General features: G+C 38.5%; 53 protein-coding genes and 1 tRNA gene (2 of these 54 only partly in view). 37 read left to right on the top strand and 17 right to left on the bottom strand.

All coding sequences use genetic code 11. The features are described 5' to 3' along the window. The 4 genes from ABDW32_RS03995 to ABDW32_RS03980 form a co-directional block, all read left to right on the top strand. Positions 1-141, top strand: partial view of a LytTR family DNA-binding domain-containing protein gene (locus ABDW32_RS03995; RefSeq protein WP_343559614.1) — the end only. Its footprint begins 729 nt before the window's first position; the window shows 141 of its 870 coding nt (coding positions 730-870); its start codon lies off the left edge, out of view; its stop codon occupies positions 139-141. Between the two features lie 739 nt (positions 142-880). Continuing rightward, positions 881-1741, top strand: coding sequence for a hypothetical protein (locus tag ABDW32_RS03990; RefSeq protein ID WP_343559612.1), 861 nt, complete (start codon positions 881-883; stop codon positions 1739-1741). Positions 1742-1783: 42 nt separating this feature from the next. Beyond that, positions 1784-2902, top strand: coding sequence for a lipid A-modifier LpxR family protein (locus ABDW32_RS03985; RefSeq protein WP_343559611.1), 1119 nt, complete (start codon positions 1784-1786; stop codon positions 2900-2902). A 157-nt stretch (positions 2903-3059) separates the two neighbouring features. After that, on the top strand, positions 3060-3686 hold the full coding sequence (locus ABDW32_RS03980) for a hypothetical protein (protein ID WP_343559609.1): 627 nt from the start codon (positions 3060-3062) through the stop codon (positions 3684-3686). Between the two features lie 31 nt (positions 3687-3717). On the opposite strand, the gene ABDW32_RS03975 is transcribed toward ABDW32_RS03980, so the two are convergent. Next, entirely contained in the window at positions 3718-4521 is an 804-nt protein-coding gene (locus ABDW32_RS03975) for a helix-turn-helix domain-containing protein (RefSeq protein ID WP_343559607.1), read from the bottom strand. Between the two features lie 75 nt (positions 4522-4596). Here ABDW32_RS03975 and dinB point away from each other — a divergent pair, with 75 nt between their 5' ends. The 4 genes from dinB to ABDW32_RS03955 all read left to right on the top strand — a co-directional run bounded on the left by dinB (position 4597) and on the right by ABDW32_RS03955 (position 13708). Next, a complete protein-coding gene (dinB, locus tag ABDW32_RS03970) occupies positions 4597-5775 on the top strand; it encodes a DNA polymerase IV (protein ID WP_343559605.1) in 1179 nt (392 codons plus the stop codon). Beyond that, positions 5753-8692, top strand: a complete 2940-nt coding sequence (gene dnaE / locus ABDW32_RS03965) for a DNA polymerase III subunit alpha (protein WP_343559603.1) — start codon at positions 5753-5755, stop codon at positions 8690-8692. The genes dinB and dnaE overlap by 23 nt, the downstream gene beginning before the upstream one ends. Positions 8693-8762: 70 nt before the next feature. Further along, entirely contained in the window at positions 8763-9821 is a 1059-nt protein-coding gene (locus tag ABDW32_RS03960; protein ID WP_343559601.1) for a PIN domain-containing protein, read from the top strand. A gap of 5 nt (positions 9822-9826) precedes the next feature. After that, positions 9827-13708, top strand: coding sequence for a hypothetical protein (locus tag ABDW32_RS03955; RefSeq protein ID WP_343559599.1), 3882 nt, complete (start codon positions 9827-9829; stop codon positions 13706-13708). A 15-nt stretch (positions 13709-13723) separates the two neighbouring features. Here the strand turns inward: ABDW32_RS03955 and ABDW32_RS03950 are convergent, their stop codons facing one another. The 3 genes from ABDW32_RS03950 to ABDW32_RS03940 all read right to left on the bottom strand — a co-directional run bounded on the left by ABDW32_RS03950 (position 13724) and on the right by ABDW32_RS03940 (position 15137). Then, complete coding sequence (locus ABDW32_RS03950; protein ID WP_343559597.1) at positions 13724-14551, bottom strand: SOS response-associated peptidase family protein; 828 nt, start codon at positions 14549-14551, stop codon at positions 13724-13726. Between the two features lie 3 nt (positions 14552-14554). Then, positions 14555-14797 carry a hypothetical protein gene (locus ABDW32_RS03945; RefSeq protein WP_343559595.1) on the bottom strand — a complete coding sequence of 81 codons (243 nt, stop codon included), beginning with the start codon at positions 14795-14797 and terminating at the stop codon, positions 14555-14557. Positions 14798-14894: 97 nt separating this feature from the next. Continuing rightward, positions 14895-15137: a hypothetical protein gene (locus tag ABDW32_RS03940; RefSeq protein ID WP_343559592.1), complete on the bottom strand. Its 243-nt coding sequence runs from the start codon at positions 15135-15137 to the stop codon at positions 14895-14897. A gap of 389 nt (positions 15138-15526) precedes the next feature. On the opposite strand from ABDW32_RS03940, the gene ABDW32_RS03935 reads away from it, so the two are divergent. The 10 genes from ABDW32_RS03935 (at position 15527) to ABDW32_RS03890 (ending at position 23132) form a co-directional block, all read left to right on the top strand. After that, the gene (locus ABDW32_RS03935; protein WP_343559589.1) at positions 15527-16075 is read left to right on the top strand and encodes an antirestriction protein ArdA; all 549 of its coding nucleotides are present in this window, start codon (positions 15527-15529) and stop codon (positions 16073-16075) included. Between the two features lie 25 nt (positions 16076-16100). Continuing rightward, complete coding sequence (locus tag ABDW32_RS03930; RefSeq protein WP_343559587.1) at positions 16101-16472, top strand: hypothetical protein; 372 nt, start codon at positions 16101-16103, stop codon at positions 16470-16472. Between the two features lie 27 nt (positions 16473-16499). Continuing rightward, positions 16500-16970 carry a hypothetical protein gene (locus ABDW32_RS03925; protein WP_343559584.1) on the top strand — a complete coding sequence of 157 codons (471 nt, stop codon included), beginning with the start codon at positions 16500-16502 and terminating at the stop codon, positions 16968-16970. 550 nt (positions 16971-17520) lie between these two features. Further along, entirely contained in the window at positions 17521-18180 is a 660-nt protein-coding gene (locus tag ABDW32_RS03920; RefSeq protein ID WP_343559581.1) for a hypothetical protein, read from the top strand. A gap of 11 nt (positions 18181-18191) precedes the next feature. Continuing rightward, a complete protein-coding gene (locus tag ABDW32_RS03915) occupies positions 18192-18410 on the top strand; it encodes a PRTRC system protein C (protein WP_343559578.1) in 219 nt (72 codons plus the stop codon). 10 nt (positions 18411-18420) lie between these two features. Continuing rightward, complete coding sequence (locus tag ABDW32_RS03910; protein WP_343559576.1) at positions 18421-19578, top strand: hypothetical protein; 1158 nt, start codon at positions 18421-18423, stop codon at positions 19576-19578. A gap of 11 nt (positions 19579-19589) precedes the next feature. Then, the gene (locus tag ABDW32_RS03905; RefSeq protein WP_343559573.1) at positions 19590-20312 is read left to right on the top strand and encodes a PRTRC system protein B; all 723 of its coding nucleotides are present in this window, start codon (positions 19590-19592) and stop codon (positions 20310-20312) included. Positions 20313-20314: 2 nt separating this feature from the next. Further along, entirely contained in the window at positions 20315-21121 is an 807-nt protein-coding gene (locus ABDW32_RS03900) for a PRTRC system ThiF family protein (protein WP_343559571.1), read from the top strand. 53 nt (positions 21122-21174) lie between these two features. Next, complete coding sequence (locus ABDW32_RS03895) at positions 21175-22413, top strand: hypothetical protein (protein ID WP_343559568.1); 1239 nt, start codon at positions 21175-21177, stop codon at positions 22411-22413. Then, positions 22404-23132, top strand: coding sequence for a class II glutamine amidotransferase (locus ABDW32_RS03890; protein WP_343559565.1), 729 nt, complete (start codon positions 22404-22406; stop codon positions 23130-23132). Before ABDW32_RS03895 ends, ABDW32_RS03890 begins: the two co-directional genes overlap by 10 nt. Before the next feature lie 81 nt (positions 23133-23213). Here ABDW32_RS03890 and ABDW32_RS03885 read toward each other — a convergent pair whose 3' ends face one another. After that, positions 23214-23480 (bottom strand): hypothetical protein, encoded by a 267-nt coding sequence (locus ABDW32_RS03885; RefSeq protein ID WP_343559563.1) that lies wholly within the window; start codon positions 23478-23480, stop codon positions 23214-23216. Positions 23481-23619: 139 nt separating this feature from the next. On the opposite strand from ABDW32_RS03885, the gene ABDW32_RS03880 reads away from it, so the two are divergent. The 7 genes from ABDW32_RS03880 (at position 23620) to ABDW32_RS03850 (ending at position 33920) form a co-directional block, all read left to right on the top strand. Further along, on the top strand, positions 23620-24501 hold the full coding sequence (locus ABDW32_RS03880) for a toprim domain-containing protein (protein ID WP_343559560.1): 882 nt from the start codon (positions 23620-23622) through the stop codon (positions 24499-24501). 161 nt (positions 24502-24662) lie between these two features. Next, a complete protein-coding gene (locus tag ABDW32_RS03875; protein ID WP_343559558.1) occupies positions 24663-25055 on the top strand; it encodes a plasmid mobilization relaxosome protein MobC in 393 nt (130 codons plus the stop codon). Then, the gene (locus ABDW32_RS03870; protein WP_343559555.1) at positions 25040-26296 is read left to right on the top strand and encodes a relaxase/mobilization nuclease domain-containing protein; all 1257 of its coding nucleotides are present in this window, start codon (positions 25040-25042) and stop codon (positions 26294-26296) included. Before ABDW32_RS03875 ends, ABDW32_RS03870 begins: the two co-directional genes overlap by 16 nt. 21 nt (positions 26297-26317) lie before the next feature. Beyond that, entirely contained in the window at positions 26318-28261 is a 1944-nt protein-coding gene (gene mobC / locus ABDW32_RS03865; protein WP_343559553.1) for a conjugal transfer protein MobC, read from the top strand. Between the two features lie 88 nt (positions 28262-28349). Next, positions 28350-30191, top strand: a complete 1842-nt coding sequence (locus ABDW32_RS03860; protein WP_343559550.1) for an AAA family ATPase — start codon at positions 28350-28352, stop codon at positions 30189-30191. After that, positions 30175-32121, top strand: coding sequence for a UvrD-helicase domain-containing protein (locus ABDW32_RS03855; protein WP_343559547.1), 1947 nt, complete (start codon positions 30175-30177; stop codon positions 32119-32121). Before ABDW32_RS03860 ends, ABDW32_RS03855 begins: the two co-directional genes overlap by 17 nt. 212 nt (positions 32122-32333) lie before the next feature. Then, the gene (locus tag ABDW32_RS03850) at positions 32334-33920 is read left to right on the top strand and encodes a hypothetical protein (RefSeq protein WP_343559545.1); all 1587 of its coding nucleotides are present in this window, start codon (positions 32334-32336) and stop codon (positions 33918-33920) included. Positions 33921-34108: 188 nt separating this feature from the next. Here ABDW32_RS03850 and ABDW32_RS03845 read toward each other — a convergent pair whose 3' ends face one another. Further along, complete coding sequence (locus ABDW32_RS03845; protein ID WP_343559542.1) at positions 34109-35341, bottom strand: site-specific integrase; 1233 nt, start codon at positions 35339-35341, stop codon at positions 34109-34111. 405 nt (positions 35342-35746) lie between these two features. After that, positions 35747-35837: transfer RNA gene (locus tag ABDW32_RS03840), tRNA-Ser, on the bottom strand. Between the two features lie 144 nt (positions 35838-35981). On the opposite strand from ABDW32_RS03840, the gene ABDW32_RS03835 reads away from it, so the two are divergent. Both ABDW32_RS03835 and ABDW32_RS03830 read left to right on the top strand, forming a co-directional pair. Further along, complete coding sequence (locus tag ABDW32_RS03835; RefSeq protein ID WP_343559540.1) at positions 35982-36452, top strand: 3-oxoacyl-ACP synthase; 471 nt, start codon at positions 35982-35984, stop codon at positions 36450-36452. A 77-nt stretch (positions 36453-36529) separates the two neighbouring features. Then, a complete protein-coding gene (locus tag ABDW32_RS03830; protein ID WP_343559537.1) occupies positions 36530-37042 on the top strand; it encodes a BON domain-containing protein in 513 nt (170 codons plus the stop codon). Between the two features lie 87 nt (positions 37043-37129). On the opposite strand, the gene ABDW32_RS03825 is transcribed toward ABDW32_RS03830, so the two are convergent. The 6 genes from ABDW32_RS03825 to ABDW32_RS03800 all read right to left on the bottom strand — a co-directional run bounded on the left by ABDW32_RS03825 (position 37130) and on the right by ABDW32_RS03800 (position 44067). Next, a complete protein-coding gene (locus tag ABDW32_RS03825) occupies positions 37130-37855 on the bottom strand; it encodes a tRNA threonylcarbamoyladenosine dehydratase (protein WP_343559535.1) in 726 nt (241 codons plus the stop codon). Further along, the gene (locus ABDW32_RS03820; protein ID WP_343559534.1) at positions 37852-38511 is read right to left on the bottom strand and encodes a TatD family hydrolase; all 660 of its coding nucleotides are present in this window, start codon (positions 38509-38511) and stop codon (positions 37852-37854) included. The genes ABDW32_RS03825 and ABDW32_RS03820 overlap by 4 nt, the downstream gene beginning before the upstream one ends. 66 nt (positions 38512-38577) lie before the next feature. After that, positions 38578-39867 (bottom strand): anthranilate synthase component I family protein, encoded by a 1290-nt coding sequence (locus tag ABDW32_RS03815; RefSeq protein WP_343559531.1) that lies wholly within the window; start codon positions 39865-39867, stop codon positions 38578-38580. 3 nt (positions 39868-39870) lie between these two features. Continuing rightward, a complete protein-coding gene (locus ABDW32_RS03810; RefSeq protein ID WP_343559529.1) occupies positions 39871-41148 on the bottom strand; it encodes an adenylosuccinate synthase in 1278 nt (425 codons plus the stop codon). A gap of 130 nt (positions 41149-41278) precedes the next feature. After that, positions 41279-41770, bottom strand: coding sequence for a transcriptional repressor (locus ABDW32_RS03805; RefSeq protein ID WP_077433329.1), 492 nt, complete (start codon positions 41768-41770; stop codon positions 41279-41281). 77 nt (positions 41771-41847) lie between these two features. After that, positions 41848-44067 (bottom strand): bifunctional (p)ppGpp synthetase/guanosine-3',5'-bis(diphosphate) 3'-pyrophosphohydrolase, encoded by a 2220-nt coding sequence (locus tag ABDW32_RS03800; protein ID WP_343559525.1) that lies wholly within the window; start codon positions 44065-44067, stop codon positions 41848-41850. Positions 44068-44217: 150 nt separating this feature from the next. Between ABDW32_RS03800 and ABDW32_RS03795 the strand changes: the two genes are divergently transcribed. The 3 genes from ABDW32_RS03795 (at position 44218) to bshB1 (ending at position 46337) form a co-directional block, all read left to right on the top strand. Beyond that, positions 44218-44853 (top strand): DUF4294 domain-containing protein, encoded by a 636-nt coding sequence (locus ABDW32_RS03795; RefSeq protein ID WP_343559522.1) that lies wholly within the window; start codon positions 44218-44220, stop codon positions 44851-44853. 92 nt (positions 44854-44945) lie between these two features. Beyond that, positions 44946-45437: a glutathione peroxidase gene (locus ABDW32_RS03790; protein WP_343559520.1), complete on the top strand. Its 492-nt coding sequence runs from the start codon at positions 44946-44948 to the stop codon at positions 45435-45437. Between the two features lie 168 nt (positions 45438-45605). Next, positions 45606-46337 (top strand): bacillithiol biosynthesis deacetylase BshB1, encoded by a 732-nt coding sequence (gene bshB1 / locus ABDW32_RS03785; RefSeq protein ID WP_343559518.1) that lies wholly within the window; start codon positions 45606-45608, stop codon positions 46335-46337. Between the two features lie 90 nt (positions 46338-46427). On the opposite strand, the gene ABDW32_RS03780 is transcribed toward bshB1, so the two are convergent. Genes ABDW32_RS03780 through ABDW32_RS03765 form a run of 4 tightly spaced genes read right to left on the bottom strand, consistent with a single transcriptional unit; the run spans position 46428 to position 49917 of the window. Continuing rightward, entirely contained in the window at positions 46428-47237 is an 810-nt protein-coding gene (locus ABDW32_RS03780) for a phosphate ABC transporter ATP-binding protein (protein WP_343559515.1), read from the bottom strand. Beyond that, positions 47195-48046, bottom strand: coding sequence for an ABC transporter permease subunit (locus ABDW32_RS03775; protein WP_077433317.1), 852 nt, complete (start codon positions 48044-48046; stop codon positions 47195-47197). The genes ABDW32_RS03780 and ABDW32_RS03775 overlap by 43 nt, the downstream gene beginning before the upstream one ends. Beyond that, positions 48039-48935 carry a phosphate ABC transporter permease subunit PstC gene (pstC, locus tag ABDW32_RS03770; RefSeq protein ID WP_077433315.1) on the bottom strand — a complete coding sequence of 299 codons (897 nt, stop codon included), beginning with the start codon at positions 48933-48935 and terminating at the stop codon, positions 48039-48041. Before pstC ends, ABDW32_RS03775 begins: the two co-directional genes overlap by 8 nt. Position 48936: 1 nt before the next feature. Continuing rightward, positions 48937-49917 carry a substrate-binding domain-containing protein gene (locus ABDW32_RS03765; RefSeq protein ID WP_343559512.1) on the bottom strand — a complete coding sequence of 327 codons (981 nt, stop codon included), beginning with the start codon at positions 49915-49917 and terminating at the stop codon, positions 48937-48939. A gap of 136 nt (positions 49918-50053) precedes the next feature. Between ABDW32_RS03765 and ABDW32_RS03760 the strand changes: the two genes are divergently transcribed. The 7 genes from ABDW32_RS03760 to gdhA all read left to right on the top strand — a co-directional run. Further along, the gene (locus tag ABDW32_RS03760) at positions 50054-52159 is read left to right on the top strand and encodes a HEPN domain-containing protein (protein ID WP_343559509.1); all 2106 of its coding nucleotides are present in this window, start codon (positions 50054-50056) and stop codon (positions 52157-52159) included. 11 nt (positions 52160-52170) lie between these two features. Then, on the top strand, positions 52171-52929 hold the full coding sequence (gene cobA, locus ABDW32_RS03755) for a uroporphyrinogen-III C-methyltransferase (protein WP_343559506.1): 759 nt from the start codon (positions 52171-52173) through the stop codon (positions 52927-52929). A 2-nt stretch (positions 52930-52931) separates the two neighbouring features. Then, a complete protein-coding gene (locus ABDW32_RS03750; RefSeq protein ID WP_343559504.1) occupies positions 52932-53510 on the top strand; it encodes a bifunctional precorrin-2 dehydrogenase/sirohydrochlorin ferrochelatase in 579 nt (192 codons plus the stop codon). Beyond that, positions 53500-54201: a phosphoadenylyl-sulfate reductase gene (locus tag ABDW32_RS03745; protein ID WP_343559501.1), complete on the top strand. Its 702-nt coding sequence runs from the start codon at positions 53500-53502 to the stop codon at positions 54199-54201. Before ABDW32_RS03750 ends, ABDW32_RS03745 begins: the two co-directional genes overlap by 11 nt. 54 nt (positions 54202-54255) lie before the next feature. Beyond that, the gene (gene cysD, locus ABDW32_RS03740) at positions 54256-55146 is read left to right on the top strand and encodes a sulfate adenylyltransferase subunit CysD (RefSeq protein ID WP_343559499.1); all 891 of its coding nucleotides are present in this window, start codon (positions 54256-54258) and stop codon (positions 55144-55146) included. A gap of 37 nt (positions 55147-55183) precedes the next feature. Further along, complete coding sequence (locus ABDW32_RS03735; protein ID WP_343559497.1) at positions 55184-56428, top strand: GTP-binding protein; 1245 nt, start codon at positions 55184-55186, stop codon at positions 56426-56428. Positions 56429-57120: 692 nt separating this feature from the next. Next, on the top strand, positions 57121-57671 hold the start of the coding sequence (gene gdhA / locus ABDW32_RS03730) for an NADP-specific glutamate dehydrogenase (protein WP_343559495.1). It continues 781 nt past the right edge of the window; only the first 551 of its 1332 coding nucleotides appear in the window; its start codon is at positions 57121-57123; its stop codon lies beyond the right edge, outside the window.

Genomic DNA, 57671 nt, shown 5'->3' with positions numbered 1-57671 from the left:
AAGGCCCTGGAATATGGAAAGCTTGAAGTAGAAATGGATTTTTCTGTTCCCGTAAAGCCGATTGTCAGCCAGTTGAAGTCAAAACGGTTTAAAGAGTGGATGGAGGTAGTCAGTGAGCGGCAAGTTCCTTACAAAGGGTAAAAAGGAAGACTGGTATGAATACCATGCCCGCCTGTTTTGTTTTTAGTTTGACCACTCTTGGCCGATTTTATAAGTCTAGGCTATTTACTTTTAGGTATTAAGCTGTACCATAATGAACTAAACATTCATGGTAGCAAAAAACCTCCTTGGACAAGGAGGAGGTGAGTTGTATAAAAGAGTGTTTACCTGATGCAAAGGTATATGATTTTTATAGATCACAAATGGGGGAATAAAAATGAAGTCTGTTTAAACTAGGTGATCAGATTTATATATTTAAATATTTCTCAATTACTCCATTGCTCATTTTCAATTATTTATCCGAACTGTTTTATTTTGTGATTTTTCCTGATCCAAACTAACTCCAAATCTCTTTGGTTACTGAATTCCTAAAAACGGCTTTGGCTGTAAATAGGATTATAAATTATTCTATTTTTATCTCAGATTTGAGACGTGAGTCTGTATAAGAGTTGAGTAGGGCCTGCAAAAAGCAGGTCCTTTTTAAGTTCTATAAAAATGGAAAGCTTTAAGTTGAAATGGATAGCCCGTTTCGGTAAAGTAACTTGCCAGCAAGCATGGGGGCGGAGCACTTAAAGAATTGAGGTACTCAATAACATTCTATTATCGAGAAAACAATCAATAAAAAGCTTGTACAAGCGTGTGAATTAATTTTCATTAAAATCCTTGTAATTGAATTTTTCTAATATTAGATTAGTGTTGTCAAACCATATTAATCTAAATTATGAAAAGAGTTCTACTACTATGCACTTTGTGTGCCTTATCAATCCCTGTATTCAGTCAGGTTGATACCCTACATGTAACTTCAAATGTTGCAATTTTAAAAGTACAAAACCAAAATTTATCTTTTTATTCTGATGACGATGATGGAGATGAGGAGGATCAATCTTCATTTCATGCATTAAATGCACTCCTTTCTTTCAATTTTTCAGGGAATAATAAGGGACTGTCCAATTTAACCCCTATTGTAAATTATGGCTGGATAGAACAATGGAAGTTAAAGGAAAAGTCAAAAATTGCGTTGGAGATCCAGCCTTATGCTGGTGGACAAATTAATATGAGGGGTTCCTCATCATATATTCCAGGATTAATGCTTCCAGGAGTTGCAGGAATTAAAGTGGATTTATCCTATAGATATGAGAATAAAGAAGGCTTTTCTTTCATGCTTGCACCGATAAATTTTGGATACAAACTGATTTCTAATTTTGCTGATACTACCGTAACTGTTGCTCAACATAATCTCCGTACTATCGGAGCAATCCAATTCAAGGATAAGTTTACCTTTAGTGTTCAGTATACCTATGGATGGCATAATTCTATTTCAGAATCCAGTAGTGCTTTTCGATCCATATTTGGTAAGGATGCCACGGATATCCAATATTTGAATCTAAATCTACAAACCAAGTTGACTAATATTCCATCAAAAATGCCGACATACCTATATATAGAATGGCGCGGCCTATTAAACTCAGATAAGTATAATTCATTTCAGAATACTAGAATCATATCCATAGGGTTGCGATCTGAAATGGGATTTAAATTTAGCGGTAGTGCAAAGAAACTTACTAACTCTTTTATGTTGTAAGATATCATTAAATCATCCTTTACTTTTCCTTAATCTCATTTTATGATCGCAAATAAATTTTATACCACCGTGTTTTGTTTGCTAATCTCCTTTTGTAGTTATTGCCAGGAAGAAGCGGCGAATAAAGAGCAAAACAAGCGGAAGTCATTTCGATTATACCTGGATGAAGATATCAATCCGCTCCAGTTATTTCCCTCCGCAACTGATCAGAATTATACATTAGGACTAGGGTTTGGATTCTCCAATTCCAATTACATAAACTCCCCCGTATTTTATCCAATTAGAAAACTGGATCAATGGATACTGGGCAAAAGCAATACTGCGCATGATGATATTGTACCGATTGATCCATCATGGATGGTTAATGGTGTTGCATTCACTCCTGACAACCTGAGGGCCAAAGATCCGGTTTACAATGACCGGCCATATGCATTTCTTTTAGGACTGTCCACCAGAAGGGGGTATGTTAACGCAAATAAGGGAACGGCGTTCCACACTGAACTAAATATTGGAGCTTTGGGCCTTCCCATAGGAAAATGGGTACAGACGGGAATACATAAGGTGATGAATGATCATAATACGCATTCTCCTTATAATCCGGAGGGTTGGCATAACCAAATTGCCAACGGTTTTTCTCCGGTCTTCCTTTATTCTGCAGATTTGGAGAAACTGATCATTGGCAATGCAAATATTGAGCACGGCGAGCGTTCCTACTTTAATCTTAAAGTCGGGGGTGGTAGTTCCGTAGGATATTATACCCAAGTTCATGGTATGGCAACGGTAAGATTTGGATTTTTAGATTCCAGAAAATGGGTTCAGAATTTCAATCCACTAGGAAACATGAATCAAATATATGGTAGTCCGAAAAAGGAACTGTGGGAAATATATCTCTTTGCTGCAGCACGACCAACATTCATGGCCTATAATGCAATGTTGCACGGTACGCCACTTAGGTCATCGGTTCATGAACTCTCCTGGAAGCAAACCAATCCCTGGATTCTCGAATGGAATACAGGAATACAATGCCACATACCATTTAATAATTCCCGCTCTATGGACATTACCTGGGCAATTAATTCCGGGCGAACCTCAGAATTGAAAACCGATTTGAAAAGAACACATTTTTGGGGTGGAGTTTATTTAGTGTATAACTGTTTTTAAAAAAATGTGTGCGTAAACGGAGTATTGACTATCAGCTTTTTGGTATGGAATCCCGTTGTGTATGAACACCAAAAGACTACTGATGGTCAAAATGGCTCTGATAACGTCAAACAAGCTTTTGGAATTTGTGTTATTATGTACATTTAACTGTTTTCATATGAAAAAAATCATTTTTGCCCTTGGGTTATTATTTCCTGTCCAGATATGCTTAAGCCAGAAGATAACGGTTAAGGCCCACTCTGTTGTTGGCTACGGACAGTATACCGAGTTTGCCCAAAAAGCTTTTAAGGCATTGGAACTGGTACTCAATTCCGATGAATTTAGAGAGGGTATTAAGACGATGAAGGCTGAGAAGACTCAGGGTTATACGCCCGAGAAACTATATGAGATTATAATGCAGGCGAAAGAGAAAACAGTTCCGACGGACAGCACTGCTACCGATGGGATAGTGGACCTCTGGGTAAGAACCCTTGATGTTAATGGAAGAGATTCCAAATGGAAGGATAATTGTGAAAATCCATCTATATTTGGGAATCAGACGATCGGCATTGATGGCGCTGGAGATGGATTTATGGCTATTTGTCCATCCGCATTAGAACACTGGGCTTCAACAAATGATATTGCTGCATTAGCTGGTCATTATGCACATGAATACATGCATGTACTTGGATTTGATCATTACAGATTAATTAGTAGTCAAAGTTGGAGAGAAAGAACCTTTGTGTATAAGGTCGGATACCTTGTAAGGGATCTGGTAAAAAAAATGAATTCTGCTAGCCCATAACGTAAAAGCCGCATAATCTGCGGCTTTATTTTTAATGATTATGGGTGTCAATTTTCGCTTCGATTTTTTCAAGCCTTGATAGGACAATCTGTAAATCAGCAGGCATTTCTGGTATTACTGTGGTTGCAAATGAATGATATTCCCATATTTCACAAATATCCTCAAACGGTACCGTAAATGGCGTATAGGTCTTATTCCACGATCTACATACTAATTGCCTATCCTCTAAAACAGCAATTTCCTTAAATACAATATCCTGGCCATTTAAAACTACAATGGCGAGGGTTCCTTCTTTTATGTTCGTCCAGTCTTCTATAAACCTTCCCGTAACGTCCATTTTTTCAGGGAAAGGAAGCATGGAATCTCCCTCAATAGGAAAAGTTCTATAAGTGCCAAATTTCGGTAAGTCGGGACGTGAGTATTTCGGCAACTCCGCTAAAAACTCTATATCGGCAAATCCACCTGCAGCATAACCGGCGCGTCCTTTGATAGGAACATACTCCACGTTCTCGTTATTATTTGGATCAACAGTAATTGCCAGGACGCGTATGTTCCCCCCTTTAATGTATATATCGTCACCGTTCTCCAGTTCTCGCAGCTTCAGTTCACCAATTTTGGATAGGTCAATTTGTAACAACGTATCAATGCTGAGCCGGTAAAACCTTGACAGCTTCAGCAGCTCGTCCATGCTGGGGGATTTGGTTTTACCATTTTCAAGGTTGGTATATTTTATTCTGTGAATACCCAAAGCCACAGAAACCTGTTCCTGAGTGAGTTTCCTTCGGTTACGCAGGAATCTCAAATTAGAGAAAAAATAAATTTTTTGCGTATTCATTTTCACATGTTTATATTATGAACATAAAATTTGTTCATATTTTGAACAAAGCTAGTAAAAAATAATTGGAATATTATGGATAGGCATATTGTTCACTGTGATTTAGATACATTTTTTGTATCTGTAGAACGGTTGCTCAATTCGGAGTTGATGGGCAAACCGGTTTTAATTGGGGGTACAAGTGACCGGGGAGTGGTGGCTTCCTGCTCTTATGAGGCCCGTAAGTATGGAATATATTCTGCCATGCCCATGCGCCTGGCCCGTCAGCTATGTCCCGAAGCCGTCCTCGTCAGGGGCGATTATGATCAGTACTCGAAATATTCCAATATGGTCACCCAGATTATTGAAGAGGTCGCGCCGGTGGTAGAAAAAGCCAGCATTGATGAACACTACCTGGACATCTCCGGGATGGACCGCTTTTTCGGCTGCTGGAAATGGACGCAGGAACTGCGGGGCCGGATTATAAAGGAAACCGGTCTGCCAATCAGTTTTGGGCTGTCCGTAAACAAGACCGTTTCCAAGATCGCAACAGGTGAGGCGAAGCCCTGCGGGGAGAAAAAAGTGGACACGGGGGCAGAACGGTCATTTCTGGCGCCACTATCCATTAAGAAAATACCGATGGTAGGGGAAAAGTCATATACCACACTTCGCAATATGGGCATATCTGAAATCTATACGCTGCAGCAAATGGAAGTCTTTACCATGCGGAAAGTCCTGGGTGAAAATGGGGTATCCATCTGGAACAAGGCCAATGGCCTGGATAAAAGTCCAGTGGTGCCCTTCCGGGAACAAAAGTCCATGAGCAAGGAAACCACCTTTGAGGCCGATACCACCGATATGGAACGGCTCAGGAAAACCCTGGTCTCCATGGTCGATCAGTTGGCCTATGAATTACGAAAGGAGGGCAAGCTCACCGGATGTATTACGCTAAAGATCCGCTATTCCAATTTCGATACCCACACCCAACAGGTAAAGGTATCCTATACCAATTCGGATAAACAGATTACTGCTAAGGTGATGGAGCTCTTTAAAAAACTCTACAGCCGCAGGATGCTCATTCGCCTGATCGGAGTAAAGTTCTCTAACCTGATCACCGGTAACTACCAGGTAGACATCTTTAACGATACAATGGAAGAAATACACCTGATGCAGGCAATGGACCACATCCGCAAGCGGTTCGGGGTAGAATATATTATGAAAGGTATTTGTTTGGAAGGAAAAGGAGGGAAGTATGCTACTCAATTTGCACAGTAATTATAGCCTTCGATATGGTACAATGAGCCTGGACGACCTGATCGCTGGGATGATGGCCACTGGTCATGATAGTGCCGTACTGACCGATATTAATAATAGTTCTGCATCCATTGACTTCATCCAGAAAGGACGGAAGGCAGGGCTGAATATGCTGGCCGGTATGGAACTGCGCCAGGGCGATGAACTTCGGTTTATCGCCATTGCGAAAAATACCGAAGGCTTCCGCGAGATCAACGAGTACCGTACCCATGCCAACCAGCACGAGCTATCAATTCCAAATCGAGCACCGGAGTTCCGCAATGTATTTGTAATCTACCCACTCGGTAGCATAGCCGTAAGTCAGCTTCGGGATTATGAATATATCGGTATACGACCTTCTGAACGTAATCTGATTGTACTGGAACCCAAAAACAATTATGAGCGCTATGTCATACTGGCCCCGGTCAGTTACCAGCCCGCTGATTATAAACTACATTGCCAGCTGCGGGCTATTGATCACAATATTCTGTACTCCCAGCTGGAAAAGAGCCAGGTCGCCCCAAAGGACGAAGTATTTATCACTCGGGTAAAGCTGCTGGAACTGTATCAGCAATTCCCGCAGCTCATCGCCAATACCAACAGGTTGATGGGCCAGTGTTCCTTTGACATGGATTTTAAAAAGATCAAGAATAAGGAAACATTCACTGGTGCACGGTACAGCGATAAAGAGTTATTGTTGTTATACACCAGAGACGGTTTTACCAACCGGTATCAGAAGCACGACAAGATTGCACAGGAGCGGATTGCCAAAGAACTGGAGATCATCGAGAACCTGAACTTCTCCAGCTACTTTTTAATCACCAATGATATTTGCCGCTATGCAAAAGGCCGGAACTTTCATTATGTAGGCCGGGGCAGTGGGGCAAACTCCGCAGTTGCCTATTGCCTGGGCATAACCGATGTTGACCCGATAGAACTGAACCTTCCTTTTGAGCGCTTTTTAAATCCGAAGAGACAATCCCCACCGGATTTTGATATTGATTTCTCCTGGAACGAACGGGATGATATCTATAAATATATTTTTACCAAATACAAAGGGCCGCATACCGCGCTAATGGGGGCGATGAGCACGTTTAAGGGAAGGAGCATCCTTCGGGAGCTTGGAAAGATCTATGGCCTGCCCAAAGGCGAAATTGACCGTTTGGTGCATGAACCGGCCAACATGCTGAATAAAAATGAGGTGACCAATATGATCCTGAGCGTATTTGGCAGGCTGGAAGATTTTCCCAATCAACGCACGATCCATGCTTCGGGGGTATTGATTTCCGAGCAGCCCTTAACCTGCTACTCTGCCCTAGACTATCCACCGAAAGGACTGCCCACAGTACAGTACGATATGTATGTAGCCGAAGAGATAGGGTTTGAGAAATTTGATATCTTAAGCCAGCGGGGACTTGGCCATATTAAAGACTGCAGGGAAATTGTGCTGCAGAACACCGGGCAGGTGATCAGCACGGAAAGTCCCAAGCGATTTTTTAAAGATCCGAAAATTGCCGAGCAGCTGCGCAGCGCAAAGACCATAGGCTGTTTTTATATCGAAAGCCCGGCCATGCGCCAGCTGATTACCAAGTTAAAGTGCGACGACTACCTGACCCTGGTGGCGGCCTCATCCATCATACGACCTGGTGTAGCGAGTTCGGGTATGATGGCAGAATTTATCAAGCGGCATCATGACCCCAGCCTGGTGCAGTATCCGCACCCGGTCTTCAAAGAACAACTGGAGGAAACCTATGGAGTAATGGTCTACCAGGAAGATGTCATGAAAATTGCCAATGCCTACGGGGGACTGGATATGGCTGATGCCGATGTACTGCGTAGAATGATGTCCGGTAAATACCGGAGCAAAGACCACCTGGTACTGATCCATGATAAGTATTTTGCCAATTGTAAGGCCAAAGGTTACCCAGAGGAAGTGAGCCGGGAAATATGGCGGCAAATGGAAAGCTTTGCAGGCTACAGTTTCAATAAAGCGCATTCGGCCAGCTTCGCCGTGGAAAGCTACCAAAGCCTGTTTTTAAAAACATACTACCCGCTGGAGTTTATGGTTTCCGTACTCAATAACTACGGAGGCTTTTACAATGCGAAAGTGTATATCAATGAGGCAAAAGTTTCCGGGGCGAATATTTGCCTGCCCTGTGTGAATACCTCTGGTTTCCAGACAACCATTCAGGGAAAGGATATCTATCTGGGATTTGACCGACTACTGAATATGAAAGAGGAACTGGCGAACCTGATTGCGCCGGAACGGGAACGTAATGGCGATTATACAGGTCTGGAAAATTTTGTGATACGGACAGGGGCCAGTCTGGAACAGCTCATTATCCTGATCCGCGTTGGCGCTTTCCGTTTCCTGGGCATAGGCAAAAAGGAACTGCTGTGGGAAGCGCATTTACTGCTCAGCACGGACAAAAAGGAGCAGTCTAATGGTATGGTGCTATTTGAATCAATGAGCCGCAAACCGGTACTGCCCAAATTGGATCATTCTATCCTTGAAGACTATTATGATGAAATTGAGCTGATCGGCTTTGTCGTGTCCGGCAGCTCTTTTGATCTGGCTAGGTCTGAGTACCGTGGAGACTGCAAAGCGAAAGATCTATTAAAATACCTGGGCAGAACAATACAGATTGTTGGCGACTTTGTGACGGATAAAACCGTTAAAACCAAACATGGAACTTATATGAAATTCGGAACGTTCTTCGATGAAGACGGTGATTTTTTTGATACCGTGCATTTCCCACCTTCTTTGGAAGCTTATCCACTAAGGGATTGGGGCCTTTACCTGATTGAAGGGAAAGTAGTGGAAGAATTCGGTTGTCCGGCTATAGAAGTTTTCAGATGTGGGAAGATGCCCTTGAAGGCTGATCCGAGGAGTGTTTAATAAATTAATTTAAATTCTATAACTTAGAGAGCCATAGAACACGAATTCAATTCAACTTTAGTTCAATAAGATGATTAATTTAATACTTGATACAAATGCATGGATTTATTTAGCTAATGGATTTAACCCAGATACTGGTAAATATGATAAAGAAAGCCATTTTGTGATGTTAGAGTGGATAAACAAACATTTTGAAAATGGAAGCTTAACGTTATTTATAAACGAGGTCATTCAGCTAGAATTAGAAAGAAATATAGAGTACCTACAAGTACAAGTTAAGAATTTGGACAAACAGATTTCTGATTTAGATAGGGAGTTATATAATAAAAGAAATCAAGAAAATATAAAGGATTTAATGGCCGATGCGCAAATTAAGATAAACCAGCTGAAAGACAGAATCGCAAAAAATAAAACTCATATCTTAAAGGTTGAATCGATAATCAAGGCTTCTAAGGTTATTCCGGTAACAGAAAGACAAAAAATTACAGTAGTTGACTGGGCTTTAAAAAAGATTGCTCCATTTCATAGAAAGCCAAATAGCGTTGGTGACGCTCTTATCTTTTTAAACATTGTAGAATATTTCGACTATGACCCTGAGGCATTTGTTGATGATACTATATTCGTGTCTAATAATACGTCTGACTTTTCAGATGATAAAAATAAAGCGAGATTACATCCTGAACTGCAAAAACTAATTAATAAGAAGCCAATTCAATATAGAACAAATTTGGCATCTGTAATGAACCTTGGCGAGGAAATTATCCGAGAATATAATGATTATATCGAGTATAAAACAAGATCATACTATATCTGTGAAATGGGATGCAAAGGTGCTGAAATGGGTATGGGTGAAGTCTTTATTGACAAGATTTTAAATATACCACGAAATGACCAATATGAAAGATATAATCCGAGTCAAACACGCATAGTATTTGGCGACGAAAATGATCTAAAAACGGAGGAACTTGAAGCATTAGAGAAGGGTAATTTCAAAAATATTGAAATAGGCCACTGCGGTTGGTGCAATGCTGTACATGTGTTTTGTCATTGTGGTGAGGTAAATGCCAGTTATGATAATGAAATATCTTGCGAGTGCGGGGAAGATTATTCCAAAATTTTAAAGAATTAATATTAATGGGTGTAACTGAATCAGGTCCAGGGGGATATGAATACCAATATATTGGTACTGTTTTTTTTGTTTTACTTTTAATGCAATCAAATAAGATTGATGGTGCATTTGTCGAAAAATTAAACTCTGAAGACTTATCAATTAGGCTTTTAAATAACGATCGAATCGAATTCCAATTTAAATTAAAGCAAAATGGTTTTCAGTTAGATCATTTAGCAAGATGTTGTTTAAATTTTGATCCTAGATCAAGCAATATAAATGTTTTCTCGAAAATTTGTAGCGGAGAAGTAACAGCACTATATATTGTAACAAGCGCACGGGTAGAAGATAATGTAAACAAACTAGGTGTTTTAACTAATATCGGCTTCGAGCCACAATTATCTAATGTTAAAGAGAGGGATTTAAGTGCTTTCCTCGACAGTTTGGAAAATACCTATTCTTCAGAAAAGAAATCCTTAGGAATAAAAAGGGACTCTTTTGTCAGAGCTCAAATTCAGGATATTCGAATTAAAAAGACCTTAGAATCTATTATAAGTAAAGTTAAAGTAATCGAGTCTGCCAATAAAAAATACTTTAGTGACAAATCCTCTGATCTATTAAGACTTTTAGATATACCAACCGATTACCATACACAAATTCTCAGCGAGCTTGAATCAGCTGTTCGTCAGAATAGAAGTAATAATATAAATGTTGTTGATCTGTTCAACAATATCCTTAATGATTACAAGGCATCATCAATAAGCAGTTCAACAGATTATATTATTAGGGACGAAGAAACTAAATTATTAAATGATATTCGAACCAATAAAATTATATTAATTACTGGCGAAGCATTTTGTGGTAAAACACAGGTAAGCTTACAAATAGCAAAGCTATTCAGTAATATTTTTCCTGGTACAAGAATTGAAATTGCACCTTCAATACGTGAGGCTGAAAAATTTCTCTTGTCATCAAGTCAAGAGAAGAGACTATGTATTCTTGAGGACCCGTTTGGTCAGGGCGATATAAATTCAAATATAACTTATGCAAAGTTTGATGAATTCTTGGCACATGTTCGAAGCAAATTTGGCAAATATTTGATTGTTACATCCAATACTGCATCTTTGGTGCAAGTATCAAATGTAAATATTATTGCTTCGGACTGGATAGATTTGACAGTTTCAGACAGAAAATTTTTGAAGAAAATTTGGGCAAATTTAAATTCTGAAAATTCCGACGATCTATTATACAACAAAGTTATTAACCTAATCGAAGAATTTGAATATCCCAAACAACTACAACCTGGCAGTTTGAAAAATATAGCTCGATTCGGTTCAACCTTGAAGGTTGTCAATGAAGATACGATCAAGTCATTGGCATTTACAAACGCAAAGAGTATTGCAGAAAAGATCAACTCCATGGGGCCTGATACGAGCTTTTTCATGGCATTATTTAGTATTATTTCATCAGTAAGGTCAGGTCCAACGATGGAAGATTTGGTATATTACTTTAACGATGACCCTTCCTATTTTCCTGGAATAGTACAAAGGTTAAAGAAACAAAGTAAAAGTATTTTGGAACTAGATGATGATATACCAGAATTTCCTGAATACACATCTAAAGGAGAGCTTCCACAAAAATATCTTTTGGCATTAGAGGATTTATTGTTTAGAGATTTTTTAGTTGAGCAAAATGGTGAATTTAAATTTTCTCACCCGTTATTTGAAATTGGTGGTAAGCAAGTTTTATTAAAATACTATAATTCATCATTAAGGCGGCCTACTATTTACAATAAAATTAAAAAAGGAATTGGAAGTTTAAGTGCTATTGTTTCTCAAAACAGCATAATGACTCTCTCCCTTCTAGTGTCAAATTCTAATGACAATTGCGAAATCATTAAATTGTTAGAAATCGCTGAATGGGCTATTAAATCTACGTTTGTAAATGTAAGGTTTGAAGCTTTCCAATTTTTAGTTCTCAACAGTACGATACCTGAGAAAGAAAAACAACAATTCATTATAGACTTAATTCGTGAAGGTTTTGTAGATAAATCGGAAATAGTTTGGCGAAGAAATTCTCCATATAGTCCAGATTTTTCAAAGAAGCTTAATGGTGTAGGCATGTACAACCGTTTAAGCAGACATGAAAAAGGGGAAGAATTATGGAAGGGAACATTGAATAGTGATCGTTTAATGGTGCCTGAAGAAGTTTCGTTGGTAGTTGACTACCTATACAAAAACAGCCGTGGAGTAAAAGCCAGGATTAATCTAGATATCGAAATGCTGTTACCATTTGCAAGGTACAAAGAGTTTTTCATTGTCGAAAAAGCCGCGTATTTATGGTCAGCAAGTTTAACTGACGATAATTTTTATCAATATGACTATGCATTAGCAGAAGATAGGCCACACATTAAATTTTGGTTGCTAAAGGGACTAATGAGGTCATGGCCCTATTTTCAAGATGAGAAAATTAAAGAATTAATTTTTAATCGACTTACAGAATACCTTAATGATAAGTATGTTGCTATTCTTGCCTTAGATTTCTTTACGCAATTCGGTGCAGGACATACAAACTTCACATTTGATTGGAGAGATGAAATCGAAGAAATTGCAAAAATAGAAATGTGGAATTTATGGGCAAAATTGGCCGTGAAAGTTTTTAATAATTTGCCTCCGATAATCCATATTCATAATGCTCGATTTAATTCGACCTTAACTGAAGGTTATGTTACAGATGTTGACGCAATCGAAGGATTAGCAATTGCATTTTTAAATTGGTTAAAGGTTCATTTTGATACAAAGGGTGACAAGGTGTTTGATACCCATAATTCTTACTCAATATTATCCTTCCTTCAATTAAATCTACCAAAACTAAACGATGAAAGATGTATTGATTTATTGAGATTACTCTTTCAATTAGACAATATTCTCTTTAACGAAAGACTATTAGTATCAATAATATATTGGTGGGACAGCTATGCTGAATCGGTACATCAGTTTTTACTGCATTATTTTAACAGCTTTTCACAACATCAAAAGGCAATTATATTAACAACGAAAAATTGTCCAACTGAATTATTTCTAGAATGGTTAGGATTTGATTTAGACGAATTTGAAGTTAGTCAAATTTTCAAAAAAGATATGTTTTCATCAACCTTGATTGAAAGATGTATCGCAATAAACTATTTTTACAGACCGGAATTAGAACTTGATTATTCTAATAATGCCATTTGGCAAAGGTTTGCAATACATTGTATTATTGATTCATCCCTTCACCTTCAAGTCTATGGGGCATATGTGTATTTTAGAAGTCTTTTTATTTACCGTAATGATTCTGACTGGCCGGCACCGAAAATATTAATGTCTACATATAATAGGTTGCCAGTTGAACAAAGGTTATTTGTTTTTAGGCTACTTGTATATTTTCTAAATTATAATCCAACGATCGGTAAAAAAACTTTGAAATACTTTATTAAAGAATTAGAAGAGAATTTCAGTTTAATTTTAGTCGATGAAACTTTTAAAATTTCTGAATTTATTGATCAATATGATAATCTCGAATTATTTCCTAAGAATTTTCGTGAAAAAGTAAATCGCAAATATAGTATTGAAATTTTGTTATTCTCTTTGATGAAAACTAGGTTAGTGAATGATGAGGTTGAGTTATTTTTGAATGAAATAATTCAACATAATGAACTTAAACTGAAACATATAGTATCTGATTTTGTAAATTACCTAAATGAAAGGTCAATTTATCCAGAAATTTCAGAAAAGCTAGGATTGGTTATAGAGAATATTAGAGATAATAGCTCAAAACAAAAAAAATCTATTAATTTAGAAATTTACAGATTATTTTCAAAGTGGATTCCAGATCATTGTAAAGAGTATTTCTCCGAAGATTTAAATTGACAGAATAAAGATTAGCTAAACCTCATATTGCAACTCCGGAACTTCTGCGTAAACAAATGCTTTACCTGGAGTTCCGGTTGTTTTAAAGTCCTTTTCTATCGTATAAGCTTCCATTTCCTTAGCGCTAATCTGGTAGGTAGCCAGTTCTGTAATACGCTCTTCCGAAAGATCGCCCATCATCCATTCCCAGGCCAGTTCATCGGGAAGCATGGTAGGCATCCTGTTTTTGGAATTATGGATCTGTCTCATTAATGAATTGGCTTCCGTTGTTACCAATGCAACAGTGTCTACCGTTTCCCCGGTATCCTTGTCCGTCCAGTTCTGCCAGATCGCCGCAATAAAAAAATACTCCTTATCCTTTAATCCAATATGGTATGGATATTTTTTAGCCGTTTTAAGCGGTTCACCGGTCCGTTTATTTGTCGGATAGATATGTTGCCATTCATAGAACTCAGAAGATAGGATAAGGCATCGTTTTTCCAAAGCGGCTTTCCGGAACATTTTTTCCTTTCCTGTGTTGGGATCTACATATAGCAATTCTTCACCCTTTGCATTTAAGGTAGTGTAAGGTTGGTGCCACTTCCCAGTGCCATCTTTGTAGCCAAACCGCATCTTATCTACGGCATCCCTGTTTTTAGTATAGGGTGGAATAAAGCCCCATTCCATCTGAACAATATCGAAGTTACACTTATCATCAGTGGGTTTAATAACAGCAATATTGCCATAACTGAATCCATCATGGATATCCTTATCCAGGAAGTCATAGTTTACAACCGCTTTTTCCAGATCCATCAGGCGGATGAACTCCGCCCGGCTAACTTTTTGTCCGTTATAATAACACATAATCTATTCTCCTTTAAAATGAGCTTCTATAATCGCTCCTATATCCTCTGTTTCTTTTCGCCCGGCAGGTATACTCGTCCAGATCATCCCGGCATAACTTTTCATTCGGGTGAGCACAAGGGGTTTTCTTTTATCACTGAATGAAATATAGAATACCCGATCTGAACCAACCTCTGCCTCCTTAATGTGTAATCTTATGCCTTCATCCTGCCATTCAAAATCCTCTAAACGAAATAAATTGCTCATTGAAATTCCTCTATTAAAATTACGAAAAATATTACTTTGTTCGTCCCTGGTTACCAATTAGCCTTCTTAACAACAGTATTTCCTTACGTCAAAACAATCACGCTTCAATTAGATTTAAATAAACAACCCTGAGCCAAAATAGGTACTCCTGGTAGTCACTATAATTTTCCAGTACAGTCCTTATTTCAATAAGCTCATCTTCCCAAAGAGGGGTTTGGTGCATTTTATCCAGCAAGGATAAATATGATTCTTTTAATGGAACAAAGTAATCCTTGTTCCGGTCACGGTACAATACTTTATATCCTTGTTTTTGAAGGGTTTTAAGTTGTAAGTAATCCATTCTTAATGCTCCAGTCTTAACATAACAATTTCATGTCAAAATGGTTTTTGGGCCCCTCTTTCGAGGCCGGGCTATCCGTTTTATCTTTTGCAAAGGATGCCACTGCTATCCCTGGCCCAGTGGACGCAACGTTGGTTTCTCCTGGAGACTTCTTTAGCTGCTCGCTGATATTCTTTTCCTGTTTTCATCATCAACCGAAAAGGCCAGCTAAGCTAATGCCTCTGTGCCGGCGACGTGCGGCATAATGAAATGCTGACGCATTCCACCCTTCGGGACTTATACGCACGCTTGCACAGATGCATTGACGCGCGCTTACTTTCCGGTCTCTGAAGTAAATCCAGGTGGATGATCAGGTTCCGGGTATTGGTAACTTTTAAATTTTTTATGCTATGAATGCAAGAAGAAATTATCCGATCGACATTGAAGAAGCGGCAGTGTATGTGGGAACCTATGGTAAGTATAATGATGGTTCTCTTTTCGGTAAGTGGTTGAAGCTTTCTGATTACTCAAATGTACAGGAATTTTATGCAGCCTGCAGGGAACTGCACAAGGATGAGGCAGATCCCGAGTTTATGTTCCAGGACTATGAAAATATTCCCGAAGGGCTCATTAGTGAATGTGGTATCAGTGAACAGGTATTTGAAGTTTTGCAAACACTGACCGAAATGGAGAGTTCTGAACGGGAACCGTTTATGATCTGGTGTAACAATGACCATTATGATTTGGGCAAAGAAGATATTGATGATTTGGTGAACAGATTTCAGGATGATTATGTCGGTATGTATAAAGATGAGGAAGCTTTTGCTTATGAGCTGATCGAAGAACGGGATGACATACGTGATTTTGCTAAACAGTTCTTTGATTATGAGGCCTATGCGAACGACCTGTTCTGTTCAGATTACTGGTATGAAGATGGTCACGTATTTTATAAAAACTAATTGTGCACAGGTAAAATGTTTGGATATGAAAACAATAGAAGAAATGACAAACGTCGAAAAGGTTAAGCTACTTGCCGGCCTGTTTAAACAATCATTGCCGGAATTAGTACAATGTCTTGAGTCTGGTTGCCGTACCTATTTGGAAAATGAATCAGAGACCAGGCCTACCTGGGGTCATGGTATTATTGCTGCCGACTTCTGGTTTGCACAGGTACGTGAACTTCAGGACCATATAATGAAATTTAAAACAGACATGAGTAAATCAGTGCATGTCTTTGCTGAGCATGGATTTTATGGTTACCGTTCTTTAGTGGCTGTTCAGATTTTGTTGGATTATGCAGCAGCCAATATAGCCACTTCGAAATTGGCGGCGGCCATCCAGCTTTTGTTTGGATAATTATTGGACGGAAAAAAACTAACAATTATGGAAAATACATTATCATGGTATCTATGGCTGGAAGCCTACAGGGATACCCCTAAGCAGGCGGAGGCTATAGTAGTAATGAAAATTGACGACGATTGGATAAAAAGGCAGGTTATGCGCATTGGGCATTTTAATTCGTTGGCTCCCCATCCAGGGAAGAAAGTTGGTTATTATGAGCCTGCACTACGGTTGTATAAAAACCCTGGAGTGTTCCTGGGAATAGAAGTAATAACAGGTCCACAGCAGTGGGCACTGATCGAATTATTGGATAGTGAAATTAACCAACTGGAACGATTGAGCGGGGTAACAATGACCACTTTTGATTTTTATAAAGATGGCGTTGTTTGCTGTTCGGCAAACACAAGCAATTGCAAAATCCCGATTACCACGGATCGGTTAGACATTGCCGATATTATGACTCAATACGAAATGCTCCAAAATGGAGGTTTCGGAACATCAGAAATGTTCTAAGAGCCACTATTCCAGATAATACAAGGACAGCAGCAATGTTGTCCTTTTTTGTATCCCACCTTATTCATTCAATACTGCTTCATTTTGCAGCAACAGTTTTTAAAAAATATTAAGAGGATTTATAAGATAGTCCGGGCGCTGCCTGCTTTTGCTGACCTGAATGCAAAGCTACTTCACCGCAGCCGGCGCCGAAAGTCAGGCCTAAGGGTTCGGATAAAAAAATCTCCACCCTCCGGGTCGTATTTTTTTATCCGAAACTTTCTCTGCCGTCCCCCGGTGAAGTTTTCCTCTTTGCAAAGGTCAGCAAAGACGGGCAGCCCCGTCTCGTTGATTTCCGCAATGACGGATGGCTTAGTAGTCGAGTTGTTCCAGCGGTAACACGAGGTAAATGGACTACCTGAACAGCAAATAGCCCAGTAAGCGCCTCGGAGCTGAGAAAGCGGATCGGTTGACCTGTCCTGATCGTGCGCTACCGGCCTAAAATAGCGTCTGTCGGTATGGTTCCGGCACTGATGAGAACAAGAAGTTCGAAACGCTAAAACTTAAGAATATGCATACTAATTTCTTCAGCCAGATTAATCAGTTGGATATATCAGGCACTTTAAAACTAGTTGTGGCAAAGAAAGAAAATGGGCAGTTAATCGTCTCCATTCTTATGGACAATGAACAATGCTCCAACAAAGAGCGAAAAACCATTCCACCTCTTAATCTTGCTGCTTTACCAGAGGAATTGGATCGGCTTTTTTTTGACACGATTACGGAACCGGTAAATCAGACCGCTTCATTTTTTACAAGTCGGGAACAATACATGAAAAATCTGTCCTCCGCAATGTCCAAAGCTGATAATAGTCGTAAGCAAAAAGCTAACGCTACAGTAACACCAAAAGAGAAAAAGTATAACGATTTAATGGAGCAATCTCAGAAGCTGGAGGCGGAAGGAAAATTCAAAGAAGCCTGGACAAAGTTACCTGATCCATTGGAATACCCCGACCATGCTGAGCTGATCCGTACCAAGCGGCAGGCACTGTCTGAAAAATTTGCACCTGATCTGTTTGCATCATTTGATGAACCCGCAGATCCTTACCCGGTAAAGACCACCGATCCCGAAGCGGAGGAAACCGAGCCTGTTGATGATGAATCTGATGACCTGGAATATAATGAATACTCTGGACTGGAAACTGATGACTATGTACCATTTGATAACCAATAAAATGTAATGATATGATAAAGGCAACCTTATTGGAGAGAATCTTTGAATACAAAGAGAAGGACATTAATCTTCATCTCACTGACCCTAACCCAGATTGGAATCCGGAAGAGGTGATGAATTTTTACGCACATAATTATCCAATGCTGACCACGGCTAAAATCTGTGGCCCTCAGATAAAAGATGATCAGCTTGTCTATAAGATGGAGTCTGTATTGGGAACAAAAGGTTAAATCAACTGCTATGAATAATGAAAAGAAAACTAAACAGTATTCAGGAAAACCGCGTAAGCGATACACAAAAAATGCTGTACCGGCAGCTGTTCAACTTTATAAGCGATCTGAAAAGGCCAAAGGATGCACGGGTAGCCGCCGAAGAAAACAGGCAGTCCGTTCCCCAGGAAATACTTCCCTTGATTTTTTAAAGCAGTCTTTTTGGCCGGTAATTGGCGAGAAAGAACGGAATAGAAATGATCTGTTATCCATTACCAGCGAAATGGATATGGATTATAAGGATTCTCTTTCCCAACTAAAACAGTTTTATAATATTGAGTTCATAGAAGCAGATACCGGGCAATTTGCATTTAACTGGCTTATTGATTTTGAAAAAATTGGTATGCTGCTCAACACAGGGGAACATCTTGAGGTTGATATAGCATCTACACAATATGGCAAAATTAGTCTTACGACCCGGCAGACATTCCCAACTGGGCACAGTCTTTATTATATACCGGTGCTTCCACTATATCGGTTTTTGAAAGATAAACAGTTTCGTAAGAATCGCTCTGCAGTACTGGTGTTATTATCTGCCTGTTCCTACCTGTACCGGCATGCCGGGGTGCCTATGTACACCCAGCCGGGTAGCTTTATGGAATACCAATATGATATCCTATGCAACTGGTGCGAGGAAGAAGAGGAAGACACGAAGAGTAATGATTTAATGGAACTCCGACAGATTATAGAAATCGGCCATATTATGGAGGGAAAATTTCATCATAAAAATAATCTCCTTTATCTGGAAGACCGGTTAAAGCGATTACGACCCAGGGATGGATTTGATCGTTTTTGTCTCAGGATCGGAAACCAAACCCTGGAATTGTATAAACAATTTCCAAATGAAAACATCTTCCGCCTGGCAGCAGCCGTAAGCCATAATGAATATGATTACCATTATACCACCCTGATGGGAAATTATATAGCTTTTGTAGGGCCTTCAGTAGGAGGTATATCAGACATGCTGCTGGATATGGTCAATAATGAATTTTCAGAAAATACCCATTTCCAGGAACCGGAAATTGTGCAGGTCTTTGATGGACGGAGCAATGAGCCGATTGACTTTTGCTTTGAACATGCCATCTTTAAACTGCTCGATGATGTATGTACCATATTATATAAATATTAAAAATTACAATCATGGAAGAAGGTATTTTGTCCCAACTGGGATCTCTATATTATCCGGTATCAGCACTTTTGGTGTACACAAAGAAGGGGTACGGACAAGCAGATCGCTCCTATGTTGAACACTACGATATTGATGCCAATGGCAAAGCCATTAACGCGCACCCACTGACCATTCAGGAAACCTCGAAATTGATCAAATCATTAAAAGTCCAGGTTTCAGGATCAAAAGAAAGGGTTTTATCCAAAGAAATATTGCCGGCAAATCTCCTGTATGTCAATAATGATATACAGGGACCGGTAATCTGGTATACCCGAAAGACCTCCTTGCCATTATTCTTTATCGATAGACTTGGTATAGACAGCGGGGTGGCGAATGTTCCGGCAATGGTCTGGAAAGTTGTAGGAAAAAAGTTACATGTTTATGCATTGGCGGCAGACAAACGGCCTACCGCAGATACAATATTGTATCATGCGCCTTTCTTTAATATTCATGCTGATGGCGGGGTTTGTTTGGGTACCGTTGATACGAAATTGGACCATATTACACACCTTCAGGACTGGATGGGCGCATGGCAGGAGTTTTTCTTTAATAGTCGTTTCAGCCATTTATTGAGCAGCCCGGTAAAGGGGAATTGTGTCCAGCTATGGAAGTCCCTTGTTGGGACAGGGAAACCATTTCCTAAAAAAGTACTCATCCCCATCAAATTGACGCTTGGAGAACTTTTAAAAGCTTAGTTATGAAAACATCAAGGAAAAAGGTACATTTCCTGGCAGAGGAGCTACAACAGCCTACAAATCCAATAAAAATTATATTAATAGGAGCCGGGGGAACCGGCTCTTTTGTTTTATCAGGACTAGCGAGACTAAATGAAGCACTGACCGCTCACGGCCATGCAGGGATCGATATTGATCTTTGGGATGGCGATCTGGTGACCAAAAACAATATAGGAAGGCAGCTTTTTGCACAATCGGAAATCGGACTGTACAAATCGGTCGCATTAATCAATAGAATAAACAGGTTTTTCGGAACCAGTTGGAAAGCAAAATTGCGGAATTTCCCCAAAGTTAGGGCAGGGGTTCGCCAAGATGATCTTTTAGCATCCATTTATATTACCTGCGTGGACAATATCAAGTCCAGGTTTGATCTTGCAAGTACCTTGAAGAATGTCAAACCATTTAACAACCAGTTGAACCACCCCCGCTACTGGTTAGATTTCGGAAATAGCAAAGATAGCGGACAGGTGATCTGTTCGACCATCGGAACTGTAGAGCAACCCAATTCAAAGAAGTTTACTCCAGTACCAAACCTGCCTTTTGTCACCGAAGAATTTGAGGACCTTCTTCTCAGTAGTGAAGAAAAAGATGAGGCACCCAGCTGTTCATTGGTCGACTCATTGAAGAAACAAAGTCTTTTTATCAATTCCACTTTAGCCAATCTGGGTTGTGATTTGCTCACAACACTGCTTTTTGAGGGCGTGCTCATGGAGCGGGGATTACTGTTAAATCTAAAAACCAGGCAATGCAGGCCACTGCCATTTACTTAAGAGCTTTCAGAAGCTGAACGTTCAATCAATTTCTCCTTTTAAAATTTAATCTTATGGAACAATCATTATTGTCCCTTGTTCGGTTGTCTATCGAACAGGGGTACTTGCCATTATATTGGCATGACTCAAAAAATGAAGTAGTTAAAACCTTTAACGGCATGCTGTCCTTAAGCTCAGAGTGCGTCTGTATTGCCGGTACCTGGTATCATGATACGATTAACATTGAGCTTTTTGTATATGATGAAGTAGACAAAAGGCATATCCTGATGGAACAAAGTATTTATGTGTTTACCGGCAGACACAGTGGCTTCTTTACCCATAACGATAATGAATTTGATTATTTCGTTTACCGTAGCCGCTATTATACCCTGGAGGGATTAAGGGATAATGACCTGGTTGTCATGGTTGATGAAACTATAGAAAGACATGAGGATGTGTATTATTGGCATTCAGATAATGCATACCATTATACGCCTGAAACCTATGAAGATGAAGAAGGCTCTGACGATTATAATGACTATGATATTTGGGAATATCATGATGGGCCATGTCCACCTGATTATAGAAAGGGCGGCAATGAACCTGCAATCGGCTTCGAGATCGAAAAAGGAGGCCCTCCCGCTTTTTGTGGACATGACGACAAAGAAGGATTATTCAAACACACAGGATGTGTAATGGAAGCTGACGGGACCGTAGATTGGGAGCTAAAAACGCCTATTTATCCATTGTATTCGAATAGAATTGAAAGCGAATGGCTACCGCAGATTAAAGAAGCTATAAATGCCAAAAATCATAGAAATGCCGGTGGTCATATTCACTTATCCAAATATCCCAAAACTGGAGTGCAGCTCTTTGATTACTGTCGCCCTTATTTCCCATTATTTATGGCCATGTACCCAAAAAGATTAGAAACTGATTATTGTCAGGGAAAAACAGAATTACGGCTTAAAAAAGATGAGGATAAACATCAGGCAATCAAGATCTGGGATGATCGGATCGAATTGAGGTTCCCTGCCAAAGTATTTAATATGCAGGCTATAGTCTTCCGGTTAAAGTTCTGCCGTATTATGCTTGATCGTGAACATAACAGTATCCTTTCGGTAATCCTTGCAGCCTTCGATCCATCCACTAATCTGGGGCAACTTGTTTTAGAGGTTTATGCCGGAAAGGAAAAAGTGCTTTTGGACCGTATCCTGAAAGTAAGCAAAAAGTACTTTAATACTGTGCTTGAAAATGAAAAGCACATTGTCCACCTGATTTCTAACCTAAAACGAAAAGTACTATGTGCATAGCCATTTTAAATACAACAGGAACCCTCGATTTTGAACTTTTTATCAATTGCTGGGAAAATAATCCCGATGGGGCAGGAATGGCTTATGTGCTCAACAATGAAGTGGTTATACAAAAGGAAATGGATTCGGTAGAAGATTTTTATATCAATTATTGTGATATACGGGAGCAAACCGAACTGCCAATGATTGTTCATTTCAGGGTTGCAACTTCCGGAATAATTGATGAAGCGAATTGCCATCCATTTGAGGTATTCCCTGGATTGGCAGTTGCTCATAATGGGATACTTAATCATATCGATCCAACACCTGGTATCAGTGATACCCGAGTGTTCAATGAACAGATTCTTTCCCGCTTGCCAAGGGATTTTATGTACAATGAAGGAATCAGCCAATTGCTGTCCGTATTTTTGGAGGATTCAAAAATGGTCTTCATCGATAAATTTGGAATGTTCAATATCATAAATGAACATTTGGGACATTGGGATGAAAAACGGCTCAATTGGTTTTCCAACTATTCATACCTGCAATCCCAATGCTATACATTTCCTAAAAAAACTCAACTCCCTCTATCCAAACAATATAATAAGCGCCAGATGGAATACTGTGAAGGTTGTGACACTTATGTAGACTTTGCCAAGATGGATTACAGTAGAGCGTTTGGTGTTAGTCTTTGCAGGAATTGTTTAGAATGGTATGATGATTATACAGTCCATCATTAGGTAAGGGATTTCCTAGGTTACTAAAGTGAAAATTGAGCCCATATAGCAATTAAGAATAAGGAGGCTTAATTGCCTCCTTTATTATTTAATTTTTAGTAACTGGTTGGAAAGCGCGGTTAGATTTGATTTTTCTAGCAGAATTCCCTTAATCTGTTTTAAATCCTTAATACTTCCTTCCCCGACACTTTCCTTTAAACCGCTTCCATCCAGGGTCAGACCATTTTCTATTACTTCTGCTAAGAGTAGAATAACCTTTCTACTGGCAGAAAATGAAAACTTCACCTCTTCATCCATTCCCGGGCCTGAGAGGATCGTCTCATAGAGCCACTTCGTTTCTTTTGCTTCCATCTGTTTATTGATTTAAGATTTATACAAAGGTCTGAAATTTACCTACCTGCCGGTTCATTAGAATTTAATCAAGCGATCTAAAACCATGTATGCAGCTGTAATTTTGTAATACATTTTGTGAACGCTGATTTTGAAGGATATGAAAGAAAATGTAACCTGCAGACAGGCCAAAGAAATAGATTTGGTATCATACCTCTCCACCTTAGGCTATGAACCAACAAAGATTAAAGCAAATCAGTATTGGTACCATTCTCCATTTAGAATAGAACGAACACCATCTTTTAAAGTTAACCGGACAATGAACCGATGGTATGACTTTGGAGAGGGAATAGGTGGGTCTATAATTGATTTTGGAATCCGTTATTACCATTGCAGTATTTCGGATTTTTTAAATTCTTATTTGGGGGGGAGACAGGTTCCTTACAATGATATGGACAAGGTTATTCTGCCGTTCCCTAAAGAACCAGTTTTATTAGTCAATGACGTTCGAAACCTAAGTACTATTTCTCTGATAAGGTATCTCGCTTCACGGATGATCTCTTATGAAGTTGCTAGCGTTTATTTAAAGGAAGTTAACTACACTAATTCAGGCAGGCAATTCTATGGTATCGGATTTCAAAATAATAATGGTGGCTGGGAGATCAGATCAAAACACTTTAAGGGAAGTGCTGCTCCAAAATTTCTAACTAACCTAAGTTATGGTTCAGATGCCATCCAGGTGTTTGAAGGATTTATGGACTTCCTCTCTTTTCTACAGATCAATGCATTAGCTGGAAAATCCCTATCCTCCGACTTCCTTATTTTGAACAGTACCACAATGGTTGCTCAAGCCCTCCCAGTTTTACATACCTATCATTCTGTAGACCTCTATTTGGATAATGATCCAGCGGGAGATAGGGCAACCTCTTTAATAAAATTGGAACTCCCAAAAGCGAAAGATAATAGAATCCGATATGAAGGTTTTAATGATTTGAATGAATATCTATGCGTCCAGGAAATTAAGACCTGGACTCCTCCTTAATTCCAATTCGCTATTTTATCTGGTACTAATGTGATTTTCGGGGTTCCCTGTTTTATCCCGGAACCGGCAAGATGTACCGTTGTCAGACAACGGAGAAATTTGCCCCCTTAACTCCGAAGTCGTGGGGCATAGATTATTGTATTTGTGAAACGGATATTGTGATGAAAGAAAAAAGAAATAATAAGACCAAAATGATCTTTGTAAGGCTCGAAGAAGCAGAATATGATACCTTGATCAGCCGCCAAAAAAAGACCACCGAACGAAACCTGAGTGCCTATATCAGGAAGATTTTAGCAGGTAAACCGATGATAAAATCGGTTCAAAGTGAGTCTTTGCGTGAGGTAATTGTAACGCTTTCTCTGCTTCAAAAAGACCTGAATGGAATAGGGAACAACTACAATCAGATGGTAAAAAGACTCCATACCATTGATAGAATTCCTGAAATAAAAGCCTGGATGCAGACCTATTTAAATGAGCGCCAGCATATACTGGATGCGACCATAACTTTAAAAGAATGCTTGGATAAAACTGCCCAAAAATGGTTGCAAGAATAAAATGTAGCTCGAACATCCGTAAGCCTTTCCACTATAATGACAATAAGGTTAAGGAGGGGGAAGCCTACCTGTTGGCCGCAGAAAATATGTTGCTTAAATTGGATACCGACCGGGATAAAGCCGTCATATTACTAGAAAAGCAGATAGCCCTCAGACCTGATGTCAAGGTCAATTCCGTGCATATCTCCCTTAACTTCTCCCCGGACGAGGAGCTATCCAATGAACAAATGGAACAAATTGCCAGGGATTATATGGAGGGGATTGGTTTTGGCAACCAACCTTATCTGTTATATCGTCATTTTGATAGCGGCCATCCGCATTGCCATATTGTAACCACGAATATCGGCCTGGATAAATCCCGAATTTCATTGCATCAAATTGGCAAGCTAAAGTCTGAGCCGGTACGCAAAGAGTTGGAAAACAGGTATGGCTTGATCAAAGCGGAACAGCAGAATACTAGAACTTCAACTATTAATCCACTGGATGCGTCAAAGATTCAATATGGAAAAGTGGCAACCAAACAGGCCATTTCAAAGGTGCTAAGTGCTGTTATTCCTTTCTATAAATATAGTTCTCTGGCTGAACTAAATGCAGTGCTTGGACTATATAATGTCAAGGCAGAGCAAGGAAATAATGGATCAAGAATAGAACAAAATAAAGGCTTAGTGTATAGGGTACTAGATCATGATGGACAGTGTATAGGCGTTCCGATAAAGGCTAGTTTGTTTGCTGATAAGCCTACTCTGCCCAACCTTGAAAAGCGTTTTTTAGCCAATGATGTTGCCCGTTCAAAGTACAAGGATTTGCTAAAAAGTAAGATTGATATTACCCTAAAATTCAAAAAATGCGCCAGCTTAAAGGAGTTCCAGGACCGTTTAAAGAGTATGGATATCAGGTTAGTTCCAAGGGTAAATGAGGATGGGGTTATCTATGGACTAACTTATATTGACTTGAAATCAAAAGCCGTATTTAATGGGAGCACGCTAGGAAAAGAGTATAGTGCGAATGCAATTATGGAACGTATTCACCTGCCAAAGATTATAAATCCTGATACTGGATTTGAAAAGACCAATGCTATTGGAAAAGGAAATACAACTGAATTTAGGAATGAAAACAATAGCGCTTCGCCATATTACAGGCTTGATGAAAAGTCAGCCTTGGAGTTACTGATGCAATATGAATATGCCGCATCAAATGTTCCATATGAATGGAAGAAGAGGAAGAAAAAGAGAAAAAAATAGAACACTTTAAATATATTTATTATGTCTACAGGAGAGAACGAACAAGGATTGAGGAAGATTATGGACATGACCAGGTGGATCGCCATCTTTATTTTGGTCCTTCACTTTTATTATTACTTATATGGCCGGTTTAAGGTAATTGGTCTTAGCTGGCCATTTGTAGATAAAGTTTTGATCAACATTTATAAGGTTGGATTATTTACATCCTTTCATAAATCAAAGTTAATTGCACTTACATTTTTATGCCTTTCTTTGATCGGCGTGAAGGGTAAAAAAAGTGAAAACATCACGGTAAAGACCACTTTAAAATACCTGATCCCAGGCCTAATTACTTATTTTATCGGGTATGTTTTGTTTCTTATTCCATGCCCTAGCGATATCGCGGCAATATTATATATTGTAATTACGGTGATAGGAGTGATGTTGTTTATCACCGGCGGCACCTATGCTTCAAGGATAATAATGGACTCCCTGGCTGACGATATCTTTAATGAAGCTAATGAGACCTTCCCCCAGGAAGAGCGGTTAATTCAAAACGAGCATTCCATTAATCTTCCTGCGAAATATAAGCTGAAAGGGAAGGTGAGGAACTCATATATCAATATCATCAATCCCTATCGCGGAGTATTAAACCTGGGCACCCCAGGTGCAGGAAAGAGCTACTTCTTTATGCGCCATGTCATCACACAGCATATAAAGAAAGGATTCACGATGTTCGTTTATGACTTTAAAATGCCTGATCTTTCCGTCATTGCATATAATACATGGTTAAAAAACAAGGATAAATACCCTGCTCAAAGTGAATGCTACTTTATCAATTTTGATGACCTTTCAAGATCACACCGATGTAATCCATTAGACCCGATTGGTATTGTTGATATCACCGATGCTGCAGAGTCCGCACGGACTATTTTGCTTGGGTTAAACAAGTCGTGGATTAGTAAACAGGGCGATTTTTTTATCGAGTCACCAATTAATTTCTTAACAGCACTGATATGGTTTATGCGTAAATATCAGGATGGTGCATACTGTACTCTTCCCCATGTATTGGAGTTAATGCAGGTTGAATATGATGAATTGTTCCCTCTTTTGGCCACCCAACCTGAGATTCAGATTTTGATTAATCCATTCCAAACGGCTTACAAGAACGGAGCAATGGAACAATTGGAAGGGCAGATCGCCTCTGCAAAAATTGCTTTAGCGAGGCTATCTTCGCCACAGTTATACTACGTGCTTTCAGGTAATGATTTTACGCTAAATATAAATGATCCGGCTGCACCTAAAGTTGTTTGTATGGGCAATAATCCTCAAAAAATTAAGACGTATGGGGCCGTATTATCCTTGTATGTAAACAGGCTGATTAAGATCGTAAACCAAAAGGATAAGCTGAAATCAAGCCTATTATTTGATGAATTTCCTACCATTTATCTTAGTGATATTGATAGTCTTATCGCTACCGCCCGTAGTAATAAAGTTGCCACGTTTTTGGCAATCCAGGACATCACCCAGCTTAGGAAAGATTATGGAAAGGAGCAGGCCGATGTTATTATGGGTATTGTTGGAAACATCATTTCAGGTCAGGTTACAGGAGACACCGCAAAGCTTTTATCCGATAGGATTGGCCGGATTATGCAAGACCGGCAGAGCCTTTCCATCAACCGTAATGATACCTCGATAAGCAAAAGTAAGCAATTGGAAGCTGCTGTTCCGGCTTCCAGAATATCGGCCTTAAGCAGTGGAGAGTTTGTTGGAACCGTAGCCGATAACCCAGAAGAAAGAATTGAGCTAAAGTCATTTCATTGTTCAATTCAGAATGACCATACTGCTATAAAAGCTGAAACGGAAGCCTATTTACCCATTCCTATAATACGTAAAATTGATCCTGTGATTGTCCAACGCAATTACCAGGCTATTAGGGATGAGGTCAGGGAAATTGTAAATGCAGAGTTGCAAAGAATTATTTAATATAATTATGCTGTTTAAACTATAATATTATTCACAACATTGTTGTTTAATTTTATTTTCAATATATTGTCATAGCTAAATTATTAACATGCACTTATCAAATTTAAAACTTTGGAACTTTAGAAAATTCGGAAAGGATGGTAGTTTTGATATAGAAAAGCCCGACCTAAATCTTGATTTTAATTCCGGAATGAATGTACTTATAGGGGAAAACGATTCGGGAAAGACCGGGATAATTGATTCCATTAAGCTTCTTTTAAAAACCCACAGTGGAGAATGGATTAAAGTTGAAGAAGAGGATTTCTTCATTGGATCTGAACATTTGAGAATTGAATGCACATTTCTAGGAATGGAAGATGATGAAGCCAAACATTTCACAGAATGGTTAGATTGGGTGACGATAAATGGAAAAAGTGGCCCATTATTGTCTGTAAGTCTTGATGTAATGCGCCGAGATGGAAAAATAATTCCAGCTGACGTAAAGGGGGGGAGCTATCCGACTAGTCATATTTTAACATCAGAGGCGAAAGAGATGCTTAAGGCTACCTACTTGAGGCCCTTAAGGGATGCTAAAAGTGAATTGTCGCCTAAAAGAAACTCAAGGTTGTCTCAAATTTTATATTCACACAAAGCATTTAAGGACAAAACTTCACATAAATTAATGGAGTTGGCACTAGAGTTAAATAAAGGTGTAACGGAGTATTTTAAAGGAAAAGATTCATCAGGCAATGATCTTCCTCCCGAGTTGCAATTAGGCAAGGAAATAAAAGAAGTTATGGATAGTTACTTGGAGCAGTTCTCCAAACGTACAACTGAGTTTAGGATGACATCCGCCGATCTTAAAAACATTTTGGAATCACTTTCTCTTTTATTTCAAGATGCATATAACCTCGGACTTGGAAGTCATAATCTTCTTTGTATAGCATCAGAATTATTACACTTAAAAAAGGACGATTGGAATGGAGTTCGACTTGGACTAATAGAAGAAATTGAAGCGCATCTACACCCCCAGGTACAGATGCAAGTAGTAGATACATTATTATCGTATTCAAATGATATCCAATTAATTTTTACGACTCATAGTCCAAATATTGGATCCAAAATCCCTCTTGAACAATTAATATTATGTAGTAATGGAAATGTTTTCCCAATGGGAAAGGGGTTAACGCTTTTAAAAGAAGATGACTATAAATACCTTGAAATTTTTCTGGATACAACAAAAGCGAACCTATTTTTTTCTAGAGGAGTAATACTTGTTGAAGGTTGGGCAGAAGAAATTTTGGTTCCTGAAATCGCCAATGTAATTGGTATTAATTTAACCGAATATGGAGTTTCTGTAATTAATGTTGGAAGTACTGCATATTTAAATTTTGCCAAAATTTTCCAAAGGAAAAGAGCACCTTTAATGGAAATTCCAGTATCCGTTATTACGGATGTTGATATACGGACTTATTCTAAAGAACTTGTTCTAGGGACCGATGGTACGCCAACATTTACTAAAAAAAATAGGCCAACTTATGACTATATTTTGATTAATTCAACAACAGTCAATAAAGAAACAGCTGAAAAAATTAAACGAATTGATAAATCTATTGGAAATGTTCAATATTTCATAGCTCAAGACTGGACATTAGAGTATTGTTTGTACAAATCTTCCTCAATGAATACTCTCTTTCAGGAATGTGTAAAGGAAATTCACACTAAAACTGACTGGGACACTAATTTCGAAAAAGAGTTATCCAAGAAACTAATAAACAAGTCCCTGGATAAAGTTGAGATTGCATATAGATTACGTAATAAGGTAAAAAACTATTTACTTACAGATCCTGAAAGTAGAAATCCACCGTTAAAAAATATTAAAGATGCATTGGGCACCGGTGATTCTATTGAATACATAATAAAAGCAATAAAACATGCAACAGGAAATTAGTATTACAGATGATCAAATAAAAATCGCTGAAGAAGTATTGCTAAAAGGTCTGAGGTTTGATCTTCAAAGGGTTAGCTTTATAAAGGACCTTTCAACTCATGATTTGCATGCTGTGCCAGGAAGTGGGAAAACCACCGCCTTGTTAGCAAAACTTTTATCACTTGAACAACATTTACCTTTAGTGGGCAATTCTGGAATTCTAGTAATTTCACATACTAATGCTGCTGTAGATGAGATAAAAGAAAAAATTGGACATTTATGTCCGAGACTTTTTTCTTACCCAAACTTTATTGGAACCATTCAAGGCTTTGTTGATATGTTCTTAGCAGTACCTTACTATAAAATCTTGTATAAGAAATCCCCTATCCGCATTGATGACGATATTTATAATGAAAATCATTTTCCTGATTTCAAATTAAGATCATTTTTGAATAGGCGATCAGATTCTCATAAAATTTTATTTGATTATAGGATTAGAGGATTTGATGATCTTAAGTTAGGTTTATCAGATGAAGGCTTTCCATTCAAAAACTCGACTGATACGTTTCAAAAAGTATTAAAAATCAAAAAGGATCTAAGGGAATCTGGTTTCCTGTGTTTTGATGATGCATACATTCTAGCTGAAGAATACCTAAACAAGTTTCCAGGAATTACAAGTATTATTAAGAAGCGTTTTAGTTTCGTTTTTGTGGACGAAATGCAAGATATGGACAAGCACCAATATGACCTTCTTGAGACATTGTTTGCTAATTCTGATGAAGTTTGTTTTCAGCGAATTGGGGACAAGAATCAAGCCATTTTTAATCCTGAATCTTTAATGAATAATATATGGGTAGAAAGAAATGTAAAAGAAATAAATGGCAGCCACCGATTACACAATAATACAGCTTTAGTAGTCCAAAGGCTTGCATTGAATCCTATTTCTGTCCAAGGATTAAGGGTTAATGCTGATGGATCTTCCATCGAAATTAAACCTGTGTTATTTGTTTACGAAACAAACAACATTTCGAAGGTTGTTCCAGCGTTTGCAGAGGAAATAAAAAGATTAATTGATATTGGAAAAATACCTAAAAGTGACAAGAATATTTATAAAGCTATTTCTTGGACTACAAGTAGGTCAGGGGACAAGCCTGAAATGATAAAACTGAACTCTTACCATTCCTCTTTTTCTAAAATTTTAACTAAACCAAAGATTAGCTATAATTCTGTTGAGGATTATCTTTTTTTATATGATGTAAATGATAGAACTATGGCATCAATTAGGAAAAGTATTTTAAATGCAATAATTAAGGTATTACGCTTAGAAAAAATAGAAAATCCATTCAACTCTAGATCATTTACAAAAAGTTCACTAATTGATTTTATAAAAAGGGAGCACAATGCTTATTATGAAAACTATAAATTTAGGATATATCAAATTTGCCGATTAATCATTCAGCAACAAACTAACAATGCTAAAAGAGAATTAGTAAGCTTTATTCATCTGATTTTACAGCTATTTAATAAAACTGTTACTAGTAAATCAACCCTGTTTCTTTCATCAAGTGGTAAACCAACAAATTCAAAAATTGGCAAAGAAAGTATTGAAATATCAAATTGGTACAGAGATGATAATGTATCAATTGAACTTGCAACAGTTCATGGTGTAAAAGGTCAAACCCATACTTGCACTTTATATATGGAAAGCTTTTATCAAAAAAATGTTGAAAAAAAAGGTCAATACGAGTCAACAAGAATTGCAGAGCAACTTTGTGGCATCCCTCTTGATGTAAACGCACATGATTTTGTTAAACAATCACTAAAAATGACTTATGTAGGTTTTTCGAGACCCACTCACTTATTAGGATTTGCTATAGAGAAATCAAGATATGAATCCTCCTTTTTAGGCAAACCAAATGTTAATCTATGGGATGTAAAGTTCGTAGTATAAATAATGGTGTAAGACGTTTGATAAAATAGGTTGTGACGGTTTTAGCAATAAATGATTTAAACAAATAATAATATTTATATAAAAATAATTTACAAAAATTTGATTATTAGCATTTTAGAATTTTCAGCAAATCAGTTTTAAATTTTTTTACCGGCCGCCTAAATAATATATACAAAATAAAATATTAAGGGCAGTGTGACAATTAGTAAACAATGAATGAATACAATAAATTTCTACATGGCTTATTTATAAAGTCAAATGGAATGTTAGGAGGTGAAATTGTTAATCAATTGGTATACAATTTTGGTGTTACAAAAATGAACGCAAGAAAAATTTTGCAACGCGCTGTAGAGGCCGGACTATTTAAATCGAGTGCACCATTAACGTTTGGTAAAGGTCAGTTTTTATATTATTCTTTTAGTAATAAATTAACTCTCGAAAAAATTATAGAGGCTAGTGAAAATACAAGACCTCCACTGTATCGTTTACTAAGACTTCTAATAATTAATGGTGGAATTTCATCATATTTTGAAGCACTTAAAATAACTGCGTCTCCAAGCGTAAAAAATTCATCAAAAATTAATCATGTTAAAGAAATAATATCACCATTAGTTGATTTAGGATTTTTAATTGAAAAAATGGATGAAATCGGTAACCTTTATATTTTGTTAAAAATTAATAGTAATGGAGGCGATGATGAAAATTTATACATGCAATTAATCAAAAAGCACTACAATGATATAAGGATCGATGCTTTATTTGTGGCCGACATATCCAGATGGATTTTTGACTTAGGATTGAGTAATTTTAGAGGCTTTTATCGTTCCACCTCAAAGCCTACTTTCGGAGTTGAACATAATAATTTGTTTTGGGATGCTTATAGCTACTCTAACATAAGGGGATTTACTGGAGATTTTAATAATCAACCTGAAAATAATGAAAAACAGACCTTTATACCTATTGATGTTGTAATTTCAAGAGAATATAGCAAGATTGATTTAGACGCTTTTTTGTCAAGAATTAATGTTCATATAAATTCAACAAAAACAAATAAAAGAAAAGCCTTAGCTGTGATAGTTTTTGTAAAAATTTCCAAACATGCATACTCTGCAGCTAGAAAACTTGGCTTTCTCACAATTAGTTTAGAAAAAATATATGGAAACAATATTTTAAAGTTAATTGATAGTATAAGTAATTCTACAATCGACATTGAAGAAAAACAGAGTGAAAGAATTTCTAAAGCACTAAATGAAATAAATAATAATGGGCTGAATGATCAATTAAAAGCAGTTAGAGGTGCGTTATTTGAAGCGTTAATGAATATTGTACTTTCAAAAATATATTCTTCATCAATTATAATTCCCGGTTATATTTTAAAGGATTCTAAAATTACTAGAGAATATGATTTATTAATTGACTCTATTCGGCCCGAAGAAATTTTACTTGTTGAATTAAAAGGTTATGCAGGAAATTCTTATATAAACTTAGGCGATAGTCAAAAAAAGGGAACATTAAAATATTTTTTTAAATCCTCGGTTCCATTAGCACAAAGAGAATATGTTTCGAATCGTTTCCTTGATAATTCTAATATTAAAGCTCTATTTATTACAACAGGGGATTATCATTCAGAATCCAAAGATTTTATTAACCAAATGAACAAGAGCAAATTCAAACCTTCAAAATTACCATCGACTATTTTAAATGGAAACGAATTGATTGATTTTTTAATTAAGGAAGGATTTAAACATGAGGCAAAGGTTATCAAAAAATTTTATGTCGATTTTAAGGCTGAAAATTAGAAAATCTAAAGACCTCGATGCTCAAGGAACTACCATCCTTGAAAGGTAAGAGTTGCAATTGTTACAATAGATTTTTGTTCGAATATCAAAAAAGAACTGGAGTTCAATTATTCTATACCTACATATATATAAAAGCCCAGCATTTGCTGGGCTTTTATATATATGTAGGTAAGCCATTAGATCCGAAACTAATTCGTTGATTCAACCTTTGAATATTTCTTTTTTAGAATATGCATATCATTACTAATCTTGGTGTCTACAATTTTTGCGTAATGCTGTGTTTGTTTTATAGATTTGTGTCCTAGCATACGTGAAACTGTTTCCAACGGAATCCCATTTGTAAGAGTGACCGTTGTTGCAAAAGTATGACGGGCCATATGAAAAGTTAACTCTTTATTGATCCTGCAGATGTCTGCGATCTCTTTAAGGTATGCGTTCATTTTTTGATTTGAAATGCAAGGGAATACCTTAGGATTAACTTCAGAAATGGTTGAGTTTTTATATTTATTTATTATAGTCATTGCAGGAGGTAAAATTGGAATTCTTGCTAAACTATCTGTTTTCTTTCGCTTGTATGAAATCCATTTCAGCTTATCCACACCTACATAAATTTGGTCTTTCCTTAATCTGTAAACATCAATATAAGCCATTCCAGTAAAACATGAAAAGGCAAATATGTCCCGTACTAATCCTAGTCTTACTGTTTCAAATTTTTGATTTAATAATCTTTCTAGTTCACTAGGCGATAAGAACTCTTTTTCCACTTCCTTATGTTTTAACTTAAAACCATAAAATGGATCTTTCTTTAACCACCCCAATTTTACACAGTGAAGTACTACAGTTTTAAAATTGGCAATATATTTTGAAGTAGTATTCTGGTTGCAGTCTCGATGAGTTTTGAGCCAAAAATCAAAATCTTTAACAAAATCATAATCCAACTTTCTAAGTTCCATATCGTCTTTTTTATATTTCCACTTTATAAACTCCCTGGTATGGCTTAATGCTGTTTCATATCTTTTAATTGTTCCTTCAGCATAATCCTTATTTTCTAGTAGACTCATTTTCTGGTTGTACTCAAGAAAAACTTCCAAGACCATTTTACGGTCGTTTGTAGAGCCAAAAAGGACCTGAAATATATTTTCAGTAGTAATATCTTCTCCAGACGCTATTAGTTCTTTTTTTACAGCGTATACCTTTACAACTAGAGCATCAATAAATAAATTGAGCGTTTTGGCATCTTCTTTATTTCCAGATGCTCTATTTGATCCCTGATCCCACCGATCTTTAAACCAGGTCCTTTTTGTTGAAAATTCCTTCGAAATACCGTTTACAGTAATTCTACCATACAATTTTCGTTTTAATCCATCACTGCTGTCAGTTTTCTTTAAAAAGAACAGCAATCCAAAGCTTTTTTCTAACATACTAAAAATTTTAAATGGTTATACAAAGTTCGGACTGAGGCTTCTTCAAGACAAGATGTAAATCTATTTAACTAGTTGATATACAATATTTTATCAACATGATCGTGGCAGTTTTATTTGAATTTGTGGACTGCCACGATTTACGCTTTTTATTTTTGAGTATTTCTGCATTTTTTGAGATATAGAAATAAAAAAAATGCCCTGCAAATACTGTATTTACGGGCATTTTATGTTTTTATCCTTATCGACTTAAAGTAAAAAAAGCGATATTTTGTATAAAATATCGCTTTTTGCAGAGAGGAAGGGATTCGAACCTTGTAGGCTAAAGCCGCTTCCAGAGCGTATTTTATAGTAGTAAAAACAAAAATGCCACGAATAGCGATTATTCGTGGCATTTGTATCATTTGGCGGAAAGGGAGGGATTCGAACCCTCGATACAGTCATCCCGTATACAGTCTTTCCAGGACTGCTCATTCGACCACTCTGACACCTTTCCGTGTTTCAGTGCACAAATGTAGTCATTTTTTGTTTTATTGCAATACTAGAAATCTTTTTTATAGAATGATTTGCGCTATACTATTGATCATAAGCCCTTTGTTTTTATATTTTTTTGAATAAAACATATTTCTTATTTTTCAGAATGACAAATAGCTATTTCGAGATAAAAAAGAAACTTTTAGAAATCGCAATCCAACGGACGAACGATCGCATCGAAATGGTCGAATCGGCATTGGAAACTGCCCGGGACTCAAGTAATGACGATACAAAAAGTAGCGCAGGAGATAAATACGAAACCTCGCGTGAGATGATCCAACAGGACATCAACCGGTATCAGGGGCAGCTACTTGAGGCAAACAAAGATTTAATACAGCTCACAAATATTACGTCAACAATAGCGGATAAAACTGATTTTGTCAAATTGGGCAGTCTTGTTAAAACAAATGTAGGATTCTACTTTATCGCTTCAAGCATTGGTGCCATAAAAATTGGTGATAATAATATTTTTGTTATCTCCGTGGCGTCGCCAATAGGTCAGCTGCTTTTGGGAAAGAAAATAGGGGATAGTTTCCTCTTTAACAAATTAAATCAGACCATATCCGAGCTTTATTAAATTACCCAAATGGAGGGAAGGTAAACAATATGCGCTGATAACTGTTTCTAATATATAGACGAACATAAAACAATAAGATGAAATTAAACAGGTTACTTTTGATATTTTCATTTGGTGTTTTGCCTTTTTTTCACGCTTGCCGTTCACCGGAATCCGATAATAAGCTAAAGTCTAAAATTGAAGCAGCTTTAGCAGATAATCAGGGCATTGCAGTGGATGTGGAGGAAGGTAATGTGACCTTGAACGGGCAGCTGGGATCAGACTCATTAAAACAGGTTGTGGAAGAAAAAACAAAGATCGCTGGCGGTGAAAATATTAAATCCATCCACAACAATATTATGGTAAATCTACCTGAACCCGAAGACGCCCGTGAAAAATATCACGAGATAGTGGAAGGAGCAGTTGATTCTACTCTCACTCGGGATGTCAATCGGGTGCTGGAAGATTTCCCGACCATCACAGCGCAGGTGAAGGAGGGAATTATTATTGCAACAGGCAATATTGAAAAGACAAACATAGATTCGCTAAAGAAAAGACTGGAACATATCAAACCCAAAGGAATTGATATGAAAGGTGTAACTGGTCGATAATTTTCTTATTCCTATTAAAATATAAAAGCTATGCATCTGTTGATGCATAGCTTTTATTATGTGTACATATGTTTATTTGCTACAAATTTAAACATTTTCCATTAAATCCCGAATAGCTACCGAGGCAATAGCTCCGCCAAATGCTGCAGGTAGATAAGACATTGTTCCATAGGCTGACTTTTTGAAATTACTTCCATCGGTATATAACAGCGAACTTTTATCGGGCAATTCCGTAGAAAAAGCAACTTTAACACCATCACGGATGCCGTGCTTACGCAATTTCTTACGAATATGCTGGGCCAATTTACAGTTGTAGGATTTACTGATATCTGCAATTTCTATTTTCGTTGGATCAACTTTACCGCCAGCACCCATTGAGCTTACAAAGGGTATTTTGGCTTCCAGCGCTCTCCTGATAAAGAATAATTTGGGTGTAATGCTATCGATGGCTTCCACACAGTAGTCTGGTGCTAAATCCAACAAAGCCGGTATCTTTTCAGGAATAATAAAGTCCTGAATGACCGTTAAATCTAATTCCGGATTAATAGCCAATAGGCGTTGCCTCATGATTTCAGCCTTAGCTTCACCATGGTTTGTTGCAAGTGCTGGCAGCTGTCTATTTCTATTGGATGGATCTACCGTATCACCGTCTATAATGGTCATCTTACCAACCCCTGCACGACAGATAAATTCAGCCGCAAAGGATCCCACACCGCCCAGACCAAGGACCATCACATGGGAATTCGCTAATTTTTCCAAAGCTGCTCTACCAACCAGTGCTTCGGTGCGTGACAGCCAACTTAAATCTTTCATTTTTTTAATACAATCTTATAATTATGATATAATGCCTGCTTGAGCACCACTATCGGAATAGATCGGACTTTTGCGACATATTGATATAGGGTAGCAACCTGAGTTGCAGTATAGGTATCTGTTTCCAAAAATAAATGCCCTAACGGGATGTTTCTTAGCACTTCGTCCTGACTTCCATCCAAACAATGCGTTCCGATCGAAAGATGAAATCCCCTGTCTATGAGCTGCTTGGCCAAGGCCCAATTCTTGCGATAACCATGGAAGATAACAGGTAAATGAAATTTTGCTTTTAACAAAGAAGCTAAAACTTCCTGAAAGGCGCGAACGCAATGAATTATCAAAGGTTTATGAAAAGTCATCGCCAATTGAATCTGCCGATCAAAAACCTGCTGCTGTACACCGAAAGGGACAGTAATATTTTTATCCAGACCGCATTCACCTACTGCCACCACATTCGCTCCCTGTATTATCGTCTGCATCAACGCTAAGGCTTCCTCTGTATTGCCGTTTATATACCAGGGATGCAAACCAATAGAACAGTCCTCCCCAATAATCGTCTCATTGTGGTTCAATGCTATATTTACAACAGATAGGGTAGAACCATTCTGCATTGCATTGGATCGATGTGTATGAATATCAATATAGGGAATCTGCATTGTCAATGCACAAAGGTCGAAAAAATAGTTGAAGCAAAAAATATTCTCTATAAAATTAGTATAGTTTTATCGCTCCAACTTGCTGTTGAGGGCCTGTAAAATTGCAGAAGCTTTTAAAAGACATTCCTGATATTCCTGTTCTCCTAATGCTTGGTTGGTAACAGCACCACCTGTATGAAACGACAGGTAATGTTCCTGCTGATTGTAAAGGAGGGAACGGATCACGACGTTAAAATCAAATTCGTCATGTAAGGTATCAAAATAGCCTATGGAGCCTGCATATACACCTCTTTTTGAGTCTTCTATCTGATCGCAAATACGCATAGCGGCAATCTTTGGAGCGCCTGTCATGGAACCCGCAGGAAATGTATGTCTAAATACGTCCATATTGGACACCTTTGGATCTTGTATACTGGTAATTGTCGATATCATCTGATGTACCTGTTTAAAAGATTGGATTTCAAACAATCGTGTAGCTTCCACTGTTCCGGGAAGGGCACTTCGTGTCAAATCATTTCGGACAAGATCCACAATCATTACATTTTCAGCAATCTCCTTCTGTGACTGGAGCATACGATTGATGATATCCTGATCTTCCTGTTTCGTAACACCTCTTTTAGCGGTACCTTTAATAGGTTGCGAGATCAACTTGCCTTTTCTCTTTGCCAAAAAACGTTCCGGAGAAGCACTCATGACAAAATGCTGCCCAACTCTGAAAAAGTTGCTGAATGGAGTAGGTGATACGGCATTCAATTTTAAATAGATCTCCACTGGGGAAATATCTGCATTCTCAGCGAAGAATTCCTGACAGAGATTTACTTCATAAATATCACCGCGTTGAATATGCTGTTGTACCTTATCAAAGGCACTAAGATATTCTTCTTTCGTCCACCGCGCCTGTATTCGAATAGCTAAACTCTTATCTGCCTGCGGGATCATTGTATCGCAGATGGACTGGTAGACTGAAGCCGGATCATCCGCTTGAATCTGCACCTGCCTTTCCGTTATGCTCACGGTAATTGCTGGAACAAAAAAATAAGCAGCCGGAAACCCTAGTTTATCTATTGCGCTGGTCTGTAATTCTTCAATCTCATTTTTGAGATCATAGGATAGAAATCCGGGAACAAAACCATTTTGATGTTTTTTCAGGAACTGTTGCAGTTGATCCAATACATTATCATCCGCACAAAAAGCATGTAATGCTTTCACTGCCAGTACACTCTCAAATCGTCCCCATTGGTCTGGCGACCCATTGCTATTAAAGAAAGAAATTTCATCAAATTGCCCTGACCAGTGCAGGGCTTTTTGATGAAATTTATCTTTGGAATCGAGAAGATCAAAACTTTCGATCCGCATATTTTATTTTGATAAAGCCAATGTTTGTTTACGATCTGGACCTACCGACAAAATCGTGATCGGAACTTCGAGAGCTTTCTCTAAATAAGAAATATAATTACTTAAAGCCTCAGGAATCTCAGCTTCAGAGCTGATACCGGTCAAATCTTGTTTCCATCCCTGGATTTCTTCCAAAATTGGCTCTGCCTGATGTGTAATAATCTCATATGGCATATAATCGATCACTTCACCATTATATTTATAATGTGTACAAGCGTAGATCTTATCGAAGGTATCCAATACATCCGCTTTCATCATGATCAGGTCAGTCACGCCATTCAACATGATCGCATACTTCAATGCAGGGATATCAATCCACCCTGTACGGCGTGCACGGCCTGTTGTGGCTCCGAATTCATGCCCCAACTGACGTAGTCGCTCGCCAGTCTCATCATGAAGTTCAGTAGGGAAGGGACCTCCACCCACGCGGGTTGCATAAGCTTTGAAAATTCCGTATACTTTACCGATTTTGTTTGGCGCAATACCAAGACCGGTACAAGCTCCAGCAGTTGTTGTGTTGGAAGAAGTCACAAATGGGTAAGAACCAAAATCCACATCCAACAGGGTACCCTGAGCGCCCTCAGCCAGTACACGTTTGCCTTCTTTCAGATACTGATTCACCAAGTGTTCTGAATCCACATGTGGAATGGTTTTAATGAATTCAATTGCCTCCAAAAACGCTTGTTCTTTTTCACTGAAATCAGGAATTTCTCCATAGTGGGAAAGAATATTCAAGTGTTTTTCCTTCAACTTTTGGTAACGCTCCTGAAAGTCTGGAAGTGTTGTATCACCTACACGTAAACCGTTTCTACCAGTTTTATCCATGTACGTTGGACCAATACCTTTTAACGTAGATCCGATCTTACCGGCACCCATTTTCGATTCTGAAGCAGCGTCCAATAATTGGTGTGTCGGCAAAATAAGGTGTGCTTTGCGCGCTAATACCAAATTGCCTTTACCCACCGGATCAAAACCAGCTGTCTTAAGGTTGTCTAATTCTCTTTTTAGGATAATCGGATCGATAACGACTCCATTACCAATAAGATTTAGTGTACCTTCATTGAAGATACCAGATGGAATTGTGTTGAGCACGAATTTTTTGTTATCAAATTCCAACGTGTGTCCGGCGTTAGGGCCGCCTTGGAAACGAGCGATTAAATCGTATTTTGGACAAAATACATCTACGATTTTACCTTTACCCTCGTCACCCCATTGTAAGCCCAAAAGCACATCAACTTGCATAGCTTTTAAAGTATAGTAATTAAAATGTTATTAATAAAAATAGACTCATTAAAAAAATAAAAATGTTCAGGAATTTTTCTCCTGAACATTCCTGAACAAATGTACTATTATATTTAACAAAAATATAAGATTAATTTGAAATAGCTTCCTGAGCTACACTTTCTTCTTTTTTATTTTTTTCCTGACATTCCTGACATACACCGTATAAATTTAAAGAATGGTGTTTGATGTCAAACTTCAATAAGTCCCCCATAAGGCTCTGGATCTGATTGATACGTGGATCACAAAATTCAACAACCTTATTACATTCAATACAAATCACGTGATCGTGCTGTTTAAAGCCATAAGATTTTTCGAATTGAGCCATATTACGGCCAAATTGATGTTTGGTGACTAAATCACAAGACACCAGGAGTTCGAGGGTATTATAAACTGTAGCACGACTGACCCTGTATTTTTTGTTCTTCATATGGATATATAAAGACTCCACATCAAAGTGATCAGTACGTGAATAAATCTCCTCCAAGATCGCATAACGCTCCGGAGTTTTTCTTAGATTTTTATTTTCTAAGTATGCTTCAAAGATTTTTTTTACAGTTGCAAAATTTTCAGCTTGATTCATAGTAAAAATATTCTTGTACAAATTTACCAATTTAGATTGACATTTGATAGTAATTCTAAATTGTGATATTCATTTGATTAATTTTCAGATTCATAACGATTTACTCCTGTTATACCTCTTACTTGTTTGAGATTTTTCATCAAGCTTTCCAATTGCTGGGTGTCATTGACATACACCATGATATTTCCGTCAAAAATACCATCATTACTGGATATAGACAGCGAGCGGATATTGACTGCAAATTCCTGGGAAATAACGGTGGTGAGTTTGTTTACCAAACCTACATCATCGATCCCCACAATATGCAAACCGGTCAGGAATGCAGAGTCTTTTGTGGAAGCCCATCGTGCCTTTAGGATACGATAACCGTAGTTGGCCATCAATTTGGATGCATTTGGGCAACTGGTACGGTGAATCTTGATCCCATCATTAACAGTCAGAAAACCAAAAACATCATCCCCAGGAATCGGATTGCAGCAAGGGGCTAAGGTATAGTCAACTTTTTGCATATCATCCCCAATAAGAATGGTATCGAATTCTTTCTTATTTATTTTCTCGACTAGACCACCAATATGGCTGTTAAACTGATTACCAGAAGAAGAACCCACGTTGATTTCAACCGCTTTCTCATGAGCTACATATTCCCGCAACTGCTTGATATCAACGACTCCTTTTGCTACATTATAAAAAAGATCCTGAGAACTTGGATACTTCAGATAATTAGCAATCTTGTTGATATTATCCGTATTATAGGTTACTTTCAAAGATTTCAATTTACGCTCTAGAATTTCCTTGCCATCCTCTGCCACTCTTCGTTTTTCCTCTTTAAGAGAAGATCTAATCTTCGATTTTGCTTTTGCGGTGACGACAAAATTGAGCCAATCTTCTTTTGGTGACTGCTTGCTGGAGGTGATGATCTCCACTTGATCTCCATTCTGTAAGACATGGCTTAATGGGACCAACTTATGGTTCACTTTGGCACCGATACAACTTGCGCCGATATCGGAGTGAATCTCAAATGCAAAGTCCAAGGCCGTCGCATTGTTGGGCAATTGGATTAACGTGCCTTTTGGTGTGAAAATAAAGATCTCGTCTGAGAACAGGTTCATCTTGAAGTCATCCACGAAATCCATGGCATTCTGGTCAGGACTACTGAGTACATCACGTACCTTTTTGATCCATTGATCCAGACCTGAATCGGAATTGGACTCTTTGTATTTCCAGTGTGCCGCAAACCCTTTCTCCGCAATTTCATTCATCCGTTTGGTTCGAATCTGCACCTCCACCCATTGGCCTTTAGGCCCCATCACTGTTGTGTGTAAGGATTCATAACCATTTCCTTTGGGTGAAGAAATCCAATCGCGCAAACGGTCTGGATTGGGACGATACAAATCTGTAACGATGGAATATACCTTCCAACATTCGGTTTTTTCCTTCTCATCTACCGCATCGATAACGATACGAATGGCAAACAAATCATATACTTCCTCAAAAGGTATTGATTTCTTGCGCATCTTGTTCCAGATCGAGTGAATAGACTTCGGTCTTCCAAATACGGCCGCTTTAATCCCTTGCTCTTCCAGAATCTCCTTAATAGGGCCTATGAAATCACCTATGAATTTCTCGCGTTCAGCTTTTTTCTCATTCAGTTTACGGGCAATAAATTTGTATGTATCCGGATCAGTAAACTTCATGGATAGATCTTCCAATTCGGATTTAATGGCATACAGCCCCAGACGATGTGCCAAAGGGGCATACAGATAGCTGGTCTCCGAAGCAATCTTTAGCTGCTTGTCTCTTGCCATAAACTCCATAGTCCGCATATTATGCAGCCTGTCAGCCAATTTGATAAGAATAACACGCACGTCATCCGCAAGGGTGAGCAGCATTTTACGGAAATTCTCAGCCTGCATTGAACTATTGGGATCAAATATTCCGGAAATTTTTGTTAATCCATCGATAATGCGACGAACTTTCTTCCCAAACATTTCCTCGATTTCGTCCAAAGTTACATTGGTATCCTCAACAACATCATGAAGCAAAGCGCATACAATGGAAGTCGTTCCCAGTCCGATTTCCTCCGCAGCTATTTGGGCTACCGCAATAGGATGATAAATATAAGGTTCCCCTGATTTGCGCCGCATTTCCTTATGACTATCCAATGCCAAATCAAAAGCTTTACGAATCTCTTGCTTATCGCCACGCTGCAAAGTAGGCTTACAGGCACGCAATAATGCACGGTAGCGTTTTCTTATCTCTTTGTTTTCTGCCTCTATATCAATCACATAATCTTTCATAAACGTTGCAGGTAAATGATGTTTTTTTGAGTATTTTTGTTTAATTTAGTTAATGTATTTCGAATACGATTATCAAGCTAACTTATTTTGTAATAAATTTACCAAAATATAATAGCATTGACAAATTAAAAGAGTTATCCAGTCATTCAGATGAAGACAATAGTATGTGGTTTGTTGCTTTTTCTCCTTGGGACTTTGCCAGGTATGGCTCAGACACAGTCTCTTGTTCTTCCTTTGTACGGTGAAGGAGCCCAGGAGACAGTCACTGATTATATGACCACAACTTTGCCTTCAGGTGAGATATTACCTTGGTTTCCCATTCCCGAAGTGATTATTACCAGGAAGAGGGTATGGTCAAGCGAGGAAGCCCGACGGGAATATTTGCGCTTTAGAAGAAATGTACTAAAGGTGCTTCCCTATGCAATCTACGCACAGAAAAGGTACGACCAACTGGATCGCGATCTGGCCATGACATCCAACAAAAAGCAACATGAGGTTTTGGTGGAGAACTGTGAGAATGATGTGAAACAAATGTTTAATAGGGAAATTAAAAACATGACGATTTCCCAGGGTAAAATCCTTATAAAGCTGATAGACCGCTATACCGGACATACCAGCTATGAAATGGTGAAGGAAATGAAAGGAGGAATCTCCGCATTTTTTTACCAAGGGGTTGCCAAAATTTTCGGGCATAATCTAAAATCAACATACGATCCAAAAGAGGACTTTGAAATCGAAAATATTATCCGTGAATTTGAAAGGTCGAGACCCAAACCAGTGATGTAAGGGTTCCGTTTAAATCAATTTACATCATTTACGGTGATATTATTCTGGGACCGGGGATGGAGATCGTCATGTAGCACCTAAATTAAAACGATATGAAAACGATCTATGACTTTGATGCTTTGCAATTCAATGGAACCATGAAGTCTCTTGCGGATTTTGAAGGAAAGGTTTTGTTGGTCGTCAATACAGCAAGTCAGTGCCTGTTCACAAGACAGTTTAAATCGCTCGAAAAGCTCTACCAAAAGTATAAGGAAAGGGGATTTGAGGTACTGGCATTTCCGTCCAACAATTTTCGAAATCAGGAACCTTTGACAGGCACTACATTGGAAACTTTCTGCAGAATAAACCAACAGGTCAGTTTCCCCGTATTTAAACGTAGCCATGTCATTGGCACTTATACGACCCCCTTATACAGTTTTCTATCAAATAAAGCGGAGAATGGCCATATAAATAGCAAACCTTCCTGGAACTTCCACAAATATCTAATCAACAGGCAAGGGGAAGTTGTGGATTTCTATTACCCCACGACTTCGCCATTGTCAAGTAAAATTTGTCGTAATATCGAACGACTTTTGGCAGAGTAAGCCACAAACTTCTTACCTTTGGCCTCGGCTTCCAAAGCGTACAGTCTATATGTATTTATTGTCTTCAAGACGACAATAAATACGACAAGATGAACTGTATATACGAAAACGGTATTTTACCCGATTTTGTTGAGCTTTGAGAACTTAAACAGAATAGAAGAGATAAATATGCTAAAACTAGATTTACTTGTCATTGCCGTACATCCAGATGACGCAGAATTAGGGGCAGGCGGAGTAATGGCAAAATATGTTGCCGAAGGAAAAAAAGTAGGAATTGTAGACTTGACACAGGGTGAGCTGGGCACACGTGGCACAGCGGAAACCAGAGCCCAAGAGGCAAAAGATGCAGCAGCTATACTCGGATTGGCGGCTCGCGAGAACCTTGGTCTGAGAGATGGCTTTTTTGAAAATGCCATGGCCGAAAAAATGGCCATTATAAGTGCAATAAGAAAATACCAGCCTGAAATCGTTATCACGAATGCGATTACAGACCGTCATCCCGATCATGGTAGGGCAGGGCAACTTGTCAATGAAGCCTGCTTTCTTTCTGGCTTAAGAAAAGTAGAAACCAGAGACGATAATAATCAGACTCAGGAAGCTTTTCGCCCGCGGCTCGTATTGCAGTTTGTGCAAGATTATTATATTAAACCCGACGTGGTCATTGATATTACAGATTACTATGCTATAAAGGAAAAGTCAATCCTGGCCTATAAAACACAATTTTACACAGGTGAGAATATCAATCCTGACGAACCGCAAACGTATATCTCCAATCCGGATTTTATGGAATCTACAGCTGCTAGAGCGCGGGAATTTGGTCGTTATATCCAAGCAAAGTATGCCGAAGGGTTTACATCTAAAAAGATATTGGGCGTCGACGATATCTTTCATCTAAGATAACGAATTTGCAAGAGCTTGTAAAAGAAAAAGAGTTAAAGATTGTATGTAGCATACAACCTTTAACTCTTTTTCTAATAATGGAGCATTCTATCACGAGATAAAACCTTTTACATATTGTTTCGTGATCTCATGCTGTGGATTTAACAATACTTGTTCGGTAGGGCCAAATTCAAGGATTTCACCACCGTAAACAAAAAGGATATAGTCGGATACTCTTCGGGCCTGCCGCAAGATATGCGTCACCAGAACAATGGTATAATCCTGTTTTAATTCGATCAATAATTCTTCAATTTTCGCTGTAGATAATGGATCCAATGCAGAAGTTGATTCATCACCGAGTATAATCTCTGGTTCTACAGCAAGCCCCCTTGCCAAACAGAGCCGTTGTTGCTGTCCAATCGAAAGACCACTTGCAGACTGTCCCAAACGGTCCTTTACCTCATCCCATAGCGCCACATTTCGCAGTTGTGTCTCCACAATCTTATCCAGTTCTTTTTTACTTTTGGTGCCATGTATACGCGGGCCATAAGCAACATTATCGTAGATAGACATTGGTAACGGGTAAGGTTTTTGGGACAATAGCCCCATTTTCTTACGAATATGTGTTACCTCGGCATCCTTACCATAAATATCCTCACCATTAACAAGTACAGACCCGGTGATTTCAACACCTTTTGTATCGTCAACCAGCCGATTAAGTGTTTTCAAAAGTGTAGTTTTACCGCAACCTGAAGGTCCAATAATGGAGGTTACACTATTATTGGGCAGGGCAAGATTAATATTCTTTAAGATATGTCTTCCATCTATATATACATTGAGATCCTTGATCTGAATGTGAGGATCAGTCAAAGGACTGTTTAACGACGATTCTTTTGTTTCGATTGAAGGATATGCGTGCATACTACGATAATTAAAATAATGATTGTTAAAACCAGAGCCGAGGCATAAGCCCGTCCCTGCACCTCAGGAATTGGGCTACTTAACTGAAAAAATATAGCCAAAGGAAGTGTTGCTGCGGGCTCGTCAATATATTTGGGCAAATTGTCGCTGAATCCAGTTGTCAATAATACACCAGCAACATCACCAATAGCTCTCCCGAAAGCCAATAGAATGGCTGTCAATAGTCCGGCACGAATACTCCGCAGCATGACCTTTGCAAGTTCCCAACGTGTTGTACCCAAGGAAAGGGTTACATTTTTCAGGTCTTCAGGAATCGTTTTGATCAGCTCGTCTACTGTGCGCACGACAATAGGGATCGTTAGTAAAGTCACCGTGATGATGCCACCCAATAGGGAAGCCCTAATGCCAAAATAAACCATAATCCCAAAACCCACAGCCCCATAAACAATAGATGGAACACCATAAAGCACATCAAACAAAAGTTTTGAGAACTGCGTTATTCGGGATTTTGTCCCCAAATAAATATTGAGATAAAGCGAAATCGGAATGCCAATCAAAGCGGATAGAGCGGTCGCTACACCCGCTAGGTATAATGATCCTAATATGGCATTTAGAATTCCACCTTCTTTGCCGATGTAAAATCCACCTTTGGGCAACTGGCTAACCATCTCCCAATTGAGATAGGGAAGACCTTTATAAAGTATCGTGCCTACAATGAAAAATAGCGAAGCAGTTACTGTAATTCCCGATAAATGCATAAAGCCTTTTGCGATCTTTTCGCTCAATAACCTTCTCTTGGTATTATCCATCTAAACCTCCTTCAAGACGCCTCAATATCAGACGTGATATTAAATTGAAAACAAATATGATGACAAATAGCAATAGTGCTGAAAACATCAATGCAGACTCATAAAGTGGAATGGACATCATCTCACCAAAATTGTTAGCGATTAAGGCCGGAATGGGATACCCTGCGTCAAATATAGATGTAGGCACCTTGGGCACGTTTCCACAAACCATTAATACGGCTATCGTCTCTCCGAAAGCCCGAGAGGTAGACAAGACGATAGCGGCAATGATACCGGGCTTGGCTTTTTTGAGAATAACATGTTTTATGGTATCCCATTTCGTTGCTCCCAAGGACAAAGAAGCTGCTTTCAATTCATATGGAATTGTTTGGAGCACTTCAACCATAATCGAAATCATGATAGGAAAAATCATGACCGCCAATACAATCCCCCCAGCTAAGACCGAATAGCCTGATGTCACCACACCAAAAACCGGAGCAATATAAAGCTGGATCAAGGGAACTATAAATAACACGCCCCAAACACCATATAATACCGGCGGTATGGCTGCCAAAACATTGACAAGAGGCAGCATCATATTTTTCAATGCGTCAGAAGCATATTCAGTCAAATAGACTGCTGTCAAAATACATAGTGGTATTGCAATAGCTAGCGATATCAATGTGACTGCGAGCGTACCCGCGATAAAAGGCAGAAATCCAAATGAACCCTTCATCGGCGCCCACACCTTATCTGTCAATAACTGAAATACATTGCTATATTCAAACAATGGGATGGATTTTACGGTTAAACCAACCGCAATAATCAGCACAACTGACAGCGATATCAGCAGCAATATGAATGTGGAGCGTTTTACTAAAGTATCCTTGACTAGACGTATATTGAGCATGTTATAACTTTTTTAGTTCTTTATTGATCAGTGTTTCAGTTAAAGGCACATAACCATTTTTTAACAGCTGTGATTGCGCTTGTTTTTGCAGCACAAATGAGATAAACTCCTTCAAGAGCAGTGACTCTGTTTTATTCCGTGTAACAAATGTCAGCTCACGGGCCGGTGGAGCAGGGTATCTGCCTGTCGCAACTGCTTCAGTCAGGTCTGATAAAGACCCATAGAATTGCTCATCTGCTTCAATCTGTCCATTTTTGTTCAAATCCAATGGCAACACATCAATACGATCAAATACTTTGTTTGTCTTTAAATTATAGACATAGTTAATATTATTGAAACCTATACCAAATACATCATCTTTAATTGCCTGGGCGATGCCCGGATCTCCGAAGATGCCAACTCCTTGAAGGTCTTCTTGTCTATGACCGAAAAACTTAGCCCAGGTTTCTGCTGCACCCGCGGCATCCGAACGCACATACACATTAATTGGATCCGGGGTAAATTGAGCATCAATTTGATTCCAAGTCTTAAATTTTCGACTGACAAAAATACCTGCAAGTTCCTCTTGTGTTAAGCCCCTTCTCAACAGCGCTTTATAATTCGGATTACCGGGGTTTAATGTGCATATCACGGCATCTTTGGCAACGACAATTGGAACAGCGCCTTTTTTTATCTCTTGGGCATGCAGATCCCTTGACACAAGACCAATGTCTACCATACCTGTTAGCACATCGGCAATCCCTTTTCCTGCACCTCCTGCAGATATATTAAAACGCACATTTGGATGAATCTTTTTAAAATCTTCACTCCAGATTACCGCTAGCGGGTAGAGCGCAAAGGCTCCGGATAACGAAATATTTCCCTCAAATCCACGCTCTTTACTATATCCATTCTTTACTTTTGGAGCGCAGGAAGTAACTTTAAATACAGTTATAAAGCTAAAAATCAGAAGTATCAAATATCTATTTATCGTTACACCCATTAGTCTACAGGTTTAGTATATTAAATTTTATACGGCAAATATATATTAATTTGGTAGATATTATAGAATATTAAAAAAATATTTTTACATTTGACATCGAGAAAAGAATACTAAATCAATAGATTTTATTTGTTTTATGCAAAGCTTCCGTACAGAACTAGAAAATCCAGTCGTGGAAAAGGAGATTATTGAACTTGAAAAAAAGATTCGATTATTTCACGAAGGTAAGATCGCTGATGAGAAATTTAGATCACTGCGTCTCGCCAGAGGTGTATATGGACAAAGACAACCAGGGGTTCAGATGGTTCGTATCAAACTTCCATTTGGAAAAGTTACTTTTAAGCAATTGATCAAAATCGCGGCAATATCAGATGAGTATGCCAGCCGCAACCTGCACTTGACTACACGTCAGGATATTCAGATTCATTATGTCAGTCTGGATCGCACACCAGAACTTTGGTCAAAATTAGCCGAGGACGATATTACCTTAAGGGAAGCCTGTGGCAATACTGTTCGCAACGTAACGGCTTCACCAACCTCGGGTATTGATCCGAAAGAACCCTTCGATGTATCACCTTACGCCCAGGCTACATTTGAATACTTTCTACGTAATCCAGTCTGTGCGGAGATGGGTAGAAAATTCAAGATGTCGTTTTCGGCAAGCGCAGAGGATACCGCTTTTTCATATATCCATGACTTGGGCTTTATTCCAAAATTGAAATATATTGATGGGGTAGAAGTGCGCGGTTTTAAAGTGTTGCTCGGTGGTGGCCTAGGGTCGCAACCATTTTTGGCGTCTTTAACAAATGAATTTCTTCCGGAAGATGAACTTATCCCATATATAGAGGCGACGCTAAGAGTGTTTGACCGATATGGCGAACGCAACAACCGTAATAAAGCACGTTTTAAATATCTTATTCAAAAGCTGGGCCTACAAGAGGTGCTAAATTTAATCGAAGCGGAAAAAATTGCCACAAAAGTGAAGACTTTCCCTATTGATCGGACAAAAATTGAACAGCCCTTACCTCCAGATGACAGCCAGGTAGCGGCCTTGGATCTAGATACAGATCTAAACTATCAAATATGGAAGAACACAAATACATTTGGTCAAAAGCAGTTAGGTTATTATGGTGTCTATGTACGGGTTTCTACAGGTGATATAGGTACTGATAAAGCGCGGGCATTGGTCGCTGGATTAAAAAATCTTGTTGCGGATGATATCCGGATAACGCAAAACCAAAGCCTGCTTTTAAAATATGCCACGGAGAAATCATTACCGCATATTTATCAATTGCTTAAATCACTTGATCTAGCCCAAGTCGGTTTTGATAGCACAGCTGATGTAACAACATGCCCAGGGACAGACACCTGTAACCTTGGTATTTCCAATAGTACTGAAATGGCTCGGGTCATTGAATCCTATATCGCTGAATTTCATCAGGATTTTGTGTTCAACAGGGATTTGAAAATTAAGATCTCCGGCTGTATGAATTCCTGTGGTCAACACGGACTGGCACATATCGGCTTCCACGGCAGCTCGGTTAAAGCGGATGGCAAGGTTGTACCTGCTGCACAGGTTATGCTTGGCGGTGGTACAATCGGTGACGGCGAGGGTAGAGTAGCGGAACGGATTATCAAAGTACCAACCAAACGGGTATTGCATGTCGTTGATTTAGTGCTTAACGATTACAAGAAGAATGCTGAAGACGCTGAGAACTTCCATGCCTATTACGACAGACAGGGTAAAAATTACTTTTACAATTTATTAAAACCGCTGTCGGATCTGACGACGCTTGCTGAAGATGAATTTGTGGATTGGGGCCATGAAGGGACTTTCCAAACAGCAATAGGTGTGGGCGAATGTGCCGGAGTGGTGATCGATTTGGTGGCAACATTGATCTATGAAGCAGAAGAAAAATTGCAATGGGCAAACGAGACCTTTCAGGAAGCGAAATTCGCTGACGCTATTTATCATGCATACAATGCCTTTGTTCAGGCAGCGAAAGCTTTACTATTAGATAAAGGTATCAGCGCGAGCACGCAAAATACAGTCATCAACGAGTTCCAAACACATTTTGTGGAATCTGGCGAATATAATTTTGGCCAAACATTCCCAGAACTTGTTTTACAAATCAGTAAAAATGAACCAACTGAAGACTTTGCAACGGGCTATCTTCAAGAAGCCACCAAGTTTATCAATGAGGTTTACCAACGTAAAAATTTAACGCCTGTATTGGCATAGGAGGGAATGGAATGTCGATAGAAGCAAAAGTAACTTTAGTAGGCGCAGGGCCGGGAGATCCGGAATTGATAAGCCTAAAAGGCATCAAAGCGATCCAGAAAGCGGATGTTATTTTATATGACGCTCTGGTCAATGATGAACTATTGGATTATGCAAAAGCAGATTGTATAAAGATTTATGTTGGAAAACGTGCCGAACAGCTTTCAACATCACAAGATGAGATCAATCGTCTACTGGTTGATTACGCATTAAATTATGGGCATGTCGTGCGTCTGAAAGGCGGTGATCCTTTTGTTTTCGGACGAGGTGGGGAGGAGATTGATTATGTGGCGCAATACGGTATTGAAACAGCGGTCGTACCGGGTATTTCGTCAGCGATTGGCCTGACAGGATTACAGCAAATCCCATTGACTTATAGAGGAATCAGTGAAAGTTTTTGGGTAATAACAGGTTCAAAATCTGATGGTAGTTTATCCAACGACTTACAGCTAGCTGCAGAATCCAATGCGACTGTAGTCGTTTTGATGGGTTATGGAAAATTAGCGGAGATTGTGAACATTTATAAAGATAAAAATCTTCATAATCTGCCAATTGCCCTGATTCAGAATGGCTCGTTGCCTAATGAAAAGGTTGTGTTAGGTACAATTGATAATATCCTCGACGAGTCTACTGAAAAGAGAATCGGAGTGCCAGCTATTATTATTATCGGTGAAGTGGTCGCCAAACACAGGTCGTTTCAACAGATTAAAGAAAAAGCGCTTGCATTATAAAGATGAATCAGCTATTTCCCATATTCGTCAAGCTTGACCAGGTCCATACTTTATTAATTGGAGGAGGAAAAGTTGCGCTGGAAAAATTCCAGGCACTGATCGCCAATGACGAGACATTGCAACTGACAGTTGTCGCGAAAGAAATAGTTACGGAGTTTAAGCAATTGCTCGAGATTTATCCCCATGTGCAACTTTATATCCGACCATTTGAGGCGAGTGACATTGAAAATAAACAACTTGTTATTGCTGCGACAAATAATATGGAGCTGAATGATGAGCTGCGTAAGCTAACATCCCTTCATAATATTCTTTTTAACGCGGCGGACAAACCGGATCTATGTGATTTTTATCTGGGATCTATTGTTACTAAAGGTAATTTGAAAGTAGCGATTTCCACCAACGGCAAGTCTCCAACAATTGCAAAACGGGTGAAGGAACTGCTCAACGATCTATTACCGGAGGAAATCGACGAAACGCTTTCGCTGATGAGCGAATATCGTGAACAGCTGAGAGGAGACTTTGAATTTAAGGTCAAGAAGCTGAACGAACATACCAAAAATATATTACGTCATGAACGTTAAGGAAATTAAAGAAATTATTGGGGATAAAAAAGGGGCAGAAATGCTACAGGTAATTGCGTCACTGTATCCTTCAGAAGTTGTTTTTTCAACTTCTTTTGGGATAGAAGATCAGATTATTACCGAATGGATCGGCAAAAATAATATCGGAATCGATATTTTCACGCTGGATACCGGCCGACTGTTCAAAGAAACATACTCCTTATGGAGCCGTACACTTGAAAGATATCAATTAAATATCAAAACATATACACCGGATACCACATTACTGGAAGATTTTATCAGTAAAAAGGGACCAAATTCTTTTTATGAATCTGTTGAAAACCGTAAGGAATGTTGTCGGATCAGGAAGATTGAGCCACTACAACGCGCGATTAAAGGAAAGAAAATTTGGATTACGGGTATACGGTCCGAACAATCAGCCAATCGGCATGATATGGATTTTATAGAATATGATGAGGTTAACGATATCATTAAAATCCATCCTTTATTTGACTGGACTTTTGAACAGGTGAAAAAATATTGTCAGGAACAATATATCCCCTATAATGTCTTACACGACAAAGGCTTTCCAAGCATAGGTTGCCAACCCTGTACAAGGGCCATTCAGGAAGGTGAGGATTTCCGGGCAGGAAGATGGTGGTGGGAAGATCAAAGTAAAAAAGAATGTGGTTTACATGCGGTTAAATCTTAATCCTGAAAATTGTACATCCAAATTCATTAAATTAAATTTTATTATTTCAAAAAAATGGACTATTTAGATCATTTAGAAGCGGAAGCAATATATATATTAAGGGAGGTCGCCGGACAATTTGAAAAGCCAGCGTTATTATTCTCAGGCGGAAAAGATTCCATTACTTTGGTTCATTTGGCAAAAAAAGCATTTAGGCCAGGCAAATTTCCTTTTCCATTGGTTCATATCGATACAGGGCATAATTTTCCCGAAACAATTGCTTTCCGGGATTCACTTATTGAAGAGATCGGAGAAAAGCTGATTGTCGGCTATGTACAAGATAGCATAGATCAAGGCAAAGTGGTTGAGCAGAAAGGCAAAAATGCTAGCCGTAATGCGCTTCAGACAGTAACCTTATTGGATACAATTTCGAAATATGGTTTTGACGCATGCATCGGTGGCGCTCGTCGGGATGAAGAAAAAGCACGTGCAAAAGAACGTATTTTTTCGGTGCGTGATGAATTTGGACAATGGGATCCGAAAAGACAAAGACCGGAGCTGTGGAGCATCTTTAATGGCAAGATCAACAAAGGCGAAAATGTGCGCGTATTTCCGATTTCAAACTGGACGGAGCTCGATGTATGGAATTACATCAAGCGCGAGCAAATAGCATTACCATCCATTTATTTTAGTCACGAACGGGAAGTCATTACCCGGAACGGGCAATTAATGGCGGCTGCACCTTTTTTGAATATCGATGATGAGGATATTGTAGAAACCAAATCTGTTCGTTTCAGAACTGTAGGCGATATGACCTGTACCGCGGCAGTAGATTCCACCGCCACAGCACTCGATGATATCATCGCGGAGATCAAAGCTTCAACAGTTAGTGAACGTGGAGCACGTATGGATGATAAAGTATCTGAAGCGGCAATGGAAGAGCGTAAAAAACAGGGCTATTTCTAATTCTTCAACCCCAATTTAATACTTGATATTGACAATAATGAATATACTGAAATTTATAACAGCTGGTTCCGTAGACGATGGTAAAAGTACCTTAATAGGTCGACTGCTATACGATACCAATTCTATTTTGGACGACCAATTGGAAGCGATACAACGTGCGAATCGGAAAAATGATGATGGCACCGTAGATTTAGCGATCTTAACGGATGGACTAAAAGCAGAACGCGAGCAAGGAATAACGATCGATGTTGCCTATAAATATTTCCAGACGGATAACCGGAAATACATCATTGCGGATGCTCCTGGTCATATCCAATATACACGGAACATGGTTACTGGAGCTTCAAATTCTGAGCTGATTATCATCTTAGTTGATGCACGGAAGGGAGTCATTGAGCAAACTAAAAGACATTCCTTTATTGCTAAATTATTAGCAATGAAACAAATACTTGTTTGTGTTAATAAAATGGATATGGTTGACTATAGTGCTGCTGTTTTTGAACAAATCAAACATGATTACCTACAACTGGCCGCCAATCTAGGACTTCAGGATGTTGACTTTATCCCAGTATCCGCATTGAAGGGGGATAATATCGTTCATAAATCTGATCGTATGCTCTGGTATACAGGAGAATCGCTCTTGGATTATTTAGAAAACGTTGAAATCCATGAAAATCAGGCCTCGAATTGGAGATTCCCAGTGCAATGGGTGGTAAGACCACAAACGGATGATCTGCATGATTATAGGGGATATGCCGGCAGAGTGTTGGGAGAGGGGCTAACTGTTGGCGATCAGGTGATTATTTATCCTTCGGAAACATATAGCACTGTAAAAGCAATAGAATTTAATGGCCTGCAACTTGAGCGTGCGGAAAACGGACAGTCAGTTATTCTTCATTTAACGGATGATGTGGATATCAGTCGCGGCGACACAATTGCAAATGTTGAAAAGCAACCAAAATTTGAACGTAATATTCAGGCAAACGTATGCTGGTTTGACAACAAACCCCTTGATACCGAACAGATTTATTTGGTTCAGAGCCACAGTAAACTGACGAAAATAAAGATTGTTGATGTGCTTTATAAATTTGATATCAATACACAGGAAAAAGTTTTTGATGAAACCATCAAGCTTAATGATATTGGCCGGATCGCAATTAAATCCGCTGAAAATCTTGTGTTTGATCTGCAAGATGAAAATTCTGCAAATTCACAAGCAATCATCATCGATCCAAGGACTAATCTAACAGTTGGTGCTTTGATGATCCAAGCTGTTGATTGAACATAGATCTTAATCTGTAAATATTCAACCTAAATATTTATTAAGGAATCTGAGCAAAATGCTTAGATTCCTTTGCTATATAGAATAACGCTAGCCTTAAACCTTGAGATCCCATATACGTTAGTATCAAACGTACAACTTCATAGTAAAATTTCAATCTAATCGATACTCACTTTGGATCGATTAGATTTGCTGTGGTAGGGGTATTTTATAAAACTATTATTTAACATAATATAAATTATAACAACTATTTATTCATGGAATACCTGGATCCTTTAAGAGCTATTTTAGACATGATTTTATTATAAAACTATCATAAGGCAATTGTATTCTCTTCAGCTGTGTCATATGCATATTGATCAAGCTTAATAAGAATAACTGAGGATGATTTCACGAGCTCTTACGAAAATTAAAATCAACTGCGATCAACATTACGTAAATTACAGCATTTTATCCATTTCGTTATAAAAACGAAAATGATTCTTTTTTTTAACCATATTATCGAATAAAATACTCGAATGATCTAATTTTCGCTACAAATTCTACGCTTAAAATACAAAGCATGCATATTATTAAGAATTTGAAATTTCAGAATATCAACCAAATTTTTGAAAAAAATGGATTAAAATTGATTTTCTATTAAAAAATACATAAATTAGTGCCAGCCAAAGGGAAATTTTACTAATTAAAACATGTCAAAAAATTTTAACGAGTTCATTGCGAGCGTTGAGAAACGCAATCCAAATGAACCAGAATTCTTACAAGCTGTAAAAGAAGTTACAGAGGATCTATTTCCTTATATCACAAACAATCATCCTGAATTCTTCGATCAAAAGATTCTTGAGCGCCTCACTGAACCTGAACGTATTATCTCTTTTCGTGTAACCTGGTTGGATGACAATCATGAAGTACAGGTAAACCGTGGATACCGTGTCCAAATGAACAGCTCTATTGGTCCATATAAAGGCGGACTTCGCTTCGCTCCTTCTGTGAATCAAAGTATCTTGAAATTCCTGGCTTTTGAGCAGGTTTTCAAAAATAGTTTAACTGGTTTACCGATTGGCGGCGGTAAAGGTGGTTCTGATTTTGATCCCAAGGGCAAATCAGACAATGAAATTATGCGTTTTTGCCAAAGCTTCATGACTGAATTATACCGTCATATCGGCGCGGATACAGACGTTCCTGCTGGAGATATTGGGGTTGGCGGCCGTGAGATTGGCTTTCTATTCGGACAGTTTAAGCG

Source organism: Sphingobacterium sp. (assembly GCF_039596235.1).
Taxonomy (GTDB): domain Bacteria; phylum Bacteroidota; class Bacteroidia; order Sphingobacteriales; family Sphingobacteriaceae; genus Sphingobacterium.
Note: the sequence above shows the minus strand (reverse complement) of the source record. Positions and strands in the feature narration are given on the sequence as shown.

Coding starts and splice junctions, on each gene's coding strand:
- ABDW32_RS03835 (WP_343559540.1), top strand. CDS start 35,982: ATGACAAATAGCTATTTCGAGATAAAAAAGAAACTTTTAGAAATCGCA.
- ABDW32_RS03830 (WP_343559537.1), top strand. CDS start 36,530: ATGAAATTAAACAGGTTACTTTTGATATTTTCATTTGGTGTTTTGCCT.
- ABDW32_RS03820 (WP_343559534.1), bottom strand. CDS start 38,511: ATGCAGATTCCCTATATTGATATTCATACACATCGATCCAATGCAATG.
- ABDW32_RS03850 (WP_343559545.1), top strand. CDS start 32,334: ATGAATGAATACAATAAATTTCTACATGGCTTATTTATAAAGTCAAAT.
- ABDW32_RS03910 (WP_343559576.1), top strand. CDS start 18,421: ATGAATAATGAAAAGAAAACTAAACAGTATTCAGGAAAACCGCGTAAG.
- ABDW32_RS03960 (WP_343559601.1), top strand. CDS start 8,763: ATGATTAATTTAATACTTGATACAAATGCATGGATTTATTTAGCTAAT.
- ABDW32_RS03950 (WP_343559597.1), bottom strand. CDS start 14,551: ATGTGTTATTATAACGGACAAAAAGTTAGCCGGGCGGAGTTCATCCGC.
- bshB1 (WP_343559518.1), top strand. CDS start 45,606: ATGCTAAAACTAGATTTACTTGTCATTGCCGTACATCCAGATGACGCA.
- ABDW32_RS03780 (WP_343559515.1), bottom strand. CDS start 47,237: ATGCACGCATATCCTTCAATCGAAACAAAAGAATCGTCGTTAAACAGT.
- ABDW32_RS03760 (WP_343559509.1), top strand. CDS start 50,054: ATGCAAAGCTTCCGTACAGAACTAGAAAATCCAGTCGTGGAAAAGGAG.
- ABDW32_RS03980 (WP_343559609.1), top strand. CDS start 3,060: ATGAAAAAAATCATTTTTGCCCTTGGGTTATTATTTCCTGTCCAGATA.
- ABDW32_RS03825 (WP_343559535.1), bottom strand. CDS start 37,855: ATGAAAGATTTAAGTTGGCTGTCACGCACCGAAGCACTGGTTGGTAGA.
- ABDW32_RS03985 (WP_343559611.1), top strand. CDS start 1,784: ATGATCGCAAATAAATTTTATACCACCGTGTTTTGTTTGCTAATCTCC.
- ABDW32_RS03845 (WP_343559542.1), bottom strand. CDS start 35,341: ATGTTAGAAAAAAGCTTTGGATTGCTGTTCTTTTTAAAGAAAACTGAC.
- cysD (WP_343559499.1), top strand. CDS start 54,256: ATGGACTATTTAGATCATTTAGAAGCGGAAGCAATATATATATTAAGG.
- ABDW32_RS03940 (WP_343559592.1), bottom strand. CDS start 15,137: ATGGATTACTTACAACTTAAAACCCTTCAAAAACAAGGATATAAAGTA.
- ABDW32_RS03890 (WP_343559565.1), top strand. CDS start 22,404: ATGTGCATAGCCATTTTAAATACAACAGGAACCCTCGATTTTGAACTT.
- ABDW32_RS03745 (WP_343559501.1), top strand. CDS start 53,500: ATGAACGTTAAGGAAATTAAAGAAATTATTGGGGATAAAAAAGGGGCA.
- ABDW32_RS03735 (WP_343559497.1), top strand. CDS start 55,184: ATGAATATACTGAAATTTATAACAGCTGGTTCCGTAGACGATGGTAAA.
- ABDW32_RS03990 (WP_343559612.1), top strand. CDS start 881: ATGAAAAGAGTTCTACTACTATGCACTTTGTGTGCCTTATCAATCCCT.
- cobA (WP_343559506.1), top strand. CDS start 52,171: ATGTCGATAGAAGCAAAAGTAACTTTAGTAGGCGCAGGGCCGGGAGAT.
- ABDW32_RS03975 (WP_343559607.1), bottom strand. CDS start 4,521: ATGAATACGCAAAAAATTTATTTTTTCTCTAATTTGAGATTCCTGCGT.
- ABDW32_RS03875 (WP_343559558.1), top strand. CDS start 24,663: ATGAAAGAAAAAAGAAATAATAAGACCAAAATGATCTTTGTAAGGCTC.
- ABDW32_RS03800 (WP_343559525.1), bottom strand. CDS start 44,067: ATGAAAGATTATGTGATTGATATAGAGGCAGAAAACAAAGAGATAAGA.
- ABDW32_RS03895 (WP_343559568.1), top strand. CDS start 21,175: ATGGAACAATCATTATTGTCCCTTGTTCGGTTGTCTATCGAACAGGGG.
- ABDW32_RS03880 (WP_343559560.1), top strand. CDS start 23,620: ATGAAAGAAAATGTAACCTGCAGACAGGCCAAAGAAATAGATTTGGTA.
- dnaE (WP_343559603.1), top strand. CDS start 5,753: ATGCTACTCAATTTGCACAGTAATTATAGCCTTCGATATGGTACAATG.
- ABDW32_RS03905 (WP_343559573.1), top strand. CDS start 19,590: ATGGAAGAAGGTATTTTGTCCCAACTGGGATCTCTATATTATCCGGTA.
- ABDW32_RS03810 (WP_343559529.1), bottom strand. CDS start 41,148: ATGCAAGTTGATGTGCTTTTGGGCTTACAATGGGGTGACGAGGGTAAA.
- ABDW32_RS03815 (WP_343559531.1), bottom strand. CDS start 39,867: ATGCGGATCGAAAGTTTTGATCTTCTCGATTCCAAAGATAAATTTCAT.
- ABDW32_RS03805 (WP_077433329.1), bottom strand. CDS start 41,770: ATGAATCAAGCTGAAAATTTTGCAACTGTAAAAAAAATCTTTGAAGCA.
- ABDW32_RS03920 (WP_343559581.1), top strand. CDS start 17,521: ATGCATACTAATTTCTTCAGCCAGATTAATCAGTTGGATATATCAGGC.
- ABDW32_RS03935 (WP_343559589.1), top strand. CDS start 15,527: ATGAATGCAAGAAGAAATTATCCGATCGACATTGAAGAAGCGGCAGTG.
- ABDW32_RS03885 (WP_343559563.1), bottom strand. CDS start 23,480: ATGGAAGCAAAAGAAACGAAGTGGCTCTATGAGACGATCCTCTCAGGC.
- ABDW32_RS03775 (WP_077433317.1), bottom strand. CDS start 48,046: ATGGATAATACCAAGAGAAGGTTATTGAGCGAAAAGATCGCAAAAGGC.
- ABDW32_RS03860 (WP_343559550.1), top strand. CDS start 28,350: ATGCACTTATCAAATTTAAAACTTTGGAACTTTAGAAAATTCGGAAAG.
- ABDW32_RS03870 (WP_343559555.1), top strand. CDS start 25,040: ATGGTTGCAAGAATAAAATGTAGCTCGAACATCCGTAAGCCTTTCCAC.
- ABDW32_RS03795 (WP_343559522.1), top strand. CDS start 44,218: ATGAAGACAATAGTATGTGGTTTGTTGCTTTTTCTCCTTGGGACTTTG.
- ABDW32_RS03765 (WP_343559512.1), bottom strand. CDS start 49,917: ATGGGTGTAACGATAAATAGATATTTGATACTTCTGATTTTTAGCTTT.
- ABDW32_RS03925 (WP_343559584.1), top strand. CDS start 16,500: ATGGAAAATACATTATCATGGTATCTATGGCTGGAAGCCTACAGGGAT.
- ABDW32_RS03945 (WP_343559595.1), bottom strand. CDS start 14,797: ATGAGCAATTTATTTCGTTTAGAGGATTTTGAATGGCAGGATGAAGGC.
- ABDW32_RS03790 (WP_343559520.1), top strand. CDS start 44,946: ATGAAAACGATCTATGACTTTGATGCTTTGCAATTCAATGGAACCATG.
- ABDW32_RS03930 (WP_343559587.1), top strand. CDS start 16,101: ATGAAAACAATAGAAGAAATGACAAACGTCGAAAAGGTTAAGCTACTT.
- pstC (WP_077433315.1), bottom strand. CDS start 48,935: ATGCTCAATATACGTCTAGTCAAGGATACTTTAGTAAAACGCTCCACA.
- ABDW32_RS03955 (WP_343559599.1), top strand. CDS start 9,827: ATGGGTGTAACTGAATCAGGTCCAGGGGGATATGAATACCAATATATT.
- dinB (WP_343559605.1), top strand. CDS start 4,597: ATGGATAGGCATATTGTTCACTGTGATTTAGATACATTTTTTGTATCT.
- mobC (WP_343559553.1), top strand. CDS start 26,318: ATGTCTACAGGAGAGAACGAACAAGGATTGAGGAAGATTATGGACATG.
- ABDW32_RS03750 (WP_343559504.1), top strand. CDS start 52,932: ATGAATCAGCTATTTCCCATATTCGTCAAGCTTGACCAGGTCCATACT.
- ABDW32_RS03900 (WP_343559571.1), top strand. CDS start 20,315: ATGAAAACATCAAGGAAAAAGGTACATTTCCTGGCAGAGGAGCTACAA.
- ABDW32_RS03855 (WP_343559547.1), top strand. CDS start 30,175: ATGCAACAGGAAATTAGTATTACAGATGATCAAATAAAAATCGCTGAA.
- ABDW32_RS03915 (WP_343559578.1), top strand. CDS start 18,192: ATGATAAAGGCAACCTTATTGGAGAGAATCTTTGAATACAAAGAGAAG.